Origin of the sequence: Enterobacter sp. 50588862, assembly GCF_001462935.1 — a bacterium.
Lineage (GTDB): Bacteria > Pseudomonadota > Gammaproteobacteria > Enterobacterales > Enterobacteriaceae > Enterobacter > Enterobacter bugandensis.
The window spans coordinates 288,358-346,028 of the sequence record NZ_LNHM01000036.1 but is presented as its reverse complement, the minus strand read 5'-3'; the positions used below and the strand labels follow the sequence as shown (position 1 = coordinate 346,028).

The window sequence follows — 57,671 nt, the reverse complement described above, 5'->3', positions numbered from 1 at the left end:
CATGGGCTGCTACGGTATCGGGGTAACGCGCGTGGTGGCTGCGGCCATCGAGCAGAACTACGACGAGCGCGGCATCGTCTGGCCGGACAATATCGCGCCGTTCCAGGTGGCCATTCTGCCAATGAACATGCACAAGTCTTACCGCGTGCAGGAGCTGGCCGAGAAGCTGTATGCCGAGCTGCGCGCTCAGGGTATCGAAGTGCTGATGGATGACCGTAAAGAGCGTCCGGGCGTGATGTTTGCCGATATGGAACTGATCGGTATCCCGCACACCGTCGTCATCGGCGACCGTAACCTCGACAGCGATGAGATTGAATACAAATACCGTCGCAGCGGCGAAAAACAGATGATCAAGACCGGCGATATTCTTGATTACCTGGTGAAAGCCGTCAAAGGCTAAACAAAAAACCCCGCTCTGGCGGGGTTTTTTAATGGCTCAACGTCAAATTATTTACTGTTACAGTCTTTACCCGCGGCAAACTTCGCGTCTTTATCTGCCACCAGCGTTTTCACCATCTCCCCGCTATCCGGGTTTGGCTCCAGCGTAAAGTGGCCGTCAACCGTCAGCAATACCGGCTTGCTGTCATTGCCGCGCGCCACGGCGTAATCACGTTCAAGCTGCGCATTGTTTGCCACGCTGACTTTCTTACCGGTAGCGCAGTCAGTAAAGATCGCCGCATCCGCCATATAGAAATACATCCCCCGCATCGCCATTGGCGTGGCTGGCAGCGACGCTTTCACCGGCGTCAGCGTGTAGTTGAGCTGGGATTCAATCGGATTGCCTTCCCGGTCGAGCATTTCCATGTTCTCACCTTTAGGGCGGAACCAGGTTTTGTCACCGGTGGTATCTGTCAGGACCAGCTTCTCCGCCGTACGCGCCCATGTCCCGTAGGTGGCAAATGAAGAGGGTTCTTTCGCGCCCTGGTAGCGTTGGTTCATCACCCAGGTACCGTCTTTTTGCAGGAACAGTGACGTTTCAATGCCTTCGCAGTCCGCGCAAGGCAATACGCCGCGCCAGCTCTGCTGCATTGGCTTTAACTCTTCATTCTGCGCTGGCTGCAAAACCTGCGTTTCAGAACGGTTGTTACACCCGAAAAGCGCAAACAATGTACTCACTGCCAGCGCTGAAAATAATGCTTTTTTCACAATGAATTCCTTATGAAAATTGTGTTCCCTTTCGTCACTCCATCGGGCGACGAACTTTACCGCGTAATGCTTTCACTGTGGATTTTTGGGCTTTCGAGGACAGCCGACGCTCTTTCGATGCGCGGGTTGGCCGCGTTGCCCGGCGGCTTTTTTGTACTGCCGTTAACTCTTTGATGACCGCCACCAGCCTGGCTAGCGCCGCTTCCCGGTTTAATTCCTGGCTGCGGTACTCCTGGGCTTTGATCACAATCACGCCATCGCTGGTGATCAAGTGATGGCTGGCGGCAAGCAGGCTTTCTTTATAATACTCTGGCAGGCTTGAGGCCCGAATGTCAAAACGCAAATGGATAGCCGTCGACGCCTTGTTGACGTGCTGCCCGCCCGCGCCCTGAGCACGGATGGCGGCGATCTCCAGCTCGCTATCAGGGATGCTGACGCTTCGGGACAAGACGATCATGACGCAGGCTGCCAGGCTGTCAGATGAATTTCCAGATTATTCTGAGAATCAGAAAGCCAGATGGCTCCGTCCTGGATCGTTGCCTGCAGCGCCATCGTCCGGCTGGCGAACTCACACAACTGCGCCAGCTGTTCATCATCCAGATACCAGACGGCGAGATTTTTAAACTGCGCGCATTTATTCTTATTTTGCTGCCACCAAATCTCCGCCGCGCGCTGGTTGTAGGCGAATAACGCCACTTCCGCAGACTGAGTACACGCCTTTTTAATCCTGCGCTCGTCCGGCAGACCGAGTTCAATCCATAAATCGATCCCCAGATGGTCGTTGCGCAGCCAGGCTTCAGGCTCGTCTTCCGCGCTTAACCCACGGGTAAACTGCAGACGTTCATCAGCATACTTAATCCACGCCAGCAGGCGCAGCATCATACGCTCCTGTGTTTCGGAGGGGTGGCGTGCCAGCGTAAGCGACGCGTCCAGAAACTGGTTGCGATCAAGATCGGCCACGTTGACCACTGCTTTATAAATTGTCGCTTTCAGCGCCATGAGAGAACTCCATGCGAATCAGCCGCACATTGTAGCGAAAACGGAGGCAAAAGGCTGTTACCGAGTAATAAATACACCGCTATCAAGGCGCTGATATTGCTTAAATGAGTATGGTATAGTCACCTTGCTAAACCGAGTTTATCTTCGTAGGCTTAATGATATCTCACAGTAAGTCAGTGCGCTGGCGGGAGGGGATGTGAATAATTATTGTGAGTTAATTCGCAAACGGTATGCGGAAATCGCCAGCGGAGATCTGGGGTATGTCCCGGACGCGTTGGGCTGTGTATTGAAGGTGCTTAATGAAGTGGCCTCTGATGAGAGCCTTTCAGAGTCGGTCAGGGAAAAAGCAGCGTATGCTGCGGCGAATTTACTGGTGAGCGATTATGTCGATGAATGATACTTATCAACCCATCAATTGTGATGACTATGACAACCTCGAACTCGCCTGCCAGCATCATTTAATACTGACGCTGGAGCTAAAAGATGGCGAAGTGTTGAAGGCGAAGGCCAGCGATCTGCTTTCACGCAAGAATGTGGAATACCTGGTCGTGGAAGATGCCGGTGCGACGCGCGAGCTGCGTCTGGACAAAATAGCCAGCTTCAGCCACCCGCAAATCGGCACCGTCGTGGTGAGCGAATCCTGATGACACTAACGGGCAGCCGGGCTGCCCGTTACGCTTTCCGCCACTCGAAGCTGGCCCCCTCTTCTGTCCACCCCTCTTCCGTGATGAAAACCCCTGCAGCAGCAATCAGCGTTTCACCGTAGAACAGCAGCGGCGTGGTGTCGCGTAGCCACGGCGGCACGTTGTACTCCTGCCATATCTTTTTCAGCTTCCGTCCCCCGTTGCGTCCGACGATATGCAGCAAGCCGCCAGCCTTAAAGCGCACGCTGACGGGTTCTCCGGGCTTTGGCAGACGCACATGCCCAGTCGGCATCAGAGAGACACTCCCCGCGTCACGGGGCAATATCAGCGGTGCCTCTGGTGAGGTCCAGTGAAGCACCACATCGGTCAGCGAGGGGGAGTATTTTACCCACCAGAGTTTGCCTTTATAGCGTCTGACCTCATATCCGCTGAGGTGTACGCAGGGGGAAGCATCTTCCCGCGCCTGCGCGACTTCGTCCCAGATACGGCTCAGCATTGCCCGCGACGGCATCGCAGCATGATGAGTGGCGAGCCAGCGACGTAACAGCGCGGCCCGACGCGCCGGGCTTATCGCCTCCAGAGGCGCAATTGCCAGCGCTCCGTCTTCTGAAATGAGGTCAGACAGCTCCTCGCTGAGTAACTCATCCAGCAGGCTTTCCTGTTCGGCACACAGCATGGCGCTTCTTGCCGTCGCGTCGGCGAAATGCGGCCAGCGCTCGCTTAAAAGCGGGAGGACGCGCAGACGCAGGAAGTTACGATCGTAGCTATCGTCCTGGTTGCTCTCATCTTCGATCCAGCTCAGCTGATGTTTCCGCGCCCAGGCTTCCAGCGACGCGCGTGTCTCGCCAAGCAACGGACGCAATAATTGCGTTCCGGCAAAATCAGAACGTGCCGGCATGGCGGAAAGCCCCGCGGGTCCGCTGCCACGCTTAAGCGCCAGCAAAAAAGTTTCGCACTGATCGTCCAGATGCTGCGCAGTGACCAGCGCTTCGCCGGGCAGCAATACGCCTGCAAAAGCGGTATAGCGGGCTTTACGCGCCTGCGCCTCAATACCCAATCCTTCATCAGCAAGCGTGACGCGCTCAACGATGAGCGGGATAGCCCACGCCTCACACAAGGCTTCACAGTGCGCCACCCAATCCTCTGCATGACGGCTTAGTCCGTGGTGGATATGTATAGCCCGAAGCTGGACGCCAGGGTCCCGGTCGCGCCAGAGGTTAAGGCGATGTAGCAACACGGTGGAATCCAGGCCACCGCTAAACCCCACCAGCAGCTGGCGGTACGGTGAAACGGCTTGTGCGATAGCGGGTAAGGTCATAGGAAATTACACATAAAAAATGCCCGAACTGAGCGGGCATTATCACACAGGACAAACATTACTGCTGGTAAAGCTCCAGCGGCAGGCCGTCCGGATCGTTGAAAAAGGTGAAACGCTTATCGGTAAATGGATCGACGCGAATCGCCTCGCACGTCACGCCGTGCGCTTCCAGGTGTTTTACTGCGCTATCAAGGTCATCAACGCTGAAAGCCAGATGACGCAGTCCGCAGGCTTCCGGACGGGACGGACGCGAAGGCGGGAAAGGAAAAGAGAACAGCTCAATCACATACTGCCCGTTTAGCGCGAGATCGCCCTTCCAGGAGTCACGCTCCTCGCGGTAGGCCTCGCTCATGAGCGTAAAGCCAAGAATGTCGCAGTAGAAGGCCTTACTTTTCGCATAATCGGTGGCGATGATCGCAATATGGTGAACCGCTTTTAAACCCAGCATAGCTTCTCCTTTTTATGATGCCTGAACGTTACAACCGAAAACCCACACCTGGCAAGCGGTCACCTTTATTTTAGGACTCGCACCCAGTACACGCCGTTTTCATCGCGTTTCGCGCCGTGGATATCCGTTTCAAAGCCTGGATAGTGACGTCCTACCGAACAGAGCATCAGCAGAAAATCGAGCACCGCCCGGCTCTCCTCGGTGATCATCTCACCCGGCATCAGCAGCGGCACGCCCGGCGGATACGGCAGGATCATGTTGGCCGATACCCGCCCGACCAGATTTTCCAGCTCAACGGTTTCGACTTCGCCTTTCACCTGCCGCTGCCAGGCTTTGTGCGGCGTCAGCTTCATGTCAGGCAGGACGTCAAACGCCTGGAGCATCAGGCGCGGCAGATCGTGCTGGCGGATCAGCCGGTGGATCCCCTGGGCCAGATCCTGAATGCGCATGTTGCGGTAAAAGTCAGGATCTTCCGCGTAGAGATCCGGCAGCATGTTCTTCACCCGCAGGTTGAGATCATAAGCGCGCTTGAACTCCATCAGCCCGCGGAGCAAACCCATCGCCCGTGTTTTATCGATCCCGATGCTGAACAGGAACAGCAGATTGTAAGGACCGGTTTTTTCCACCACCACACCGCGCTCGTCAAGGAACTTCGCTACCAGTGCAGCAGGGATCCCCTCCTCGCCCATCACGCCCTGTTCGTCCATGCCCGGCGTCAGGATCGTCACCTTCACGGGATCGAGAAACATGTGGTCTGCATCGGCATCCCGGAAGCCGTGCCAGCTCTCTCCCGGCGCGACGGGCCAGCACTCCGCCTCGTCGATCTCTTCCGGCTGCCAGATATCGAAGAACCAGCCGTCGGCCTCATCCTTCAGCCGCTGGACCTCTTTACGGAAATGCAGCGCCCGTTCCACCGAGCGGTTAATCAGGCGTTTACCCGGATTGCCGCGCAGCATCGCCGCCGCCGTCTCGATAGAGGCCACCAGCGGATAGCTCGGTGAGGTGGTGGTGTGCATCATAAAGGCTTCGTTAAACGTATCCTCATCGTACTCGCCTTTAATATGGATTAACGAAGCCTGCGAAAACGCGGCCAGCATTTTGTGCGTCGACTGCGTTTCGAAAAAGACCTTGCCCGGCACGCGCTCGCCGCTCATCCCGCTTTTACCCGCGTAAATCGGGTGGAAATTGGTGTACGGCACCCACGCGGAATCGAAGTGGATCGACGGCACGTCCAAAGTCTTTTTGATCCAGTTCGTGTTATACAGCAGACCGTCATAAGTGGAGTTGGTGATTACCGCATGGACAGGCCAGCTTGCGTCGGGGATCGCCGCAACCTTACTTTCGATGGCCTGGTGCGTGAACTCCCGGCGCGGAATGCCGCCGAGTATACCGAGCGCGTTACGCGTGGGTGACAGCCAGATCGGGACGACGTCGCTCATCATCAGCAGGTGCGCCAGCGATTTATGGCAGTTACGGTCAATCAGCAACGTGCTTCCGGTTGGCGCGGCGTACATCCCGACGATTTTGTTCGAGGTCGAGGTGCCGTTGGTCACCATATAGCTCTGCTCGGCGCCAAAGGTGCGGGCGATATACTCTTCAGCTTCAAGATGTGGGCCGGTGTGATCCAGCAGAGAACCCAGTTCTGTCACTGAAATCGACACGTCTGCTTTCAGGGTGTTGCCGCCGAAGAAATCATAGAACAGGCACCCCACCGGGCTTTTTTGATAGGCCGTTCCGGCCATGTGTCCCGGCGTACAGAAGGTGTATTTCCCCTCTTTCACATAGGTGAACAGCGCGCGCGTAAACGGCGGCGTGATGTTATCCAGGTATTCACCGGTGTACTGCTGAATGCGGGTCGCAATGTCCTCGGCCACGCCGAGCGAGTATTCGAAGAACCACAGCGCCATGCGCATATCGTGCGCGCTGACGTCCATGGTCGAGTGTGTGTTGATAAAGGCGTAGAGCGGAAGGTATTCATTCAGCCTGTTGATCTCGCTGCACAGCTCCATGTCGTATTCGTCCCAGTCGAATATCACGCCACAGATGCGCGGATTATGTTCGATGAATTTCAGCAGATCGGCGCTGTTTTGCGGCCAGATCAGCTGATATCCGCGTGCTTTAAGAGCTTGCTCCAGCTCCTTGATGGGCTCGTCTTTATAAAAGACGCCGTGTGGCCCCATGATGGCGATGATGTTCATGGTTTACCTCCTTGAAAAACATCAGATAAGCATAGTTAAGGTAAACGGCAGGTATAAAAAAAGCCGCAACAATGTGCGGCTTTTCAGATAATTGTGAAGCTTACGCGTAACCGTAGGTCATCAGACGCTGGTAACGACGGTTGAGCAGGTCTTCTTTGCTCAGGACGTCCAGATCGGCCAGGTCGGCCAGCAGCTGTGCTTTCAGGGAAGCAGCCATCACTTCCGGCTTACGATGCGCGCCGCCCAGAGGCTCCGGGATAACGGTGTCGATCAGCTTCAGCTCTTTCAGACGCGGCGCAATGATGCCCATCGCTTCCGCGGCCAGCGGCGCTTTGTCGGCGCTTTTCCACAGAATGGACGCACAGCCTTCCGGGGAGATAACGGAATAGGTGCTGTACTGCAGCATATTCACTTTATCGCCCACGCCAATCGCCAGCGCGCCGCCGGAACCACCCTCACCGATAACGGTACAGATGACCGGAACCTTCAGGCGAGACATCTCGCGCAGGTTGCGTGCGATAGCTTCAGACTGGCCGCGCTCTTCCGCGCCTACGCCTGGGTATGCACCCGGCGTGTCGATGAAGGTGATGATTGGCATATTGAAACGCTCAGCCATCTCCATCAGACGCAGGGCCTTACGGTAGCCTTCTGGTGCTGGCATACCGAAATTACGACGGATCTTCTCTTTGGTTTCACGGCCTTTCTGGTGACCAATGATCATCACCGGACGTCCATCCAGACGCGCGATACCGCCGACGATAGCTTTATCGTCAGCGTATGCGCGGTCGCCTGCCAGTTCGTCAAATTCGTCAAACGCCAGGCGGACATAATCCAGGGTGTACGGACGCTGTGGATGACGCGCCAGCTGCGCGATCTGCCATGCGCCGAGATCGGCAAAGATTTTGCGCGTCAGCTCTACGCTTTTTTCGCGCAGACGATGCACTTCTTCGTCGATGTTAATATCCAGTTTTTCATCCTGACGGCTTACCGCTGTCAGAGAATCGATTTTCGCTTCCAGCTCAGCAATCGGCTGTTCGAAATCAAGGAAATTCAGACTCATAGTATTCCTGTATTAGTCAAACTCCAGTTCCACCTGCTCCGAACCAATGAGGCCACGGAGATCGTTCAGTAAACGATCGCTCGGAGAGACACGCCACGTTGCACCAAAGCGCAACCGCGCACGTGCATCCGCCCTCTGATAGTAGAGATGTACTGGAATGGTCCCCGAGCGGTGGGGTTCCAGAGACTGACGGAGTCGGTTTAAAAGCTGGTCATCAATTTGCCTGTCCGTCAGCGAGATAGCAAGCCCGCGAGCATATTTTTCCCGGGCTTCGTCAATGTCCATCACTTCGCGGGCGGTCATTTTAAGCCCCCCGCTGAAGTCATCAAAGCTGACCTGTCCGCTGACGATAAGTATGCGGTCTTTTTCCAGCAATTGCTGGTATTTATCCAGCGCGTCGGTGAACAACATCACCTCCAGACGCCCGGAACGGTCATCCAGGGTACAGATGCCGATACGATTGCCGCGCTTGGTGACCATTACCCTTGCAGCAATCACGAGCCCCGCAGCCGTGGTGATCTTACCACGTTCTGTCGGATGCATGTCTTTAAGCCTGTGGCCGCCGACATAGCGCTCAATTTCTTTAAGATACTGGTTGATCGGGTGCCCCGTCAGGTACAGACCTAACGTTTCCCGCTCTCCATCCAGTACCACCTGTTCTGGCCACGGCTGGCAGTTGGAATAGGACTGCTCGATCTGCTCTGGCTCTTCCGCCAGCACGCCGAACATATCCGCCTGGCCAATGGCTTCCGCTTTTGCATGCTGATCGGCCGCCTTCAACGCATCGCCGAGCGAGTTCATCAGCGCGGCACGGTGTGGCCCCAGCCTGTCAAACGCGCCGGACATGATCAGTTTTTCCAGCACGCGGCGGTTCAGTTTTTTGGTATCGGTACGGGCGCACAGATCGAACAGCTCACGGAAGTAGCCACCGTTATTACGCGCTTCGATGATCGCCTCGATCGGCCCCTCACCAACGCCTTTGATCGCGCCGATCCCGTAGACGATCTCCCCGTCATCGTTAACGTGGAAATGGTACAGACCCGAGTTAATATCCGGCGGCAGGATCTTCAGCCCCATGCGCCAGCACTCGTCCACCAGGCCAACCACCTTCTCAGTGTTGTCCATATCGGCGGTCATTACCGCCGCCATAAACTCAGCGGGATAGTGGGCCTTGAGCCACAGCGTTTGATACGAAACCAAAGCATAGGCGGCGGAGTGAGATTTGTTAAATCCGTACCCGGCGAATTTCTCCACCAGGTCGAAGATTTTCATCGCCAGTTCGCCATCGACGCCGTTTTTCTTCGCCCCATCTTCAAAGATAGAGCGCTGCTTGGCCATCTCTTCCGGCTTTTTCTTACCCATCGCACGACGCAGCATGTCCGCGCCGCCAAGGGTATAGCCGGAAAGCACCTGGGCGATCTGCATGACCTGTTCCTGATACAGGATGATGCCGTAGGTCGGTTCCAGCACCGGTTTCAGGCTTTCATGCTGCCACTGTACGTCCGGGTAGGAAATCTCTTCGCGCCCGTGTTTACGGTCGATAAAGTTATCCACCATCCCTGACTGCAGCGGGCCCGGACGGAACAGGGCCACCAGCGCGATCATATCTTCGAAGCAGTCGGGCTGCAGGCGTTTAATCAGATCTTTCATGCCGCGGGATTCAAGCTGGAAGACGGCTGTCGTCTCCGAGCGCTGCAGCATGTCGAAACTTTTCTTGTCATCCAGCGGGATGGCCGCGATATCCAGCGGCGGCTCGCCGTTCTTCTCGCGGCGGGCGTTGATCATCTCCAGCGCCCAGTTGATAATAGTCAGCGTGCGCAGGCCGAGGAAGTCGAACTTCACCAGCCCGGCGTATTCCACGTCGTTTTTATCGAACTGGGTGACCGGGTGCTGGCCCGCTTCGTCGCAGTAGAGCGGCGCAAAGTCGGTGATTTTGGTCGGGGCGATAACCACGCCCCCCGCATGCTTACCGGCGTTACGCGTCACGCCTTCCAGCTTGCGCGCCATGTCGATCAGCGCTTTTACCTCTTCATCAGCTTCGTAGATTTCCGGCAGCTGAGGTTCAGCTTCAAAGGCTTTTGCCAGCGTCATGCCCGGATCGGGCGGCACCAGCTTTGAAATACGATCGACAAAACCGTACGGATGACCCAGCACGCGGCCCACGTCGCGGATAACCGCTTTCGCCGCCATGGTACCGAAGGTAATGATCTGCGAAACCGCGTCACGACCGTACATATCGGCCACGTGCTCAATCACCTGGTCGCGTTTTTCCATGCAGAAGTCGACGTCGAAGTCGGGCATGGAGACACGTTCCGGGTTAAGGAAACGTTCGAACAGCAGGTCAAATTCCAGCGGATCGAGGTCGGTAATTTTCAGCGCATACGCCACCAGTGAGCCCGCACCCGAGCCACGGCCCGGACCTACCGGCACGCCGTTATCCTTCGACCACTGGATAAACTCCATTACGATCAGGAAGTAGCCCGGGAAGCCCATCTGGTTAATCACCTGGAGTTCAATATCCAGGCGTTCGTCATACTCCGGACGACGTTTTTTACGCTCTTCTTCATCCGGGAACAGGAATTCGAGACGCTCTTCCAGACCTTCTTTCGATTTCATGACCAGGAAATCTTCCGTAGTCATGTCCCCGGTCGGGAACTGCGGCAGGAAGTATTCGCCGAGGCGCACGGTCACGTTACAGCGCTTGGCAATCTCTACGCTGTTTTCCAGCGCTTCCGGAATGTCGGAGAAGAGCTCGCACATCTCCTCTTCGCTGCGCATATACTGCTGCGATGAGTAGTTCCGCGGACGCTTTGGATCGTCGAGAGTGAAGCCATCGTGGATAGCGACGCGAATTTCATGCGCATCAAAATCGCCGGACTCCAGGAAACGCACGTCATTCGTTGCCACCACGGGCAAGCCGCGCTCTTCTGCCAGCGCGACAGCAGCGTGCAGATAGTTCTCTTCATCCTGGCGGCCGGTGCGAATCAGCTCCAGATAGTAACGATTCGGGAAGTACTCTTCATAGAACGAGACGCACTGATCCACCAGCGCGCTGTTACCGCGCAGCAGGGATTTACCGACATCGCCCATGCGGCCGCCGGAGATCAGCAGCAGCCCTTCGTTCAGCTCAGCCAGCCATTCCCTGTCAATCCACGGACCCAGCGCCCCATAACCGCGCTGATAGGCTTTTGAGATAAGCAGAGTGAGGTTTTGGTAACCCGTATTGTTCATAGCCAACACGGAGATTTGCGTCAGTTCATCGCCGATGAGATCGCTCTGCACATGGAAATCCGCACCGACGATAGGCTTCATCCCCGCGCCATGCGCCGTCCCGTAGAACTTAACCAGGCCGCACAGGTTGGTAAAATCGGTGATCGCCAGCGCAGGCATGCCAAGCGAGGCCGCCTTTTTTACCAGCGGCCCGGTCTTTGCCAGCCCATCGATCATGGAGTAGTCGCTATGCACCCGCAGGTGTACGAAACGTGGTTCAGCCATCTTCAGATCCCGCGTTACTTAATTGCTTGCGTCTTGATTCAGGACACCAGTCCCAGCGCGCGCTTCACCGGGCCAAAGCTGCGCCGATGATGTTCAGTTGCGCCATGTTCAGCCAGCTTTTCCAGATGGAAAGCCGTTGGATATCCCTTATGCTGGGCGAAACCATACGCGGGATAAGTGAGGTCCAGCGCGGCCATTTCGGCGTCGCGCGTCACTTTGGCAATAATAGACGCTGCACTGATCTCTGCGACGCGGCTGTCGCCTTTAACGACGGCCATCGAAGGCATCGGCAGCGCCGGGCAACGGTTACCGTCGATCAGCACATATTCAGGCACAACCTTCAGGCCAGCAACGGCTCGCTGCATTGCCAGCATCGTGGCGTGCAGAATATTCAGATCGTCGATTTCATTCGGCTCTGCGCGCCCGACGCTCCACGCCAGCGCCTTCTCTTTAATTTCATCGAACAGCGCCAGGCGGCGTTTCTCACTGAGTTTTTTTGAGTCGTTCAGACCCATAATCGGGCGCGTTGGATCGAGGATCACCGCCGCGGTCACCACGGCACCGACCAACGGGCCGCGCCCGACTTCATCCACTCCGGCAACGAGGTGCGTGTGGGGATAAGTAAATTCCATCATTTTGCTAACTCCAGCACTGCATCAGCCGCCTGCTCATCAGCATTACAGCGAATCTGCTGATGCAGTTCACGGAAAGTATCGTGCATCTGGTGGCTGGTCTTGCCGTTGGCCAGCAGCGGCAGCAGGGCATCCGCAAGCGCCTGCGGCTGGCACTCATCCTGCAACAGCTCTTTAACCAGCTCGCGCCCGGCAAGCAGGTTTGGCAGGGAGACATAATCCGTTTTCACCAGACGTTTTGCCAGCCAGAAGGTAAACGGCTTCATGCGATAACCGACCACCATCGGGCATTTCGCCAGCATACACTCCAGCGCTGCCGTGCCGGAAGCCAGCAGTGCGGCATCGCTTGCATACATGGCTTCCCGCCCTTTCCCGTCGAGAAGACGAACGTGAAGATCCGGGGCAACGTCGGCTTTGATACGCTCGAACTGCTCGCGGCGTTTGGCATTCACCAGCGGCACAACCACTTCAAGATCGGGCCAGGTCTGGCGAAGAATCTGCGCGGTCTTCAGGAAATCAGCGCTCAGCATCTCGACCTCTGCGCCACGGCTGCCCGGCAGCAACGCCAGACAGTGCACATCATGCGGGATACCCAGCACGTCTCGCGCCGCGTTTTTATCCGGATCCAGCGGCATCGCATCCGCCATGGTATGACCGATAAAACGGCACGGAACATTAAATCTGTCGTAAAACGCTTTTTCGAAAGGCAGGAAAGCCAGCACCAGATTGGTGGACCGTCCGATTTTGAAAACGCGTTTCTGTCGCCACGCCCAGACGGACGGACTGACATAGTGAATGGTTTTGATGCCCTGCTTTTTCAGATTACCTTCGAGGGTAATGTTGAAATCAGGTGCATCGATACCGACAAACACATCGGGTTTGAGTTCGGTAAAGCGGCGGGTGAGATCGGCACGAATATGCAGCAGGCGTCGCAGGCGCCCCAGCACCTCGACGATGCCCATCACGGCCAGCTCTTCCATTTCATACCAGGCTTCACAGCCTTCGGCCTGCATCAGCGGGCCAGCCACGCCAACAAAGCGAGCATTGGGTACGCGCGCCTTAAGCGCCCGGATGAGACCTGCACCAAGAATATCGCCGGAGGTTTCTCCGGCGACCAGGGCTATCGTAAGCGGACGACTGTCGACCATTAACGAATCAGACCCCTCGTGGAACGGTCAAAGAACTCCATGAACGCGTTCACTTCAGGATGCTTATTCGCCAGCTCGGCAATTTCCGGCTTCGCCTCTTCCAGCGTTTTACCGCTACGGTACAGCAGTTTGTACGCGTTGCGGATAGCAGTAATCGCTTCGCGGCTAAAGCCACGACGCTTGAGGCCTTCGATGTTCACGCCAAACGGCGTGGCATGGTTGCCCTGCGCAATCACATACGGCGGGACGTCCTGCGCCACACCGGAGCATCCGCCGACCATCACGTGTGCACCAATGATGCAGAACTGATGGACTGCGGTCATGCCGCCAATAATTGCGAAGTCATCAACCGATACGTGTCCTGCCAGCGTTGCGTTGTTGGCAAGAATACAGCGATCGCCCACGGTACAGTCGTGCGCAATGTGCGCATTCACCATGAACAAGTTGTCGCTGCCCACCTTCGTCAACCCACCACCCTGCACTGTTCCACGATGAATGGTGACGCTTTCGCGAATACGGTTACGATCGCCAATTTCCAGACGGGTCGACTCACCAGCATATTTCAGATCCTGGTTAACTTCGCCGATGGAAGCGAACTGATAGATCTCGTTATTGCAGCCAATGGTCGTGTGACCATTCACGACAACGTGAGATTTCAGTACTGTACCCTCACCAATTTCGACATGGGGTCCAACAATACAGAACGGGCCAATGTGGACGTTTGCGCCAATGATGGCACCCGTTTCCACAATAGCGGTAGGATGAATAAAGGCGGATTTATCAATCACGTATCAGGACTCCCGGCTACGAGCACACATCATCGTCGCTTCGCAAACAACTTTGCCGTCAACCAGCGCTACGCCTTTGAAGCGAGTCAGGCCACGACGCGTTTTTTCAAAAGTGACTTCCATGATCATCTGATCACCAGGCACGACAGGACGCTTGAAGCGCGCTTCATCAATACCTGCGAAGTAATACAGTTCACCCGGCTCCAGCTTACCGACGCTTTTAAACGCCAGAATACCGGTAGCCTGAGCCATCGCTTCCAGAATCAACACACCCGGGAAGATAGGCTTACCCGGGAAGTGTCCCTGGAAGAACGGCTCGTTCACGGAAACATTTTTCACTGCGCGCAGAAAACGACCTTCTTCAAAATCCAGCACACGGTCTACCAACAAAAACGGGTAGCGGTGCGGCAGAAGTTCTAAAATCTCTTCAATATGCAGAGTATGAGTGTCAGTAGTCAAAATACTCTTCCTGTCAAAATGTACTGATAACAATAATAACACGGCCTGCCGGTTTATTAGAAAGCCGACAGGCCGGGAAAGATAGCGTTAAACGGGTGACGTTTAGTCTTGTTGATCGATCTTACGCTCAAGAGACTTGAGTCGCTTGTTCATATCATCAATGTTCATCACCAGAGCTGCTGTTTTACGCCATACCTTGTTGGGTTGCAGCGGAATACCGGAGGAATAGACGCCAGGTTCAGTGATAGGACGCATTACCATGCCCATGCCCGTCACCGTCACCTTGTCGCATATTTCCATATGGCCATTAATCACGCTCGCGCCGCCAATCATGCAGTAACGACCAATTTTCAGGCTGCCCGCCATGATGACGCCCCCCGCAACCGCGGTATTGTCGCCAATCACAACGTTATGCGCAATCTGGCACTGGTTATCGATGATAACACCATTGCCAATAATCGTGTCGTCGAGTGCACCACGATCGATCGTGGTACAGGCTCCGATCTCCACGCGATCGCCAATAATAACGCGACCAAGCTGCGGGATCTTAACCCAGTTACCGCGATCGTTCGCGTAACCAAAGCCATCAGAACCAATCACGGTACTGGACTGGACGAGGCAATTTTCGCCGATTTCAACTTCATGATAAACGGACACATTGGCCCATAAACGGGTGCCAGCGCCGATTTTCGTATTTTTCCCAACGAAGCATCCAGGGCCAATGACGACGTTATCGCCCAGCTCAACGCCAGATTCAATAACCGCATTCGCGCCAACGGCCACGTTGTTACCCAGCTTAGCCGTCGGATCAATCGCTGCACTGGCAGCAATGTTCTGCGCCGGCTGCGGCGTGGTATCAAGAATTTGAGCCATGCGTGCATACGTCAGGTAGGGATTTTTCACTACCAGCGCGCTTCCAGTGGCAAAAGGAAGATCGTCCTGCGTCAGAACAACAGCTGACGCCTGGCATTGAGCCAGTTGTTCACGGTACTTAGGGCTTACCATGAAGGTAATCGTGCCAGCTTTAGCAGATTGCATGGACGCAACAGCGGTGATGACGATATCGCCATCACCGTGTAATTCTGCATCCAACTGCTGAGCTAAATCAGCCAGTCGAATTGAAGGCATTACTTATTTAACCTGTTTCAGAACATCAGCGGTGATGTCTTTAACATCGCTGCTGTTGAAAGCAACGGCGTTCGCATCAACAACCAGATCGATGCTCTGATCGGCAGCAACTGCTTTAACAGCAGTCTGAATGCGAGTCACCAGCTTGCCACGCTCTTCGTTAGAACGACGCTGACGATCCTGCTCGAAAGCCTGCGCTTTCTGGGAGAAGGTCTGGCGCTGAGCCATAACGTCTTTTTCCAGTTTGCTGCGATCGCTTGCTTTCATGGTAGAACCATCACGCTGCAGACGCTGCATTTTGGACTGAAGATCGCCTTCCATACGCTGCAGTTCGCTCGCACGGCCTTTGAATTCGTTTTCCAGAGTCGTAGAAACACCTGTTTTCTGAGCGACTTGCTGGAACAAATTACCCATGTTGACGATTGCGATTTTGTCTGCTGCCTGAGCAGAAGTTGCCATCGCTAAACCGAGACCTGCAGCTAATAACCACTTTTTCACAATTAACTCCTTACCATCCCATTGGCACCAGAAGGTACCGTTCTTTGCGTGGCAAGGCGACCGTTTTACCGATCGCCGGTTGTCAGCGCTACACTGCCAACGCATTCCATTGCAGCGAATTATTACCAGGTTTTACCAATGTTAAACTGGAATTGCTCCGCTTTGTCTCCATCGTATTTCTTAAACGGCTGGGCGTAGGAGAAGACCAACGGCCCCAGCGGTGACATCCATTGTAATGCGATACCGGCAGACATGCGAATATTGCCCGGATCGCTATAGTCTGGAACGCCAGCCGCGCGCATCTGGGCAGTATTCTCCCAGTTGGTATCCCACACCGTACCCGCATCCCAGAAGAAGGACGTACGTACGGAGTTCGCGTATTTATCACTGATAAATGGCGTTGGGGTGATGAACTCCAGGCTGGCCACGGCCATGGCGTTACCGCCTACCGCATCATCAGAGCTACATACTTGTTTTGGATCACGGCTTGCGCAGTTATCTTCATCATTACCGCCGTAATAAACCGCTTTCGGACCAATGTTGTTAGACTGGAAGCCACGCACGGTGCTTGAACCACCCGCGTAGAAGTTCTCATAGAACGGCAACTCTTTACTGCCGATACCGTCACCATAGCCCCAACGGGTACGACCCAGCACCACCCACTTGTGATCGTCATCAATCGGGAAGTAGGACGCGGTATCCAGCGTCACCTTGTAGAACTCGTTATCGGAACCAGGAATGGTCACCTTACCGTTCAGGTTGACGCGAGAGCCTTCCGTTGGGAAGAAACCGCGGTCAAGACGGTTGTAGGTCCAGCCATAGTTGAAGGTGAAGTCATCTGCAGCAAAACCGTTGTCATCGCTGGAGGTACTCGCCGACTGGCCGATGGAATCCAGATAACGCCACATCGCCACCTGCGGCTGCATGTTGGACAGGTCGTTATGCACGTAACCTAAGCCCGCTCGCAGGGTGTTGTATTCGTTAACCGGGAAGCCAAGCGTTCCGTCCACACCGTAACTTTTGTTGGTGTAGGAAGACAGATCTGCATCATCCGCTTTAAAGTCGTTATAGAAGATACGACCGCCCAGGCTCACACCGTCAACGGTGAAGTATGGGTTGGTAACGGAGAACTCAGAGTAGGTCTGGTAGTCGTTTTTGGTACCGTTAATACCAACAGAGTAACCCGTACCCAGCCAGTTATCCTGCTGGACGCCTACCTGGAAACTCACGCCGCTTTCCGTGCCGTAGCCCACGCCGAAGTTAAAGCTACCGGTGTTACGCTCTTTCACTTTATAAACGACATCAACCTGATCCGGGCTGCCCGGTACACGCTGAGTTTCAGTATCTACGGTTTCAAAATAGCCCAGACGGTTCAGACGCTCTTTACCCTGGTCGACCAGGTCGCTGCCCAGCCAAGCCCCTTCCATCTGACGCATTTCACGACGCAGAACGGAGTCTTTAGAGGTGTCATTACCGACGAAGCGGATCTTACGCACGTAGAAACGGTTACCCGCATCAACGTTAACGTGCAGCTTAACGGTTTTATCCGCATCGTTGATTTCCGGCTGAGTTTGTACGCGCGGATAGGCATAACCATAGCGGCCGAGCAGCTTCTTAATGCTGTCTTCCATTTTGGTGACTTTGGATCCGCTGTACAGATCGCCCGGCTGAATTTTGGTCAGCGATTCGATCTCAGCAGAATGCCCCGCCAGGTTACCACTCACTTCAACACCAGAAAGCTTGTACTGATCGCCTTCAGTAATGTTAACCGTAATGTAGATACCTTTCTTGTCCGGAGTCAGACTGACCTGAGTCGAGTCGATGTTGAAGCGGGCATAACCGCGATCCAGATAGTAGCTGCGCAGGGTTTCAAGGTCGCCCGCCAGCTTCTGTTTCTGGTATTTACGATCGCCAACCACGTTCCACCACGGCACTTCATCGCGCAGCTGGAAGGTCGAGATCAGTTCGTCGGTGCTGAACGCGTGGTTACCCACGATGTTGATCTGCTGGATCTTCGCAGAAACACCTTCCTGGAAGACCAGCTTCAGGTCAACACGGTTACGCGGGAGCGGAGTGACAACCGCTTTCACGCTGGCGCTGTATTTACCGACGCTGTAGTAGAAGTCTTCCAGACCTTTTTCAATGTCTGAAAGGGTTGTGCGGTCCAGAGATTCACCCACACGAACACCCGATGCTTCAAGGTTTTGCTTGAGCATGTCATCTTTCACCGACTTGTTGCCGGAGAAAGTGATACTGGCGATCGTTGGACGTTCTTTTACCTGTACCAGCAGCGTATCACCATCGCGCAGGACGCGGACGTCCTCGAAGTTGCCGGTGGCAAACAGAGCACGGATGGTGTTACTGATATCTTCATCATTAACCGTATCGCCGGGGCGCACAGGCATACTGAGGAGGGCCGCACCAACGGCGACACGCTGAAGGCCTTCGAAATGAATATCTTTCACTACGAACCCGTCAGCACCGTATACGGTGGCGCTGCTAAACAGCAGCGACGCTATGAGCAACTTTTTCATCGCCATCGTTATTATGCGTTCTTCCTAACTAACTCTCTTACAACCGAGAGAAATCATTGAAAAGTGCAAGCCCCATTAACAGCACCAGCAAAATCGAGCCAATGCGATAACTAAAGTCTTGAACTCGCTCGGATACCGGCCCGCCTTTTAGCTTTTCAATCGCTAAAAACAGCAGATGACCCCCGTCTAAAACGGGAAGCGGGAACAGGTTGATAATCCCAAGGTTCACGCTAATAAGCGCGAGGAACATGAGATAGTAAATCACCCCGAACTCCGCTGACATCCCAGCCCCCTGAGCAATCGAGATTGGCCCACTGAGGTTGTTCAGTTTCACATCACCGGTTATCAATTTCCCCAACATGTTGACCGTCAGCTTCATCAGTTGCCATGTTTTATCCGTGGCTTCAAGAATGGCGCTGAACGGCCCATACTGGCGTATTGTCTTGTACTCATCTGGCAGCGGGATCACTTTTGGCACAACGCCTGCAAACCCTTCTGCCTTTTTGCCGACCGACTTCGTATCCGGGATCAGCGTCAGCGAAAGCGGACTGCCTTGCCTTTCAACTTCCAGCGCGAGGGACGTCCCCGGATTATCGCGCACCAGAGTAACAAAGGTCATCCACTCTGTTAATGGTTGACCATCGACTTTAACGATCCTGTCGCCAGCTTGCAAACCCGCTTTGCTCGCCGCCGAATTTGCCTGTACTTCGGCTAATACCGGCTCAATCTGCGCGCCGCGGGGACGAATGCCCAGCGCAGCGACGGGATCCTCTTTGTCTGGCTCGAAACGCCAGTGGCGTAAATCCAGTACTTTGTCCTGACGCGCGTCTGACCCAAATGGCGAAACGCTGATAGTTGTCTGCGGATCGCCAATTTTGGCTACCAGCTGCAGTCGCACGGCATCCCAATCAGGGGTTTCGATGCCATCAATCGCTTTAAGTTCCATCCCGGAGGTAATTTGCGCACTCGCCGCGATGGAGTCAGGGGCAATATCCCCCACTACCGGACGGACGCCAGGGACGCCGATGATAAACACCAGCCAGTAAGCGAAAATCGCAAAGATGAAGTTGGCTACCGGTCCGGCAGCGATGATGGCGGCGCGTTGTCCAACGGTTTTGTTGTTAAACGCACTGTGTCGCAGTTCGGGAGCGACAGGCTCAACACGTTCGTCGAGCATTTTGACGTAGCCGCCAAGCGGGATAAGGGCGATGACAAATTCCGTGCCGTGACGGTCGGTGCGCGTCCAGAGTGATTTGCCAAAACCAATGGAGAATCGCTCTACCCGCACACCACAACGGCGAGCAACCCAGAAATGGCCAAATTCATGCACGGTAATCAGTACACCCAGTGCAACAATGAACGCCGCCAGATTCCAGAGAATGCTCAGCATAAAACCTTCCGTTAAATCGTCCCGAATACCAGTAAAAGCAGGCAAGCAAATACTGGAACAGCCGCTGTCAGGCTGTCAATGCGATCCAGTATACCGCCATGCCCTGGAATAAGATGTCCGCTGTCCTTAATCCCTGCTTCACGCTTAAACATACTTTCGGTTAAATCACCGAGCACTGAGGCAAGTGCAGCAAAAATCGAGCACACCAGCAGTATTGACGGTGCCACGGCCAGATCTGCCCAGACGCCATAGCCCCAGGAGATGATCGCTGCCGTAAACAAGCCGCCGATGAAGCCTTGCCAGGTTTTCCCCGGCGAAACTTTTGGTGCCAGCTTATGTTTGCCAAACAGTTTACCAAACATATAGGCCCCGGAGTCAGCCCCCCAGACGAGAATCATCACATAAAGCAGCCAGATCGCACCGCTGTAGTGGTTTTCGTCATAATGCCAGGCGCGCAGCGCGACCATGCCCCAGAAAAACGGAACAATGGTGAGCAAACCAAAAATCAGTCGCAGCACTTTTGAATGACGCCAGATTGCGGCCGAACCTGGATAAAAAAGCACCAGTAATAGCGCAACAACCCACCAGGCCAACGACATCCACAAGGAGCCGGCAACCAGCGGTTGATGAATATCATGGTGATATTCAGGCAACATAAACAGCATTATGGCCAGGATAAAGCCACAGAGTACCGCAAGCCATACTCGCTGGCTGCGCGAGGTAAAGCCGCTAAACTGTCCCCATTCCCACGCGGCAAGCATGCACACTACCAGCGTGACAATGGCGAATCCCACCGGGGGCAGCAAAAACAGCGCCGCAATGACAATGGGTATTAAAACAAAAGCGGAAATCAGGCGATACTTCAGCAAAAGCTACCCCCATCAGGCTTTGTCGCCACCTGGCTCGGTGCCGCCGAAACGACGCTCTCGATTGGCAAAGGCATGCAGCGCACCTTCAAAGTCTTGTTCATCAAAATCGGGCCAGAGAACATCTGTAAAGTAAAGTTCAGCATAGGCAATTTGCCATATCAGAAAGTTACTTATGCGATGTTCCCCCCCTGTCCTAATTACCAAATCCACAGGTGCCAGTTCATTCATGCAGATTTGCTTGCTCAGCGCCTCTTCATCAATCTGGTCGGGTCTCAACAGCCCTTCCTGAACCTGTTCGGCCAGATGCCGAACGCCCTGGATAATATCCCAGCGTCCACCGTAATTCGCCGCAACGTTGAGCGTCAGACCGGTATTATTTTCCGTCAGCGCTTCTGCTTTACGAATCCGCTCCTGCAAACGTGAGTTAAAACGACTGGTATCGCCAATGATGCGCAGGCGAACGTTGTGGCGGTGCAGGCTTTTTACTTCGCTGTCTAGCGCCCACACGAACAATTCCATCAACGCAGTCACTTCCTGCGGAGGTCGATTCCAGTTTTCACTGCTAAAAGCATAGAGCGTTAACGCATCAATGCCGTTATTGGCGGCAAAAGAGACGGCGCGGCGAACAGATTTCGCTCCCGCTTTATGCCCAAAGGCTCGTATTTTCCCTTGTCTTTTCGCCCAGCGCCCGTTGCCATCCATAATGATTGCTACATGACGGCAGCCATGAGCTGGCAAGTTTTCGCTTATTGGTTGATTCGCAGACAACATAACGCGTTTTTTGTCCCTGAAAGGATTTAACGGTACTCAGGAATACTTAAGCCTGTACATAAAAAAGCCGTGTCAAACCACGGCTTACCTGACCACATAAAGTCAAATTCCTGCGATCAGGTGGCGCAGACTATATCACTGAAGCCCAACGCTAACAAATAGCACGACCACTAGTGCTTGCTTTATCACCAGCTTGCGAGACGTGTCACCTGTTTACGCGCAATATCACGAGCAGCTGTATCCACCGCCAGTACCTCTTCCACGCTTTGTGGCTCACGCAAATCCATCATTTCCAGTACCGATAAATTTAAGGACGCGATATCGGTAAAACGGATCTGCTGATTCAGAAATGCGTCAACGGTAATTTCATTGGCTGCATTCAGTGCCGTCGTCGCCGCCTGCCCCTGGTCAAAGGCGTTCATTGCAAGCTTCAGACAAGGATAACGATCGTAGTCTGGTTCACTGAACGTCAGAGAACTGAGCTTACAGAAATCAAGCGGCTTCACGCCGGATTTCACCCGGTTCGGCCATGCCATTGAATGGGCAATAGGCGTACGCATATCCGGCTCGCCGAGCTGTGCCAGCACGCTGCCATCCTGATAGCGCACCATCGAGTGAATCACCGACTGCGGGTGGATCAGTACTTCCATCTGTTTCGCCGACGCATTAAACAGCCAGCGCGCTTCAATGTATTCCAGACCTTTGTTCATCATGGTGGCAGAATCCACGGAGATTTTACGCCCCATTGACCAGTTCGGATGACGGCACGCCTGATCTGGCGTCATTGCGCGCAGTTCAGAGAGTGGCGTTTCACGGAACGGGCCACCAGACCCGGTAAGCAGAATCGACACAACGCCATTCTGCTCCAGGTCAGCGTACCCCAGGTTCTGTTGAAAAGGTTGCGGTAAACTCTGAAAAATGGCGTTATGCTCGCTGTCGACCGGTAAAAGACGCGCCCCGCGCTGTTTTACCGCGTCCATGAACAGACGTCCACAGGTCACCAGCGACTCTTTATTGGCGAGCAAAACATCTTTACCGGCATCGATCGCAGCAAGTGTCGGCAGCAGCCCGGCTGCGCCGACAATGGCCGCCATAACCTGGTCAACCTCATCCAGCGCCGCCATCTCGCAGGCCGCCTGCTGGCCACTCAACACCTCGGTTCGGCTGCCCTTCTCACGCAGTTGGGCTTTTAGCAGGCGCGCGCTCTCTTCGTCATCCATCACCGCATAGCGGGGCATAAACTCCAGGCACTGCTCGACCATACGCTGCACATTCTTACCGGCCACCAGCGCTGTCACGGTGTAAAGTTCAGGATTATGGCGGACGACGTCGAGAGTACTGCAACCGATGGAGCCGGTTGAGCCGAGGAGTGTTAAATGCTTCATGAGATGCCCGAAAAAAGTTAGACCAGATAAAAGCAAAACGCCGCCAGCAAGACCCGAAGTCCCTCTGAACGGCGTTTATCAGTGTACGACAGAAATCAGAACTGCATCAGTTCCGCTTCTTTTTCTGCCAGCGCCGCATCAATTTTCTTGATGGCAGCGTCGGTCATTTTCTGAATGTCGTCCTGAGAACGACGATCGTCATCTTCGCTGATCTCTTTTTCTTTCAGCAGTGCTTTCACTTTATCGTTCGCATCGCGACGCACGTTACGCACGGAAACACGACCCTGCTCAGCTTCACCGCGAACCACTTTGATGAGATCTTTACGACGCTCTTCCGTCAGCGGAGGCAGCGGAACGCGGATGTCAGCACCCGCTGAGCTTGGGTTCAGACCCAGGTCAGACGCCATGATCGCTTTCTCAACGGCCGGGCTCATAGAGCGATCGAAGACGTTGATTTTCAGCGTACGGGTATCTTCAACCGTCACGCTCGCGAGCTGACGCAGAGGGGTTGGCGTACCGTAGTATTCTACGATGATGCCATCCAGCAGGCTTGGGGAAGCACGGCCAGTACGGATTTTGCTGATTTGGTTTTTGAACGCTTCTACGCATTTGTCCATGCGTACTTCAGCATCTTTTCTGATGTCGTTAATCACGTTACGAATCCTTGAAAACTTGTCTCAGGCAGACTATCCGCCAGCACAGCGCTACAGGTGTGCTAAGTATAGTCGCGTTTAATTCATGACAACGCCAAAGGCGCGTCCAGGTAAGATACCACTACAAAGTAAAGCGGAATCTTACCTGTATTTATCGTCGACGGAAATTATTCCGTGATCAAAGTGCCTTCTTTTTCGCCCATGACCACGCGACGCAGTGCGCCAGGCTTGTTCATGTTGAAGACACGGATCGGCAGTTTGTGGTCGCGAGCCAGCGTGAAGGCGGCAAGATCCATCACTTTCAGCTCTTTATCCAGCACTTCGCTGTAGCTCAGCTGATCGTACATGGTCGCAGAAGGATCTTTTGCCGGGTCGGCAGTAAACACGCCGTCTACTTTGGTCGCTTTCAGCACCACGTCGGCTTCAATTTCGATACCGCGCAGGCAGGCAGCGGAATCGGTGGTAAAGAACGGGTTACCCGTACCGGCGGAGAGGATCACCACGCGGTTGTTGCGCAGCAGGCTGATGGCCTCTGCCCAGCTGTAATTATCGCATACGCCATTCAGGGGAATCGCGGACATCAGGCGGGCATTCACGTAGGCGCGATGGAGCGCATCACGCATTGCCAAGCCATTCATCACGGTTGCCAGCATACCCATGTGGTCGCCCACAACGCGGTTCATCCCCGCTTTCGCCAGACCAGCACCACGGAAAAGGTTGCCACCGCCAATGACCACGCCAACCTGGATACCCAGTTCGACCAGTTCTTTGATTTCCTGTGCCATGCGATCAAGGATGCTTGCGTCAATACCGAAGCCTTCCGATCCCTGCAGCGCTTCGCCACTCAGCTTAAGCAGAATGCGTTTGTACACGGGTTTTGCATTGGTAGCCATGTTTCTTTCCTGAGACTGTCAACGATTAAGATGGGAGTTAATTCTGGCGACATAATATGCCGCAAATCAGCACGGGGATACTGGAGCCTGTCTGATTTCCTGTGACGGGTGACAAAAAGAAGCCGCCCTCAGGCGGCTCCTTTTCAATCATTAAGACTGCTTGGACATTGCAGCAACTTCTGCTGCGAAGTCAGTCTCAACTTTCTCGATGCCTTCGCCCACTTCGAAGCGGAGGAAGCCAGTTACGTCAGCGTTGTGCTCTTTCAGCAGCTGAGCAACAGACTTGCTTGGATCCATAACGAAAGGCTGGCCAGTCAGAGAAACTTCGCCGGTGAATTTCTTCATGCGGCCTTCAACCATTTTCTCTGCGATTTCTTTTGGCTTACCAGACTGCATCGCGATGTCCAGCTGAACCTGGTACTCTTTTTCTACCACTTCAGCAGACACGTCTTCTGGCTTAACGAATTCTGGTTTGCTTGCAGCGATGTGCATTGCCAGCTGTTTAACCAGCTCTTCGTCAGCGCCTTTAGCCGCAACCAGAACACCGATACGCGCGCCGTGCTGGTAAGAACCCAGTACTTCGCCTTCCAGGGAAGATACGCGACGGATGTTAATGTTCTCACCGATTTTAGCAACCAGCGCAACACGTTCTTCTTCGAACTGTGCTTTCAGAACTTCAACGTCAGTGATTTTGCCAGCAACAGCTGCGTCCAGAACTTTGTTCGCAAATGCCTGGAAACCGCCATCTTTAGCAACGAAGTCAGTCTGGCAGTTAACTTCCAGAATGATGCCGTAGGTGCCGTCGATTTTAGTGATGATCACGCCGTCAGCAGCAACGTTGCCTGCTTTCTTAGCTGCTTTGATCGCACCGGATTTACGCATGTTTTCGATTGCCAGCTCGATGTCGCCGTTCGCTTCAGTCAGCGCTTTTTTGCAATCCATCATGCCTGCGCCAGTACGCTCGCGCAGCTCTTTTACCAGGGATGCGGTAATTTCAGCCATTCTTAAATCCTCGGGAGATGTGAACTGCCCGGCCGGAGGCCAAACAGTGTAAATTGAAAAAAGGGGCCGATAATGGGCCCCTATTCATACACGGTACTAATAAGGGGTAAAACCTTATTATTCAGCTTCTACGAAGCTTTCTTCCGCCTGAGAAGCCAGATCCTGGGAACGGCCTTCACGAACGGTAGCAGCTACAGCGCTCAGGTACAGGCTAACAGCACGGATTGCGTCGTCGTTACCCGGGATAACGAAGTCAACACCGTCCGGATCGGAGTTAGTATCAACGATAGCGAATACCGGGATACCCAGGTTGTTAGCTTCTTTGATAGCGATGTGCTCGTGGTCTGCATCGATTACGAACAGCGCGTCTGGCAGGCCGCCCATATCTTTGATACCGCCCAGGCTGTTTTCCAGCTTGTCCAGTTCACGAGTGCGCATCAGCGCTTCTTTCTTAGTCAGCTTGTCGAAAGTACCGTCCTGAGACTGGGTTTCCAGATCTTTCAGGCGCTTGATGGACTGACGAACAGTTTTCCAGTTGGTCAGCATGCCGCCCAACCAGCGATGGTTCACGAAGAACTGGTCGCAGCTGTTAGCAGCATCTTTCACAGCTTCGCTTGCAGCGCGCTTAGTACCAACGAACAGAATCTTACCTTTACGGGAAGAGATCTTGTTCAGCTCAGCCAGGGCTTCGTTGAACATTGGTACAGTTTTCTCAAGGTTGATGATGTGTACTTTGTTACGCGCGCCGAAGATGAAAGGCTTCATTTTCGGGTTCCAGTAACGGGTCTGGTGACCAAAGTGAACACCAGCCTTGAGCATGTCGCGCATGGAAACAGTTGCCATGTTTTAAAACCTCTATATTGAAAGTTGGGGTTATGCCTCCACGTATCCCATATTACCGACCCCGAAGGGCACCCCGGAATATGTGCCGATACGTGTGTGTTGTTACACAAAGTGAGATTTGTCGCTTCCGTCCAGCCTGTGTATCTGAGATGGATCGGAAGTCCGGCGCGCTTTATACCACAAAACACGACCAGAAACCAACAGTTGTTGGCGGAGTGTGCTGTTAATGATTCTCAATTTGGCACGGGGCGTGCCTGACTGATACCATTGACGACACTTAGACTAGTATTGTCGAAAAAATCGACACCGATGGACAGATTACATGGCTATCTCTATTAAGACACCTGAAGAAATTGAAAAGATGCGCGTCGCCGGTCGTCTGGCCGCGGAAGTGCTGGAAATGATCGAGCCGTTCGTGAAGCCGGGCGTCAGCACCGGCGAACTGGATCGCATCTGTAATGACTATATCGTTAACGAGCAGCACGCGGTTTCCGCCTGTCTCGGCTACCACGGCTTCCCGAAATCCGTCTGCATCTCTATTAATGAAGTGGTTTGCCACGGTATTCCGGACGACGAAAAACTGCTGAAAGATGGCGATATCGTCAACATCGACGTGACCGTCATTAAAGACGAGTACCACGGTGACACATCGAAGATGTTCATCGTTGGTAAACCAACGATTCTGGGCGAGCGTCTGTGCAAAGTGACGCAAGAGAGCCTGTACCTGGCGCTGAAAATGGTTAAGCCGGGCATCCGCCTGCGCACTCTCGGTGCCGCAATTCAGAAATTCGTGGAAGCGGAAGGTTTCTCCGTGGTGCGCGAATACTGCGGTCACGGCATTGGCCGCGTCTTCCATGAAGAGCCGCAGGTTCTGCACTATGATGCCGATGACGGCGGCGTGGTGCTGCAAAAAGGGATGACCTTCACCATCGAACCGATGGTCAACGCCGGTGACTACCGCATTCGCACCATGAAAGACGGCTGGACGGTGAAAACCAAAGACAGAAGCTTGTCTGCCCAGTACGAGCATACTATTGTGGTAACGGACAACGGCTGCGAAATTATGACGTTGCGCAAGGATGACACCATCCCGGCGATACTGACGAACATTGAGTGATAAGAAGCCGGCAAATGCCGGCTTTTTTAATGGCGATAGCTTTTTCTTATGGGTGGCGCACGATGAGTAATCTATTACCCGAACAGTATGCTAACACAGCACTTCCCACCCTCCCCGACCAGCCCGATAACCCGGGCGTCTGGCCGCCGCACGAGCTGACCTGCGCGCACATAAAAGCCCATATGGATGTTTTCCACCGCTGGCTGGGCAGCGCGTTCGACGCGGGCGTCTCTGCCGAGCAGCTCATCGAAGCGCGCACCGAATTTATCGACCAGCTCCTGCAACGTCTGTGGATCGACTACGGTTTCGGGCAGGTGAGCGACGTCGCGCTGGTTGCCGTGGGGGGCTATGGCCGCGGGGAGCTGCATCCGCTTTCCGATATCGACCTGCTGATCCTGAGCCGCAAAAAGCTGCCGGACGAACAGGCGCAGAAAATAGGCGAGCTGCTGACTCTGCTGTGGGACGTCAAGCTTGAAGTGGGCCACAGCGTGCGCACCCTGGAAGAGTGTCTGCTGGAGGGGCTCTCGGACCTGACCGTCGCCACCAACCTGATTGAAACCCGCCTGCTGATTGGCGATGTCGCGCTGTTCCTGGAGCTGCAAAAGCATATTTTCAGCGACGGCTTCTGGCCATCTGAGAAATTCTTCGCCGCCAAGGTCGAGGAGCAAAACCAGCGCCACCAGCGCTACCACGGCACCAGCTATAATCTTGAACCCGATATTAAAAGCAGCCCCGGCGGCCTGCGCGACATTCACACGTTACAGTGGGTCGCCCGTCGTCACTTTGGCGCCACCTCGATGGACGAGATGGTCGGCTTTGGCTTCCTGACCGAGGCAGAGCGTAACGAGCTAAACGAGTGTCTGCATCTGCTGTGGCGCATCCGTTTTGCCCTGCATCTGGAAGTTACCCGCTACGATAACCGCCTGCTGTTTGACCGTCAGCTCAGCGTAGCGCAGCGGCTGAACTATCAGGGCGAAGGCAACGAGCCGGTTGAGCAGATGATGAAGGATTTCTTCCGCGTCACCCGCCGGGTCACCGAGCTGAACCAGATGCTGTTGCAGCTGTTCGACGAGGCCATTCTGGCCCTGACTGCCGACGAAAAGCCGCGCCCGATTGACGACGAATTCCAGCTGCGCGGCACGCTTATCGATCTGCGCGACGAAACGCTGTTTATCCGCGAGCCGGAAGCGATCCTGCGGATGTTCTACACCATGGTGCGCAACAGCACCATCACCGGGATCTACTCCACCACCCTGCGCCATCTGCGCCACGCGCGCCGCCATCTGACGCAGCCTTTGTGTTACATCCCGGAAGCGCGCTCACTGTTCCTGAGCATGCTCCGCCATCCGGGTGCCGTCAGCCGCGGGCTGCTGCCGATGCACCGCCACAGCGTGCTGTGGGCCTATATGCCGCAGTGGTCGCACATCGTTGGGCAGATGCAGTTCGATCTGTTCCACGCCTACACGGTGGATGAACACACCATCCGCGTGATGCTCAAGCTGGAAAGCTTTGCCAAAGAAGAGACGCGCTCCCGCCACCCGCTGTGCGTGGAGCTGTGGCCGCGCCTGACCCATCCGGAACTGATCCTGATTGCCGCCCTGTTCCACGACATCGCCAAGGGCCGCGGCGGCGATCACTCGGTGCTGGGCGCGCAGGACGTGCTGAAATTTGCCGAACTGCACGGTCTCAACTCGCGCGAAACGCAGCTGGTCGCCTGGCTGGTGCGCCATCACCTGCTGATGTCGGTCACAGCCCAGCGTCGCGATATTCAGGACCCTGAGGTTATTAAGCAGTTCGCCGAAGAAGTTCAAACGGAAAACCGTCTGCGCTATCTGGTCTGCCTGACGGTGGCCGATATTTGCGCCACTAACGAGACCCTGTGGAACAGCTGGAAGCAGAGCCTGCTGCGCGAGCTGTACTTCGCCACCGAAAAACAGCTGCGACGCGGGATGCAAAACACCCCGGACATGCGCGAGCGCGTGCGTCATCACCAGCTGCAGGCGCTGGCGCTGCTGCGGATGGATAACATTGATGAAGAAGCGCTGCATCAGATTTGGGCCCGCTGCCGTGCCAACTATTTTGTGCGCCACAGCCCAAACCAGCTTGCCTGGCACGCGCGGCACCTGCTGAAGCACGATCTGTCTCAACCGATGATCCTGCTGAGCCCGCAGGCCACGCGCGGCGGAACGGAGATATTCATCTGGAGCCCGGACCGGCCTTATCTGTTTGCTGCCGTCTGCGCCGAGCTGGACAGGCGTAACCTGAGCGTTCACGACGCGCAGATTTTTACCACCCGCGACGGCATGGCGATGGATACCTTTATTGTGCTGGAGCCGGACGGCAGCCCGCTGTCCTCGGACAGGCATGAAGGGATACGCTTCGGTCTGGAGCAGGCGATCACGCAGCGCAGCTGGCAGCCACCGCAGCCGCGCCGTCAGCCGGCGAAACTGCGTCATTTTACTGTCGATACCGAGGTCAACTTCCTGCCGACCCACACCGACCGTAAATCGTTCCTGGAGCTGATCGCGCTCGACCAGCCAGGGCTGCTCGCCCGGGTCGGCCAGGTTTTTGCCGATCTGGGAATTTCGCTCCATGGGGCCCGAATTACAACCATTGGCGAGCGAGTAGAAGATTTATTTATAATCGCCACCGCAGACCGGCGTGCCCTTAATAATGACCTGCAGCTTGAAGTGCAACAACGGTTGACAGCAGCCCTCAATCCAAACGATAAAGGGTGACGTGTTTTTTAGTGAAATGGAAAGAGTAAACAATGCAGCAGTTACAGAACGTTATTGAGTCCGCTTTTGAGCGTCGCGCCGAGATCACCCCGGCAAATGTGGATACCGTGACCCGTGAAGCGGTAAACCAGGTTATTTCCCTGCTGGATTCCGGCGCCCTGCGCGTGGCAGAAAAAATCGACGGTCAGTGGGTCACTCATCAATGGCTGAAGAAGGCCGTGCTGCTCTCTTTCCGCATCAACGATAACCAGGTTATCGACGGAGCAGAAAGCCGCTACTTCGATAAAGTGCCAATGAAATTCGCGGATTACGACGAAGCGCGTTTCCAGAAAGAAGGCTTTCGCGTAGTCCCACCAGCGGCAGTTCGTCAGGGCGCATTCATCGCACGTAATACCGTGCTGATGCCATCCTATGTGAACATCGGTGCGTACGTTGACGAAGGCACCATGGTCGATACCTGGGCAACCGTCGGTTCCTGCGCGCAGATCGGTAAAAACGTTCACCTGTCCGGCGGCGTCGGCATCGGTGGCGTTCTGGAGCCACTGCAGGCTAACCCGACCATCATCGAAGACAACTGCTTCATCGGCGCGCGTTCAGAAGTGGTTGAAGGCGTGATCGTGGAAGAAGGCTCCGTGATCTCCATGGGCGTTTACATCGGCCAGAGCACCCGCATTTACGATCGCGAAACCGGCGAAGTGCACTACGGTCGCGTTCCGGCGGGCTCAGTGGTCGTTTCCGGTAACCTGCCGTCAAAAGACGGTAAATACAGCCTTTACTGTGCCGTTATCGTGAAGAAAGTGGATGCGAAAACCCGCGGTAAAGTGGGCATCAACGAACTGCTGCGCACCATCGACTAATCCCCGACGCGTTGATAAACCGGGACGCGCCTGTGCGTCCCGGTATAATCATCAAAAACGTCCGTTTCCGCAGTCGCGATTGCCATTCCCTTTTTTCTCAATCCTGCGATATCCGCCGCCATACGCTGGCTCCCCAGCCAGAAAAGCCCGTCGAGAGCCGTCACGGCCAGACCCGACTCCAGCGCCAGCTTCAGTCGCTCACGCGGCGCTTTTACCTCTTTGGCGATCTGCCGGAAGGGCTCTGCAGTAAGCCCGGTGGGATCGATCCGCCGAATGCGGGTGCTCATGCGGTACTGAAAAGCCTCAGGAATCGCATTGAGATCGGCTTTCAGGCTGTAGACGCAGCCAAAGCGCTTGCCGTTAAAGATGACGTTCTTCTGGCTTAGCTGAAACTCATCGCGCAGCCCGGCGATAAGCTGAGGGGCGCGGGTCAGCACCAGCCGGAACGGCAGTTCGAAGCTGGTGACATAATCCACGTTCAGTAAGGCAATACGTAAACGCTCTTCCGCACCCGCCTTTAGCTGGCGGCACTCTGCGGCAACTTCTGCCCACTGGTGCGTGAGCCTTGGGCTCTCATCTGCGGCGCCAAAGCTGTATTTTTCGATCTGATAATCAATGCGTCCTGACATGTCATTATCCCCGCGGGCTACGCTTTTGTGCGATAACTTTGCCTCATTTCCCCGCTTTTGAATACCCGTCTCGCTCGCCTTTTCTCAGCTGAAGTAACAATGATGAATCTCTTTACAAGCAAGTTCACCTCGTTACTTAATGCAAATTTTTTCTTTTAAAACATAGGTTTGTTGAAAAACAGGATTAACGATATTATTCGTGAACAGCAAAAAATAATCTGGCCTTGCGGGCAATAAACGGGAATCGTGCAATGAGTCATTACGGCAAAATAATTGGTGCGGGGATCGCAGGTCTGGTCACTCTGGCCGGGACGTATTTATGGGGAAAAAATAACGGCAAAGACGAAGGGATTGCCGAAGGGCAGCAGATCGCAAAAGCTGAATACGCCGAAAAGATCAAAAAACTCCAGACTGAACTGGCGGACAAGATGCGCGATATCAGTAAACGGGATGACTTTATCCTCGCGGCATATGCGCTGGGGACATGCTGCATCAAGGCTAATGGCAAGACCCCAGCGGAAAATATTGCCCTGCTGGATGATGCAGTGTCTGGTCTTGTTCCGCGGGAAAAGTTACCTCAAGCCGTTCAGCAGAAGATCGTCGAGATGGTCGAAACACCGCCCAATCTGCCAACGGTTTGGTCACTTATAAATGAATATCAGCTTAACGATGCGAAAAGCCTGGAGAGGTTTAGCCTCATTGTTGGCATGATGGCAAGTCAGGATGAGCTAAGAACACAAAGCGAAAGTGATTTTATGGCCTCCTGGAACTTACTGGTTGCGGCCTGAGGACGACGGATGACAAATCTTAATGCACATCTCGCCAGAATGAAAAAGCTGCAACAGGTGCGGAATGCCCCTGCGCTAAAATCCGTGGCGACGGCGTCCGCCATCGAAGCTCATCTGACCGGAGAAGTCGATGCTGCATTTATAAAGGGGTGCGATACCGGCAGCATTTACCGCGAAGCGATCATGGGGGCCAACCTGGCGGTCAGCAACGACGACGTTATGGCCCGCCTGAACGTAATCTCAACGGGCAGCGCAATCGACAATATCCTCGAACCCGTGTTTCTCAGCCTGCTCGACGGCACAATGCGCGCCTGCAATATCGGCACCCGACAAGGTGTTACCCCGTCCCGCCTGTACCAGGAGTGCCGGGCGTTCAGTTACGAAGCGCCCGAAAGAAATGCCTTTATGCTGGATAGCTACAGCGAGCACTTGAACGAGCGTCAAAACATTGACCGTTTTTCTGAACAATCGTCGTTTAACGGCGGCGAAATGACGCGCAACAACGACTCTCTGAACATGCGCGATGGTGCAAAAATGAAGGCCCGTAAAGAGAACCATTTCTCCGGTAATCTGCGCGCTGAGGATGAATATGGTAACGGCACGATCTACCAGTACAAAAAACATGCGAAAAGCGAGGGAGAGCAGAAGCAGGCTGCCGAAGTCGATCATGTCGTCTCCTGCGCCGAAGTATGCAACAACCTCAAAAGCAACAAGGCTCTGAAGCTTGATGACATCAAAAATATTCTCAATATTGACGAAAATTATGCTGTTACCAGCATGCAAAACAACCGTGGCGAGAAAACCGGTAAGTTCGCTAAAACCCGCGAAGAACTCCAGCAGGAGATCGATCAGGGCTTTGTAGTTGTCAAAAAAGGGAAAAAAGATGTCGCGCATCCGCTGACAGAAGAGGAAATCAAAACGCGGCAGGTGATGGTCGAGAAAATGGACATCGCGCAGCAAACGATGGATACCAAAACCAATGAAACCGTATTTGATAATATCCGCAAGGATCGCGACGTCCAAAAAGTTCTGGCGAAAGATGCGGCCCAGGCATCAGGTCATCAGTCGCTGGGCGATCTCATTCTCTTCATTATCAAGCCTCTTTACTATGAGCTGCGCAGCTGTTTAACGCACGGTATTGAAGCTGGCGTAGGTGCGAGCGATTTTTCGCAGGCTCTGTCGATTCGTCTTGGTCGCATGAAAGATCACATTCTCAAAAACGCTGTCGTTTTATTAAAAGATGTTGCCGTCGGCTTTATTAAAAATTTCGTGTCGATGCTGCTGGAAGGGATTGTTAACTGCTTCGTTGGCGTGTTCAAAAACATCATGCGGATGGTAAAAGAAGGCTTTAAGGTCCTGATGCAGACGGTACCGATCCTCAGGGATAAACACAGCAGTATGGCCCAAAAAGGCGATGCCATTCTTAAGCTTGTAGCAGGTTCTCTTTCCGTCTTTGCGGCTATTGGCCTTGAGTCATGGCTCAGCGGCCTTGGTCTACCAGGACCGCTCCCCATTTTACTCTCATCGGTCCTGACCGCCGTGATTACGGCGCTGGTGATGTTCCTGCTGGATAAGCTCGATCTGTTCGGCGTCAATCAGGCAATCAAAAAACAGCGGATCGACGAACTGTTGGAACAGGAAATTAACACCACGGAAAGCGAAATGCTGGCCTCCATCGCCTTACTGCGCTAGCGCTCAGATCGTCAGGTTTTGGTATTAAATTGATTTCCACTTGACGTAGTCGTTAAAAACAACAATAAACGAGTTGGGGCAATGCACCTTCCCTGCCCGGTAATTTCAGTGAAATGTAATCAGGATCGACCCCGCTTTTTTTGTATATGAGGGTGGCAAAAAGGAATTTTTTCATTAATTATTCAAAGGTTATGTTGAGATAAGGGTACCGCTATGTACGATAATCTGAAAAGTCTGGGCATTACCAATCCTGATGAAATCGATCGTTACAGCCTTCGCCAGGAAGCCAACAACGACATTTTAAAAATCTATTTTCACAAGGATAAAGGAGAGTTTTTCGCCAAGAGCGTGAAGTTTAAATATCCACGCCAGCGTAAGACCGTCGTCGCTGACGGCGTAGGACAAGGGTACAAAGAGGTGCAGGAAATCAGCCCTAACCTGCGCTATGTGATCGATGAACTCGATCAGATTTGCCAGCGCGATCGCACTGAAGTCGATCTCAAACGTAAGATCCTCGACGATCTGCGTCACCTTGAAAGCGTAGTCACCAACAAGATCAGCGAGATTGAAGCGGATCTTGAGAAATTAACGCGGAAATAAAAGAAAAACGGCAATCCCTGATTGCCGTTTTTAGTGTTTGCGCCCTCTCCCCGTGGGAGAGGGATGGGGTGAGGGCACCAGACCGCACTCAGTCATCTCTGTTCGTCCAGCTGCAACGCGACATAGAGCAGCAGCCTGTCGTCAAAGTTTCCCAAATCCAGCCCCGTCAGCTCCGAGATCCGGTTTAGCCGGTACTCAAGCGTATTGCGGTGAATAAACAGCGCTTTTGAGGTCGCCAGCGGTTGCACGTTATGGCGAAACCACGCCTGCAGTGTCCGGCGCAGCAACCCATTGTTGTCCATCGCCTTCAGGCGCGCTAATGGCCGGGCCAGCTCATTGGCCTGCCAGCCGCCGCGCAGGCTGTCGAGCAGCACCGGCAGCATCAGATCCTGATAGAAATAACTGCGGCTCTCCGGCATCCGCTGCTTGCCCACCATCATGGTGGTGCGCGCGGTACGCCAGGACCGGGCGATGCTGCCCGGCCCGGTAAAGTAATTGCCCAGGGCAACGCGAAAACGCAACTGGCCGTTCTCCTGCATACGGGAAATCAGCAGTTCCACGCGACGACGATGGTCCTCAGCATCCCAGCGGCCAAACGCATTGAGCGCCGGTTTGAGCACCACCATTTCCGTCAGCGAGACGATCGCCACCAGGTTGTCGCGCTCCGGCGTCGCCAGCGCATTTTGCAGTTGCTGCAGCTCGGCCATCGCGCTGTCTACGCCAAGCTGTCCGCTATCGACCTCAATCACCGCCACCACGCGCGGCTGGTTCAGATCGATCCCCAGACGCTGCGCCCATTCGCTGAGTGCAGGCGTATGTTCTTCCGCCTGAATCAGGTTCATCACCAGCTCTTCACGTAAGCGGCTGTCCTGGGCAAGCAGATGCATCAGACGCGACTGCTCCAGCATCATTTCCGCCGTCATGCAGACCAGCTCGCCGTATTTACGCAGAGATTCCGGTTCGCCCGTCAGGCCAATGACGCCAACAATTTCCCCTTCCAGACGCAGCGGCAGGTTGATCCCCTGACGCACGCCGTGCAGGTGTTTTGCTACCGCATCATCGATATCGACCACGCGGCCCTGAGAGAGCACCAGCAGGGCTCCTTCGTGCAATTCCCCAATACGCTCGCGATCGCCGCTGCCAATAATGCGCCCGCGGGCATCCATTACGTTGATATTGGTATCAATGATGCGCATGGTGCGCGCCACGATATCCTGCGCCATTTTGGTATCTAGATGCCAGCCAGCCATGTAACCCTCCTGTGAGCAGAGCTCAAGCATAGGGAAGTTCAGCAGCGACTGCATTGTGCGAATGCACAAAGTGAGAGGGGGAAGTATGGAGTTGCGGTAGGCGTCACAGAAACAAGAAAGCCCCTGCGTACAGGGGCTTAAGAGAATTACTGCATCAGCAGGTAAATTGAGGTGTCACCGCGCTGGATATTCAGCGCCAGCACGGACGGTTTGCTGTCGAGAATTTTGCGCAGTTCAGCGATGTTTTTCACCGGTTGCTGGTTAGCCCCCATGATCACATCGCCTTTTTTCAGGCCGATACGGGCAGCAGGTGAATTTGCTTTCACGTTGTTCACCACCACGCCTTTGTCCTGGCCCTTGTTACTCATCTCTGCGCCTTCAATTCCGCTGAAGATGGTGCTGGAGTCCACCTGATTCTGGCTGCTCTGCTGCAGCTCCAGGCTTACGTTAACCGGTTTGCCGTCACGCAGCAGGCCAAGGGTCACTTTGCTGCCAATTGGCATCGAGCCCACTTCCGCACGCAGGGCGGCAAAGCTACTAATCGGTTTACCGTTCAGAGAGGTGATTACATCACCCGCTTTAATGCCCGCCTTCGCTGCAGAGGAGTTCGGCATAACCTGGCTGACGAACGCACCGCGCTGCGCATCAACCTTCATCGCTTTCGCCAGCTCGGAGTTCAGCTCGGTACCCATAATACCCAGCTCACCGCGTTTCACCTGGCCGTACTGCACCATCTGAGCAGTCAGGTTTTTCACCATGTTGCTCGGGATAGCAAAGCCGATACCGATGTTACCGCCGTCCGGTGCCAGAATAGCGGTGTTGATACCGATCAGCTCGCCGTTCAGGTTCACCAGCGCACCGCCGGAGTTACCACGGTTAATGGCCGCATCCGTCTGGATGAAGTTTTCATAGTTTTCCGCATTCAGGCCGCTACGGCCCAATGCAGAGACGATACCGGAGGTCACGGTTTCACCCAGACCGAACGGGTTACCGATAGCGACGGTATAATCGCCCACGCGCAGCGCATCGGAGTCGGCAATTTTAATGGCCGTCAGGTTCTTCGGATCCTGAATCTGGATCAGCGCGATGTCGGAGCGCGGATCTTTACCCACCACTTTAGCATCGAATTTACGACCATCGCTCAGCTGAACTTTAATGGTGCTGGCGTTATCCACAACGTGGTTGTTGGTGACCACGTAGCCTTTTGCGGCATCAATAATCACACCGGAACCAAGCGCCATGAATTTCTGTTGCTGGCCGCCGCCCTGGCCGTCATCCCCTGCGCCACCGCCCTGACAGAACGGAGAACTCTGGAATGGCGAACCGTCCTGGCAGAACGGTGAATTGTCACCGAAGAACTGCTGGAAGTTACGCGGCATGCGCGGCGTATTGACGGTCGTGCTGCCCTCAACGTTAATACTCACCACCGATGGCATCACTTTTTCGAGCATCGGTGCCAGGCTTGGCATCTGCTGCGCGGTTGCTGCCGACGACGCGGTCTCGGCTGCAGTAGCAGTCAGAGGAGACAGCGCTAAACCTAAACTCAGAGCCAGTGCACTCATTGCTAATGTGGTTTTTTTCATGTTTCTCAATCTCGATTTACAGGTAACGCAAAATTGCTGTGTAACTCAGATTCATTTTATACCGCTTAGTTCCGGCCATAAGTTTATGGAAAAGGTAAAAATTTATTGGCCTTCTTTACAAAACTCCGGAATTATTCCACGGCCATGAGCTTGCGGTATTCATCCCAGGCATACAAATCGGTCATGCCGCTGATATAGTCCTGGATTAGACGGCAGCGATAATAATATTCCATCACCGGCCATTCCAGAGCGTGGCGATCCAGCTTACCCATCGCTTCGACATACGCCAGCCGATGGCGGGTAGAAAGTTTCTGATAAAGCCGGGATTCGATAGGAATTCGCCGCACGCGTTCTTTTTCCACCAGCTCGCTAAACTCCTCGACGGAGAGCTGAAGCAACGGGGAATAAATTTCCAGTAATCCACTGATTACACGGTATCCCTGCAGTTCCAGCTGCTCGACATCAGGATGGCTGAACACATGCCGCATCGCCACATGTTTATAAAGCTCAAGGAGTTGGCTGAAACTGCTGTCATCTTCCAGCAGCGCATGATTGAATTCCCCGCTAAAGATTTGCGGCAAATTATCAATAAAGCGCGAGGCGGCATACGGCACCAGTTTATTTAATGTATTGACCCGCAAATACATAAAGAACTGATCTTCCGTACTGCGGCTCAACGTATTTGAGCGCGATTTTTCCCAGGCATTTTCGACAACCTGCGCAAACAGCGATCCTTTTTCATGGGTTCCCCATGCCGCATAAAGATGCTGATAAAGCTCCTCGACGCTGAATATTCTTTTCTCAACGGCATCTTCCAGGTCAGCCACGCAATAGGAAATATCGTCGGCGGCTTCCATAATCCACGTCAATGGGAATCGGCCGTTTGGCGTCAGGGAAAGTTCTTTACGCAGCCGTTCTATATAGGCCTCTTCGGAAAGGTAATAGCCCGGTTTTTTCATTAAATAGCTATGGGATGCGGGCGTCTCCCCCATCCACCACGCGGGACGCGTATATTTCAAAATGCAGCCAACCTGCGCCCAGGTCAGGTTCATGCGCATCAGGGAGTGCACCAGCCGGATCCCCTGCGCGTTGCCCTCAAAGTGACAGAGATCCTGGCGCACTTTGCGCCGCAGATCGTTCAGCCCTTCTTCGCCTTCACGCAGGCGTAAATCGCGCACGATGCAGCGGTCATCGCTGAGTGGCTGACTTGCCGCATCCGACGGATAAAGCCGTTGTTTAAACCAGTCATTAATAGCCGCCTCGCCAAAATGGCCAAAAGGCGGGTTGCCGATGTCATGCATCAGGCAGGCCATCTCAACGATGCTCTCGAAGGGCCCCGTCAGCTCATCCAGGCCATAGGTTTCCAGTAAACGCTGCTCTTTGAGGCGGCTTAAAATCTCTTTGGCAATATAACGCCCGACCTGCTGCACTTCCATGGAGTGGGTTAAGCGCGTGCGCACCGCGGCGTTACGCTCCAGCGGGAATACCTGGGTCTTTTGCTGCAGACGCCGGATGGCGGGCGAGTTAATAATCCTGCCGCGATCGCTTTCGAAGATACGCAGGATCTCATGTTCGCTCTTTTCGCCCTGCGGCGAACGGAAACGTCGGTGCCAGTTAATTTTGGTACGAAAATCGATTGGTGACATGTGCTCCCCCGCGTGAGAATGCGTTTCCCCTTAACCGCATGATAGACTATGCCTCTTAACAAGGCACATCGCGAGTAAATCTATGAAAATCGGCATTATTGGTGCAATGGAAGAAGAAGTTACGCTCCTGCGTGACAAAATTGAGAACCGTCAGACCCTCTCTCTCGGGGGTTGTGAGATCTACACCGGGCAGTTGAACGGTGTTGAGGTGGCTCTGCTGAAATCAGGCATCGGTAAAGTGGCTGCTGCGCTGGGTGCGACCCTGCTGCTTGAGCGCTGCAAGCCGGACGTCATCATTAACACGGGCTCAGCAGGCGGTCTGGCACCGACGCTGAAAGTGGGCGATATCGTTGTCTCCGACGAAGCGCGTTACCACGATGCTGACGTCACCGCGTTCGGCTACGAGTATGGCCAGCTTCCGGGCTGCCCGGCAGGGTTTAAAGCTGACGATAAACTGATTGCGGCGGCTGAAGCCTGCATTGCTGAGCTCAATCTCAACGCGGTACGCGGCCTGATTGTCAGCGGTGATGCGTTCATCAATGGCTCCGTCGGTCTGGCGAAAATCCGTCATAACTTCCCGCAGGCGGTTGCCGTAGAGATGGAAGCGACCGCGATTGCGCACGTTTGCCACAATTTCAGCGTACCGTTCGTGGTGGTTCGCGCCATCTCTGACGTGGCAGACCAGCAGTCTCACATCAGCTTCGACGAGTTCCTGGCCGTTGCGGCAAAACAGTCCACCGTGATGGTGGAACGCCTGGTGCAGAACCTGGCGCGTGGCTAAACGGTCTATCAGGGCGCTGGCCGCCCTGCTGCTGCTTGCACCGGCGTGGCTGTTCGCCGCGCCGCGTGTGATTACCCTCTCTCCCGCTAACACCGAACTGGCGTTTGCCGCCGGGATCACCCCCGTTGGCGTCAGCAGCTTTTCAGATTACCCACCACAGGCGGCCGGCATTGAGCAAGTGGCAACCTGGCAAGGGATGAACCTTGAGCGCATTGTGGCGCTTAAGCCGGATCTCGTGCTGGCCTGGCGCGGCGGTAACGCCGAGCGGCAGGTTAACCAGCTCACCTCGCTTGGCATCAAGGTCATGTGGGTTGACGCGGTAAGTATTGAGCAGGTCGCTCAGGCTCTGCGCGCCCTGGCCCCTTATAGCCCTGCGCCTCAAAAAGCCGAGAGTGCGGCGAACCAGATGCTCAGCGACTATGCCGCGCTGAAAGCCCAATACGATACGCCTGTTAAAAAGCGCATCTTCCTGCAGTTCGGCAGCCAGCCGCTGTTTACCACCGGAAAAGGCTCGATTCAGAACCAGGTGCTGGAAGTCTGTGGCGGTGAAAATATCTTTGCTGCCAGCCGGGTACCGTGGCCTCAGGTGAGCCGTGAGCAGGTTCTGGCGCGCCAGCCGCAGGCCATCGTCGTGGTCGGAAATGCGAGCGAGATTCCTAAAATTAAACAATTCTGGCAGAGCCAGCTAAAAATTCCGGTGATCCCACTCAACGGTGACTGGTTTGAACGCGCCAGCCCGCGTATTATCCTCGCCGCAAAACAGCTCTGTGCCGCCCTGGCAGAGGGTCATTAACATTTGTTCGAGGATTTAACGATGCTCGTTTATTGGCTGGATATTCTTGGTACAGCCGTTTTTGCTATCTCCGGCGTCCTGCTCGCCGGAAAACTACGCATGGATCCGTTTGGCGTGCTGGTGCTTGGCGTGGTGACCGCCGTTGGCGGCGGGACAATCCGCGATATGGCGCTGGCAAATGGCCCGGTGTTTTGGGTGAAAGATCCTACAGACCTGGTCGTGGCGATGGTGACCTGTCTGTTGACCATTGTGCTGGTTCGCCAGCCCCGCCGATTACCCAAATGGATATTGCCGGTACTGGATGCCGTCGGTCTGGCCGTGTTTGTGGGGATCGGGGTGAATAAAGCCTTCAATGCCGGAACAGGGCCAATGGTGGCGATCTGCATGGGGGTATTAACCGGCGTGGGCGGCGGTATCATTCGCGACATTCTGGCGCGTGAGGTGCCGATGATCCTGCGTACTGAAATTTACGCAACGGCCTGTATTGCGGGCGGCATTGTCCACGCGACCGCGTACTACACGTTTGCACTTCCGCTGGAAAACGCCGCGATGCTGGGGATGGTCGTGACGCTGGTGATACGTTTAGCGGCGATACGCTGGCACCTGAAGCTGCCGACGTTTGCGCTGGATGAAACTTCAAGATAAGCGTCGTTTATAAGCCCGGTGGCGCTTCGCTTACCGGGCCTACAATCCGCATTCAGGCTTAAATGCTGAACGAAGAACCACACCCGCAGGTGCTTGTTGCGTTCGGGTTGGTTACCACAAAACGCGAACCTTCCAGACCTTCGGTGTAATCCACCGAACCGCCCACCAGATACTGCAGGCTCATCGGGTCAACTACCAGCGCGACGCCTTGCTTCTCGATGGTCATATCGCCGTCGTTCACCTGATCGTCAAAGGTAAAACCGTACTGGAAGCCGCTGCAGCCGCCACCGGTAATATAGACACGCAGTTTCAGATCCGGATTGTCTTCGTCGGCAATCAGGGTTTTCACTTTGTTGGCTGCTGCTTCGGTAAACTCCAGCGGCACAGCTACGTCATCACTCATCTTATGCTCCCATGAATACTGCTATTGGGTAAAATTCACCCAATTCTTTTCGTCATTATCTAATACCCTGGTAATTCATTCAAGTATTCTGCGTGGCGGCCCGCTCCGCCTCTTGTTTTGCCAGGGTACGCGCGAGGATGGTGGAGTATAGCGGTTTTCCACCCAGGAATTGGGCTAATAGTGTCGCGCCGAGACAGGTAATGATCATTGGCAAAATGAGCTGGTAATTATCCGTCATCTCCAGCACCAGCACGATGCCGGTTAACGGCGCGCGCAGGGAGGCGGCCAGCAGCGCCCCCATTCCGGCCACCGCAAAGGTGCCGGCGTCCAGGTGGTAAGCGGGGAAACCTGCCTCAGCCGCCATACCAAACGCGGTGCCGAGCAGCGTTCCCAGCGCCAGCATCGGGGCAAAAATCCCGCCGGGCGCGCCGGAGGAGAAGCACAGTACCGTCGTAATGACCCTGGAGAAAAACATAAACAGCAGCAAACCCACGCTGAAATTCCCGGCTGCGGCAATGGGAATCAGCCCGAAACCGCCGCCCGCGGCATTCGGTTCGATAAAGCCGAGCACGCCACAAATGCCGCCCAGCAGGCCGCCCATCAGCACCCATTTCGTGGTATTGCCGCCGTGAACGCGCTGGAACATATCCTGAGCGCGTAAGATAAAGGTGTTAAACAGCGGGCCCACCACACCAAAAATCATGCCGAGGATCAGGTATAGCCACAGGGTGTTAACCGGTGCGTTGGTCAGTTTACCGACTTCAATCACCGCCCCTTCGCCATTAAAGATGCGAAAGACGATGCTCGACATAATGACGCCGGTGAACACCGCTTTAATGGAGATCAGGTTGTAGCGGAACTGCGCGCGCATCTCTTCGATGATGAACAAAATACCGGCCAGCGGCGCGTTAAACGCCGCAGAAAGCCCCGCCGCTGCACCGGTGGCCAGCAGCGTATGGCGCGCCTCGGCGCTGCGCATGCGGAACAGATCGCCCACCATGCGGCCGACGTTCCCCCCAAGCTGCACCGTTGGCCCTTCCCGGCCGAGCACCATCCCTGCGCCCAGCGTCCCCATGCCGCCAATAAACTTAACCGGGATCACCCGCCACCAGCGCACCGGGCGCAGCTCCTCCAGCGCGCCTTCAATTTCCGGGATGCCAGACCCGCCCGCCTCCGGGGCGAATTTACGCACCAGAAAATACCCCACCATGGCAAACAGCGCAGACAGGCCGAATGCCGCTACCCAGACCAGCCATTCGCGATCGGCAAAACCGGCTACGGTACCCACTCGCCAGTTGAGTACGGCGTTAACCGCTTTTTCAAACGCCACGCCAACCAGCCCTGCAAGGGTACCCACCACGGCAGCGGCCAGCAGGATCGCCAGCGGCGTTTTATCGCGATTGAGCAGCCGCCGAATGCTGATTCGGTGCTGGGCGCGCGTAAACTGTTGTTCTTCGAAAGACGGGGAATCTGATTTCATGTCCTGTTCTTATTCGTCATACAAAAAGCCGCGAAGATTTTACCAGAGACCTTCCCTGCGACGCCTGAAAAATACTTAACAAATCTTAAAGCATTAACAGGCTAAAAATTTCATAACCTTCTGCGGATCACTTAGAATAGTGTGCTTAATCATTTTATACGAACCAGGAACGACGCCATGAGCAAGTCTGAAAACCTCTACAGTGCAGCCCGCGAGCTAATCCCCGGTGGCGTGAACTCGCCAGTACGCGCCTTTACCGGCGTGGGCGGCACGCCGCTGTTTATTGAACGTGCTGACGGCGCGTATCTGTATGATGTCGATGGCAAAGCCTATATCGATTACGTCGGTTCCTGGGGGCCGATGGTTCTCGGACATAACCATCCTGCCATTCGTAACGCGGTCATCGAAGCCGCGCAGCGCGGCCTGAGCTTCGGTGCGCCGACCGAGATGGAAGTGAAAATGGCGGAGCTGGTTACCGAACTGGTGCCGACCATGGACATGGTGCGTATGGTGAACTCCGGTACCGAAGCCACCATGAGTGCCATCCGTCTGGCGCGCGGCTTTACCGGTCGCGACAAAATCATCAAATTCGAAGGCTGCTACCACGGCCATGCGGACTGCCTGCTGGTGAAAGCGGGCTCCGGCGCGCTGACCCTCGGCCAGCCAAACTCGCCTGGCGTACCTGCTGATTTCGCGAAGCACACCCTGACCTGCACCTACAACGATCTAAACACCGTTCGCGCGGCGTTCGAGCAGTATCCGCAGGAGATCGCCTGCATTATCGTTGAACCGGTTGCGGGCAACATGAACTGCATCCCTCCGCAGCCTGACTTCCTGCCGGGCCTGCGCGCGCTGTGCGATGAGTTCGGCGCGCTGCTGATCATCGATGAAGTGATGACCGGCTTCCGCGTGGCACTGGCGGGCGCCCAGTCTTATTATGAGGTTGAGCCGGACCTGACCTGCCTCGGCAAAATCATCGGCGGCGGCATGCCGGTCGGTGCTTTCGGCGGTCGTAAGGACGTGATGGAAGCCCTGGCGCCAACCGGACCGGTTTACCAGGCGGGCACGCTATCCGGTAACCCAATTGCCATGGCTGCAGGCTTCGCCTGTCTGACCGAAGTGGCGCAGCCGGGTATTCATGAAACCCTGACGGACCGTACCACGCAGTTGGCAAACGGTCTGCTGGAAGCCGCAGAAGAAGCGGGAATTCCGCTGGTTGTTAACCACGTGGGCGGCATGTTCGGGATTTTCTTCACCGATGCGAAAACCGTGACCCGCTATCAGGACGTGGTGAAGTGCGACGTTGAACGCTTCAAGCGCTTCTTCCACCTGATGCTGGAAGAAGGCGTGTACCTGGCACCGTCCGCGTTCGAAGCGGGCTTTATGTCCGTGGCGCACAGCGAAGAAGATATCAATAACACCATCGACGCGGCGCGTAAGGTGTTTGCGAAGCTTTAAGATGTGCGGCTTGATGCCCTCACCCCAACCCTCTCCCACAGGGAGAGGGAGCAAACACTAAAACGGCAATCTAAAGATTGCCGTTTGCTTTTATTACCGACTCTGCTTTCTCAACAGATAGATAAAGTAAGGCGCACCGATAAAGGTCGACAGCAGGCCCGCCGGGATCTGATACGGGAACAGCACCATCCTTCCACACCAGTCGGCAAACACCAGAATGACCCCGCCCGTCAGGGCCGACATCACAATATGTGGCATCGTCCGTCGGAAACCCATCATTCTGGCGATATGCGGCGCCATCAACCCTACAAAGCTTAGTGGACCGATGGTCATGGTGGCGGTTGCCGTCAGACACGCCGCCAGCAGAAGAAGCGCGACGCGCGTTGGCGTCAGCGCTAAGCCAACCGCACGCGCGGTTTCGCCCCCCAGCGGCAGAATGGTCATCCAGCGACGGCACAGCGGTACCATCGCCAGCAGCACGATCATAACGCTTCCTGACCAGGCAACCTGGCTGGCGGTGGCGTTGTACGTTGAGCCGGAAATCCAGGTCAGGATCTTCGCCATGCGCGGATCGCCGCTCGCCTGCAGCATCATCAGCAGCATAGTAAAGGCGGTGCTGAGCGCCATACCGGCCAGCAGCATGCGGTGCGGAGAAAATCCGCCGCGGCCAGAGGCAACCAGAATAATCATCAGCGTGGCCGCCGCACCGATACTCCCGGCAGGCATCAGCCAGCCAAACGCATTGCCCGGCACCAGGAAGAGCATCAGCACCACGCCAAAGGCTGCGCCGGAGCTGATCCCCAGCACTTCAGGGCTTGCCATCGGGTTGCCGGTCAGACGCTGAATAATACAGCCCGCCACCGCCAGCATCACCCCGGCAATCAGCGCGGAGAGAATACGCGGCCAGCGCCACTGCAGCAGTTCGTTGAGTAAGTCACCCGTTGCCCAGTGCCAGCCTGCGGCATCGCGCCCAAACGCGAGGGCGGCAAACGAGGCGATAAGCAACACCGCAAGACCGGCAAGGCTGAACCACAGCACCGACTGACGTTCAGCGTAGACCTTATCGCCCGCGTCCATCGCTGGGGCGCTGATGCTGCGCAGACGCGGGAGCAGCCACAGCAGCAGCGGCGCCCCAATAAGCGCCGTTGCCGACCCGGTAGACACTTCCATCCAGACGCGCGCCAGCCAGATAATGATCTGATCGGAAAGCCAGAGGATCAGCGCCCCGATCAGCGGCGCCAGCAGCAGACGTGCCAGAAGGCGACGCGCCCCGAGCATTTTCGCCAGCAGCGGCGCAAAGAGGCCGATAAACCCGATGATGCCAACCGCGTTAACCAGCAGAGCGCTCAGCACAATCGCCAGCGTGAGCGCCGCCAGACGAGCCAGCGACAGCGCCAGCCCCAGGTTGCGCGCCACGCCATCATCCAGCCCCATCAGAGTGAGCGGGCGCAGAAGCAGCAGCGTAAGCACCACGCCGCCAAACAATTGTGGCCACAAGCGCTGGACGATACTCCAGTCGGTCTGGGTGAGCGTGCCGGTGCTCCACATAAACATGCTTTGCAGCTGGTCGTGGTGAAACAGCACCAGAAGCTGGTTGATCGCGCCGCAGTAGAGGCTGACGACCAGCCCGGCGAGGATCAGCGTGACCGGCGAGAGACGTTTTCCCCAGGCCACGCCAAAGACCAGCGCGCCCACGACGCAGGCACCTGCCAGCGCGGCAAACTGCGAGGTTAATGCCCCCGGCAGCGTCCAGAGGGTGGTGATGGTGATCCCCAGCTGTGCACCCGTCGCCACGCCCAGCGTGGTTGGCTCCGCCAGCGGGTTACGCAGCACCTGCTGGAACAGCACGCCCACCAGCCCCAGCCCCGCCCCGACCAGCAGGGAGATGCTAAGACGCGGCAGCAGGCTGTAGTGGAACAACATCTGCTGAATATTGTCGATATCCGGGGCGGCAAACGCGGCCGCCCACTGCTCGCGCGGCAGTGCCGTGGAGAGGTTGAACCCGGTTAGCGCCAGCGCCGCCAGAAAAATCAGCCCCAGCAGCAGCGCCGGGAAACGGGCAATACGCGTACTCATGCTTTGCCCCCCATCACGTTGTCCAGCACGCGGGCAAAGTGCATTGCCGACAGCGTCGCGCCGTAAAACCATACCGCAGGGGCGCGCAGGAAGCGCTGCTCGCGCACGAACGGCATCGCCTGCCAGAGCGGGGTCGCCATCAGGGTTTGCATTTCACGCTCGTTGCCATGGTCAAAGCACAGCACGTCGACGTCGCGAAACGCCGCCAGGCGGTCGATGCCCACGGCGGTGCTTCCCCAGAACGTCATCTCGCCTTCCCAGGCGTTGCGAATGCCGAAGTTGTCGAGCACTTCCTGGAACAGGCAGTTCTTTCCAAAGACCAGCATATGGCGGGCATCCAGCAGCGTCACCATCAGCAAAGGCCGATCGCCACGGCGGGCAAAGCGCGGCTTAAGAGACTCAATCAGCGCGTCAAACTCATCGAGATGCTGTTTTGCTTCCGCTTCCCGGTTGAGGAACTGGGCCATCTCGTGGATGGAATTTTTTGCCATGGTCAGCGGCTTTTTACCGTCGCTAAAGGAAAAGCCTCGTCCCGGCGCAATCTTCGCCATGATCTCTTCCGACGGGCCATACCCCGCAGACCAGAATAAATAAGACGGTTTCATCTGCGTGAGAAGCTCAAGGTTTGGCTCCGTGCGCAGACCGATGTCGATGACCGAGTCCGGCAGTTTTGGCTCATTCACCCACAGGGTGTAGTTGGGAATGTCGGCCACGCCGTAGGGCGTGATACCCAGGGCCATCATCAGCTCGACGGGTAACCACTCCAGCGCCACGATGCGGTGCGGATCGATAGCGGCGGCGCGGGCCGGGGCCATCTTCAACAGCAGCGGCGAGAGCGCCATGGCCGTCAGCAGGCGACGGCGGCTAATGTATGTTGAATCCAGCATCAGTAGACAAAGCTCACGGGAGCAGCCCCGGCAGGGTGAGGCAAAATACCCATCGGAATACCGTAAATATGTTCCAGCGTTTCGCTGCGCATCAGCTCAGATGGCGTGCCCTGAGCGATCATTTCACCGCCGCGCAGCGCGACGAGGTAGTCACAGTAGCGTGCCGCCATGTTGATATCGTGCAGGACAGCGATCACCGTCAGGCCGCGCTGCTGGCTTAAGCGATGCACCAGCGCCAGCACGTCGACCTGATGGGCGATATCCAGCGCAGAGGTCGGTTCATCCAGCAGCAGGCAGCGGCTGTCCTGCGCCACCAGCATCGCAATCCACGCCCGCTGACGTTCACCGCCGGACAGACTATCCACCAGGCGATGCGCCAGCGGTTTTAGCCCTACCAGCGCAATCGCCTCTTCTACTTTCTCCCGGTCGGCGACGCCGAAGCGGCCAAGCGCCCCGTGCCACGGATAGCGGCCAATCGCTACCAGCTCACGCACCGTCATCCCTTCCGCCTGCGGCAGCTGCTGCGGCAAGTAGGCCACCTTGCGGGCAAAGGCTTTACTGCTCCAGCCCTCCAGCGGCCGATCGTCCAGCAGAATATCCCCTTCAGAAGGTGGCTGGTGGCGTCCCAGCATCTTGAGCAGTGTGGATTTACCGGAACCGTTGTGGCCAATCAGGCCCGTCACTTTACCGGCAGGGAACGTCAGAGAGAGCGGATGCAGCAGGGTGCGCCCGGGTACGCGAAAGGAGAGATTATTGAGCGTAAAGGTGGTGTCGGATTGCGTTTTATTATCCTGCATGTCAGCCAACTTAAATAAAAAGGGCACGGCGAACCGTGCCCATAAAGAGGTTAGAAGCGGAAGGTCGCGGTGGCGACAACCTGGCGTTCAGCACCCCAGAAGCAACCGTAGGTGTTGAAGCAGCTGGCAACGTACTCACGATCGAACAGGTTGTTCACGTGAAGCGCGATGTTTGAGCCGGCCATGCCTACACGCGCCAGATCGTATCTGACCAGTGCATCAACCAGTGTATAGCTTCCAACAGTGAAGCTATTCGCCGGGTCACCTTTGCTGGAGCCGGTATAACGCACGCCGGTACCCAGCGTCAGGCCAGACAGTGGGCCGTCAAACATCGTGTAATCACCCCACAGGGATGCCATATGTTTTGGTACCTGCGCCGGCGTGTTGCCTTTGTAGTTGGTGTCGGTGGTGTACTCAGCATCGGTATAGGTATAAGAACCTACAACGTTAACGCTTGCAGAGAGCGCCGCTTTCGCTTCCAGCTCTACGCCACGGGCACGGATCTCACCACCCTCAACGGAGAAGGGTGAGCCCGCCGGGTCAGCCATCAGGTTGTTGGTTTTGGTCAACTGATACACTGCACCGGTGATGACGATCGGACGATCGTTCGGCACGTATTTCACGCCCGCTTCGTACTGTTTGCCTTTAGACGGCGAGAACGGTTTACCCTGAGCATCGGTCAGAGAAGCCGGTTCGAAGGATTCGCTGTAGCTGAAATAAGGAGTTACCCCGTTGTCGAACAGGTAGTTAACGCCGCCACGCCAGGTGAACTGAGTATCATCACGCTTGGCGGTGGTATTTAATACGCGGTTGTAGGACTCCTGATCGGCCCAGTCGTAACGGCCGCCCAGTGTCACCAGCACTTTATCCCATTCGATCTGATCCTGAGCGTAAACGCCGGTCTGCTTCTGCTTGTTCAGCACCTGGTAAGCACCAGACGGTCCAGGGTGTGAACCGAAATCGAAATCGCCACGATCGAGATCGTAAATATCGGATGGCGCAACGGAGCCGGCGTAGCCGAACCAGGAGTTAATGTCATTACGCATGCGCATGAAATCAACGCCTGTCAGCAGGGTATGGTCGAGAGCCCCCGTCGCGAACTTGCTCTGAAGCTGCGTATCAACGGTGAAGTTTTGCAGCTTCTCGTCATCGATCACATACTGGCGAGTCAGCGTATGCCCCCATTGTGACTGAGGAATGCTCGCGCAAGGGCTGGATGCCGGATTACTCGAATAGAGCGGATCGGAACACATGCCGTAGCCGTAAACGCTGTTTTGCGAGGTTTTGTTCTCGGCAAAGCGCAGATTCTGACGTACGGTGAAAGTATCGTTGAATTCATGGTCGAAGCTGTATCCCACCATTTTCTGGTTACGGGAATAGGTGTTGTTCTTTGCGCCTTCATTGAAGTTAGTCGGCAGACGATCGCCGTTTGGCAGCGGGTCAACCGTCCCCTCTTTTGGCAGCCAGCCGTAGTAGCCCGTTTCAGGCTCGTTCTGGAAGTAGGAGAGGAACGTGAAGGTGGTTTTATCATCCGGACGCCAGGAGAAGGATGGCGCGATGGCATAACGCTGCTCGCCCTTATCTTCCTGCTGCGAATTGTTCGAGCGCGCAACACCCGTCAGGCGGTATGAATAGATGCCGTCATCGTCGATCGCATCGCTAAAGTCAAAGCCGGTCTGGAACAGGCTGTCCGTACCCACTTTAAACTGGATCTCTTTCAACGGCTCGGTTGTTGGGCGCTTACTTACCATGTTCAGCAGGCCGCCCGGGCTGCTTTTACCGTACAGAACGGAAACCGGACCGCGCATGATTTCAGCGCGCTCCAGCATATACGGGTCAATCACCGCGTCGTTGTAGAAGTTGCCCTGCAGCTTCATGCCGTCGAGGTAGTTATTCTGGCTCTGGCCGTCGGCCGCGAAACCGCGAATAACCAGGTAGTCGTAAGTATTGGAAGCACCACGTGTGCCTACTGCAACGCCCGGGGTATAGCTCAGAGCTTCTTTAACGGAACGTGGCTGATGCAGCGCCATCTCTTCGGCAGTTACCACAGAAATAGACTGTGGAACCTTTTGAATTGGGGTGTCTGTTTTGGTACCGGTCGCAGATTGGCGAGCGGCGATAGTCGCAGCAGGTCCCCAGGCACTTTCCTGTGCAGCAGGTGCGGCAGTAACGGTAATGGTTTCTTCTTTTTTAGGGGTTTCGGCAGCGTGAGCAAATGCAGACATGCCGGCAACCGCTGTGGCTACGACAACCGCGACTTTACGCAGCGACGTGTTAATTGGCTGAGCAGTATTGGAAAGCGCCATGTTTATCTCTGATGGAAAAGTGAATGATAACGTAAACGAGAATTATTATTATGACCGCAGAATAATATGCGAAACGCTGGTTGCATAGCAAGCAGTAAGCGCCCCTACAAGATTTAAGGGTTTAAGAATTAACCAGATGAAAAGAGAGGGTTAATGAGGTTAGTGAAATGATCGCTTAAGCCCGCCGAAACGGGCAGAGAGAATTAACGGTAAAACACCTCGAACGTGGCGACGGAGTCGACTTTGCCCGCTTTAACCTCTCCCGTTTTGACGTAGCGCGCCTTGAGGGGAATTTCGACAGGAACCTTGTCCTGCGTGCTGGTTATCGCCGTGTAGTTCCGATCAAACTGCAGCACGGTATTATTCTGGTCGAGGATCTGAATGCCAACGCCCTCGGCGGCAGAGTCTCCGCTAGCGATGCCCAAAATATTGCCGTTCGTTACGCCCGTCGAGCCCGCGCTCGTGAACTGATAATCAACCTTCGTCCCTGCCGCGCAGTCGGTGATTTCAATCTTAAAGCTACCGTCAGTGAGTATGTCGGAATATTGGCCGGTAAAATCCTGCGTATTGACCGTTCTTAGCGGCACATAAATGTTCCGGTCGACCAGATTACAGGTATTGGTCGTAATGTGGACGCTGGCAGGAGAAAAGCGCATTTCACCGATCGCCGCGTTGCCCAGGATATCCATTGACGTTAATCGCGACGTATCCAAATCCCCCTCCTGGATATCGCCCGTCACGACCAGCTGTGCAGCGGCGCGAAACGTCGATGTGCTCTGCGAATAACCATGTATCGAACCCAGATAGTGGATAGGCCGGACAATATCCTCTTCATTGTAACCGGGAAAGCGTTCGCTCGACGCAGCCGCGCGGATGCCAATACCCGGCACATTAGTCTGATAAACCCCGGGCATGACATCTTCTCGTGCATCGGTATCCGTGAGGTACAGATACCCTCGCCGTACTTGCGCATCGCCGCTACAGTCCACCGTCACCGCTTTACTCTCAACGCTGGCGTCATAAATGACGGTGCCGATGGGCGTGTCGGGCGCAACAACGATCACCGGAGGAAGTTGAAACGTCACCACGGCATCCACATCAGAACTGCCGTTAAAGGTGCAGTCTGCTCTGGCTGTATGGAAAAAGGCCCCCGTCAGCACGAGCAGAACGGGTAAAAGAAAAGTGTTGACCGAACGACGTAGATGCATGAAATACCTCTGTTAATAGCAGTTGACCGTGGCTTTCACGATCCCTGTCGGGCTCTGCGTGGAAATGTCCAGCGTCCCCTGGCACTGCCGATCGCGCTCTTCTCCCCACTGCACGCTAAACGTTGTTTTGCCGGACAGCCCGGTGAGGTAAACCTCGCCGTCATCCCCGACGATGGCCGAGGTGTTATCCAGCGCCACCACGGCACCAAACGGCACGGGCTTACCCGCGTAACGCAGAGTCACCAGCGCGCGTCGTCCAACGCGCGCGTCGAACGTGGCCGGCACTGCCGCCCCTTTCGTCGGCACGAGATCCAGCGTTGCCGCGTCGATATCAATATCTTCCCGATCCTGCGTATTCACGGTGATGATGTTGTGCCGGTAGGCCGTCAGAGAAGGAACAATCGCGTTACCAAAACGGTCCGTCGTGATACCGCGCCCGTTTTGCACTTTGACGTTATCACCATCTTTAATGTGCACAATGGCGAAGGCGTCGCGTACGGGTTGCCCCAGCGTCACGCCATGCTCGTGAGCAACGATTGACCCCTGAGCGCTGTAGTTCCACTGCCGATTGTTACCACCGTAGCTGTACCCCATCCCTACCTCACCGGAAGCCCCGCGATAACGCCCGGACAGGCTGCCGCCGTAACCCGTATCCTGGTTGGCATAGGTCTGCTGGAGGTTGTAGCTCAGCTTATTGTCCTCGAGAGCAGTACCGCCGAGCCCGACCTGATGCGAGACAAACCCACCGCTGGCGGAGTTCGCGCTATAGGTTGCCCAGGAATTCGGCAGCCACTTTGATAACGGAATGTTGACCGTCAACGCCATTTGCCGGTCGGTATCGGCATCTGGCGTGCGGGTCAGGTTGTAACTTATCGACCAGGTGATCTCGCGCCAGCTGGAGCTGAACCCCGCGCTGACGCTACGCTCATGGCCGTCCATATCCCAGTAGTCCTGCTGATAGCCGTTGAGATAGGCCGAGCCCCAGTCAGAAACCCGCTGGGAAAGGTTGAGCTGCATGCGGCTACGGCGGTTATTAGTTCTGCGGTAGGTATAAATGCCGTCATCGATTTCGCTGTCACGCTGATCGATAGCTTCCTGAAAGGTATAGAACCCCGATGTGGAGTAGCGATAGCTGGCAAGCGTGATGGTGGTATCCGTGTCGGGAATATCTTTTGAATACTGCGCCCGCCAGGATAAACCGCTGGCATCGTCACGCCCGTCATCAAACGCGGTACGCGCGGCCGTGAGGTCGACAGAGGCGGAGCCGAAATGCCCCAGATCGGCACCGAGCCCCAGCAGCAGCGCGTGATACAGTGATGAACCCAGCGCGCCGGTATACGCCGTGACGCCGTAAGGCAGACCATAGATGGCCGTGCCTTGCGCAAAGGTGGGTTCGTCTTCACCTTCATTACCGCGATAGCGCCCTGCGGCCAGCGAATACTTAAAGCCGCCTTCCCGCTGTAACACCGGCACCGACGCGCTGGCCTGGATGAAGCTATGCTCGCTGCCGTCCGCCTCTTCGACGGTCACTTCCAGATCGGCTCCGGATGTTACCTGGCTTAAATCGCGGATCTCGAACGGCCCCGGTGAGACGTTTGTCTGATAGATGGTGTAGCCGTTTTGCTTGATAGTGACTTTCGCATCGCTATTGGCAATACCGCGCACGACGGGCGCAAAGCCCTGCTGACTAACAGGCAGCATAGAAGTATCCGTTTCCAGCTTCACGCCGGTCATCTGGACGCTGTCAAAAAGTTCACCATTGGTATATGTCTGACCAATCTCAAGCTGGCTTTTCAGCGTTTTGATGTCGCGTTGTAACGTGCTGGCAATGCCCTCCCAGCCAGAAGTGTCGCTCCAGGTGCTGTTATTCCGCAGCCGCCACGCCCCAAGGTTAATCCCCGACTCCAGGCCAAGCCAGGTCGAAGAGGTTTTGCCCGAACTGTAGTGCTGCTGAGAACCGCTGAGTTGATAGCTTGTCCAGGCGGCAGGCGCGCCGTCATCCCAGAATTTTGGATGTATCGCGCCAGCGGCAGCATGGTCGCGGTACGCCTGCGGGATGACCAGCTTCAGGGTCTGGTCATCCTGATTGTATTCGTAACGGGCATTTTCAATGAAATGGGAGATATCGCGGACGTAAGCGCCGTCATCCAGATCTTTTAAGTCCGGGATCGTGTCGACTTTCACGCCGTAATCGCGCAGATCCGCTTTCGTCAGCTCCGGCAGCAGGCGCTGTTTATCGTCAGACAGCACGAAAGCGATGGGACGTTTATCCACAACGTCCCGATCCCACATAACAGTCGTAAGGTAGCTTCCGGCAAGTAGCCCGTTATCGTTAATGAAGTTTTTTAATGTAGAGGTATTTTCGAGAGGCGTATCCAGCTCAAGGATCCGCAGATTGAATTCGTCATCTGCATTTGCAGGCTGGATCGCGGCGAGCAGCGTCAGCGCGATCCCGTACAGTACCTGTTTGTGAAGCAGAGGTGACGACATAAAATACCAACATGATGATTTAAAGAGCCTGCTTGCGCTGTGGGGTTTGCCCACCGAAATCATTGATTGCCGTCCAGGTCACCGCGCCCTTTGCTGAATTCGGTAACGCGAAACGCTGCTCGCTGAACGGAGCCACCATCATTGAAATGGCGCCTGGCGTGGTTTTGGTCTCTTTCACCGGAACACTTTTCCCACCAACGGCAAGCTCGCCAAACGAGACGTAAAACGGGGTCGGGTTGTTTGCAATTAGCGTGTCGCCCTGACGCTGGAATGTGATTTTTGCGTAGGCTTCCAGGGCATCGCTTTCCTTCAGCTGAGCCGGACGCCAGAAAAGCTTCAGGCGCGTTTTCATCGCAAATTGCAGCGTGTTTTTCTCTTTCAGCTCCGGCGAGAGTGCCGATACGGATTTAACGTTTGCCAGAAACAGAGATTCCCGGTCTGCGGGCAGGCTTTTTTTATCGCCGGTAAAAATAACGTGCAAAAGGGTTTGACGATTTTCCTGCAATTTGTAAACAGGGGGAGTAATAATAAACGGCGCTTTCGCATCATTGGGGTAACTGACCCAGCTTTGCACCAGATAACGTGTATGCGGATCTTTATTTTTAAGTGCTATCTGAACTTCTGATTTATTCGATGGATAAATAATTCGCGTACCACCGAGAACAACACTTGCCTGTACTGAACAGCAGGAAATAATTAAACAACCACATAACAATTTAAATAAAGTCTTCATACAATGTTCCAAAAAGGCAGCCGTTCAGGCTGCCCGTCATTGCTTAGCGATAGACAACCTCGAATGTTGCAGAGGAGGAGTAATGGCCCGCGGTTGGCGCGGTATCCCCCACCTGAATCACTTTCGCGGTGTAGTTAAAGACAGAAGCCGTTGCCCCGGTCGCGTCGTTATTCACATCGGTACCCGCATCCGGTACTGAACCGTCGAAAACCACATCGCCTTTCGCGCCGTTCTCATTGCTGACGATGATCCCTACGTTGGTGGCATTACCTGCGCCACTAAGATCGTTCTGGAGGCGCTTATAGGCTGCATCTGTGGTCGTGCCACTGAACTTGAGGTTCAGTTTAGCGACCAGCGGGTCACATTTTTTCACTTCAATCTTAAAGGCTTTTGAGGTGCCAACCGTACCGTCAGCGCCAAAATCCGAAGGATAGGTATCTGCGAAAGTGACGGTGGAAGCGTTAGTCCCTGTGCCATCAACGTTAATTTCACAGGTATCGGCAACAATTTTTCCGGCGAAGTTCACCGTACCGGAATCGTTTGATGCAAATACAGGCAGAGACAGCGCGGCCATAACGCTTCCGGCTAAAAATGTAGCGACAATTTTTTTCTTCATGAAAAATATCCTTATATTTGACAATTGTGGCATCCATTCGCACTACAAATATTTTGAGTCGAAATGTTATCCAGCATGTTACACATGACTGACTAAATAGGAATATCCTTTGAGCCAGTGAATTTCTTATGGCGATTACATCAGATTATTCTTCATTGTGTCCAGAGAGGATAAAGTCACGCAACATGTAGAAGATTTCAAATGCATGTTTTAGATGAAAAAAATGAGAACTTAAAAATTCTAAATTAGATATTTAATTTTTTTAAAATTGCAGAATGTAAAAAACAAAAAAGCCGCTTTATATTAAAGCGGCTTTTTATTCAGGGAATTAATTAATTCCCACCAAACATATCCTTGATCCAGCCGGCCACGCCATCACTGTCTTTCTTCTCGTTCTGCTGCTGGGCCGGTTGTTGCTGCGGCTGCTGCGGCTGAGAAGATTGATCGAACGGGTTGCCCGTTGGCTGTTCAGGCTGGCTCTGCTGGCACAGTGAGTCCGGGTTGGTCGTCCAGACCGGGAGGGTTCGCATCCCGCCGCCGCAGATAAAGTTCCCGGAACCATCCACGCCCATATCGACGATATCTTCCGGCGCGACCAGGTTCAGCGGCACAGGTGACTGGTTCGCCAGGTAGCGCTGGTAAATCGACATCGCCCCGCTCGCCCCGTAAAGTTTGGTCGGCTGGTTGTTGTCACGGCCTACCCAGGTGATCACCACTTCACGGCCATCAATACCGGCAAACCAGGTATCGACGTTGTTGTTGGTGGTCCCGGTTTTACCCGCCAGATGCAGACCAGGATACTTCGCCCCCAGCTGACGACCGGTACCGCGCTGCACAACCTGCTGCATCGTCCACAGCGTCATGTAGGCCGCCTGCGCAGGAACGGCACGTTCAGCCTGCGGGAAGCTCTGATACAGGACAGAGCCATCTTCGGCAATCACCGAACGCAGGGCAGAGAGCGGTGCGCGGTTACCCCCGCTGGCAATGGTCTGGAACGCCTGCGCCACTTCGATCGGCGTCAGGTTAAGCGCCCCCAGAATCATCGCCGGAACAGGGTGCAGTTGATCTTTCGGTACGCCCAGCTTCTGCCAGGTATCGACAATGGCCGGCAGGCCCAGCGCCATACCGAGGTTAACCGTAGGTACGTTCATGGAGCGGGTTAACGCATCCACCAGCATCACCTGGCCGCTGAACTGTTTATCATCGTTCTGCGGTGACCAGACCTGGCCGTTAGGCTGACGCAGGGAGATTGGCGCATCGGCGATCCAGGTGTTCAGGCGATACAAATTCGGCTGGCTCAGCGCGGTGAGATAGGTCGCCGGTTTAGCCAGAGAGCCAATCGAACGACGCGCCTGCATCGCGCGGTTGTAGCCCGCATACTGCGGCTCTGCGCCGCCCACCATCGCGCGCACTTCGCCGGTGTTACGGTCAACCACCACCATCGCGGTTTCCAGATCGCTCAGCTTGCGCTGTTTCTTCAGCGCCGGAATGCCTTCAACCGCCGCTTTTTCTGCCGCGTCCTGGGCTACCGAGTCAAAGGTTGTGAAGATCTTCACGCCGGAGAGATCTTTGACCTTATCACCGAGCTTGCTTTGCAGCTCCTGGCGCACCATCTGCATGAAAGCAGGCTGCGGAGAGATCACCCCACCGCGCGGCTGCACGCCCAGCGGACGTGCGCTAAGCATGTCGTATAATTCCTGGTCAATCACCTGCTGCTGTTGCAGCAGACGCAGTACCAGGTTACGACGCTCCAGCGCCAGTTTCGGGTTACGCCACGGGTTATAAATGGACGCCCCT

General features: G+C 55.1%; 51 protein-coding genes (2 of these 51 only partly in view). 13 read left to right on the top strand and 38 right to left on the bottom strand.

The genetic code is table 11. The features are described from left to right. Nucleotides 1-400, top strand: partial view of a proline--tRNA ligase gene (proS, locus tag APT89_RS19795; protein ID WP_041911180.1) — the end only. Its footprint begins 1,319 nt before the window's first position; 400 of the gene's 1,719 nt are visible here — the last part of the coding sequence; the start codon falls outside the window, past its left edge; it ends in the stop codon at nt 398-400. 47 nt (nt 401-447) lie between these two features. Here proS and nlpE read toward each other — a convergent pair whose 3' ends face one another. The 3 genes from nlpE to APT89_RS19780 are packed head-to-tail and all read right to left on the bottom strand — an operon-like array spanning nt 448 to nt 2,145. Further along, nucleotides 448-1,146 carry an envelope stress response activation lipoprotein NlpE gene (nlpE, locus tag APT89_RS19790; protein WP_041911181.1) on the bottom strand — a complete coding sequence of 233 codons (699 nt, stop codon included), beginning with the start codon at nt 1,144-1,146 and terminating at the stop codon, nt 448-450. Nucleotides 1,147-1,180: 34 nt separating this feature from the next. Beyond that, nucleotides 1,181-1,603, bottom strand: a complete 423-nt coding sequence (arfB, locus tag APT89_RS19785) for an alternative ribosome rescue aminoacyl-tRNA hydrolase ArfB (protein WP_028015595.1) — start codon at nt 1,601-1,603, stop codon at nt 1,181-1,183. Further along, on the bottom strand, nt 1,600-2,145 hold the full coding sequence (locus tag APT89_RS19780) for a YaeQ family protein (protein WP_060573354.1): 546 nt from the start codon (nt 2,143-2,145) through the stop codon (nt 1,600-1,602). Before APT89_RS19780 ends, arfB begins: the two co-directional genes overlap by 4 nt. A 196-nt stretch (nt 2,146-2,341) precedes the next feature. Between APT89_RS19780 and APT89_RS19775 the strand changes: the two genes are divergently transcribed. Continuing rightward, nucleotides 2,342-2,542: a YaeP family protein gene (locus APT89_RS19775; protein ID WP_008501889.1), complete on the top strand. Its 201-nt coding sequence runs from the start codon at nt 2,342-2,344 to the stop codon at nt 2,540-2,542. Continuing rightward, entirely contained in the window at nt 2,529-2,789 is a 261-nt protein-coding gene (rof, locus tag APT89_RS19770; RefSeq protein ID WP_028015593.1) for a Rho-binding antiterminator, read from the top strand. Before APT89_RS19775 ends, rof begins: the two co-directional genes overlap by 14 nt. A 28-nt stretch (nt 2,790-2,817) precedes the next feature. Here rof and tilS read toward each other — a convergent pair whose 3' ends face one another. The 20 genes from tilS to rpsB all read right to left on the bottom strand — a co-directional run bounded on the left by tilS (nt 2,818) and on the right by rpsB (nt 26,301). Continuing rightward, on the bottom strand, nt 2,818-4,107 hold the full coding sequence (tilS, locus tag APT89_RS19765) for a tRNA lysidine(34) synthetase TilS (protein ID WP_060573352.1): 1,290 nt from the start codon (nt 4,105-4,107) through the stop codon (nt 2,818-2,820). A gap of 58 nt (nt 4,108-4,165) precedes the next feature. Further along, on the bottom strand, nt 4,166-4,555 hold the full coding sequence (locus tag APT89_RS19760; RefSeq protein ID WP_028015591.1) for a VOC family protein: 390 nt from the start codon (nt 4,553-4,555) through the stop codon (nt 4,166-4,168). 65 nt (nt 4,556-4,620) lie between these two features. After that, complete coding sequence (locus tag APT89_RS19755) at nt 4,621-6,753, bottom strand: lysine decarboxylase LdcC (protein ID WP_041911185.1); 2,133 nt, start codon at nt 6,751-6,753, stop codon at nt 4,621-4,623. Between the two features lie 100 nt (nt 6,754-6,853). Beyond that, the gene (gene accA / locus APT89_RS19750; RefSeq protein WP_013095666.1) at nt 6,854-7,813 is read right to left on the bottom strand and encodes an acetyl-CoA carboxylase carboxyl transferase subunit alpha; all 960 of its coding nucleotides are present in this window, start codon (nt 7,811-7,813) and stop codon (nt 6,854-6,856) included. 12 nt (nt 7,814-7,825) lie between these two features. Continuing rightward, nucleotides 7,826-11,308, bottom strand: coding sequence for a DNA polymerase III subunit alpha (gene dnaE / locus APT89_RS19745; protein ID WP_041911187.1), 3,483 nt, complete (start codon nt 11,306-11,308; stop codon nt 7,826-7,828). Nucleotides 11,309-11,346: 38 nt separating this feature from the next. Next, complete coding sequence (rnhB, locus tag APT89_RS19740; protein WP_028015588.1) at nt 11,347-11,943, bottom strand: ribonuclease HII; 597 nt, start codon at nt 11,941-11,943, stop codon at nt 11,347-11,349. Next, a complete protein-coding gene (lpxB, locus tag APT89_RS19735; RefSeq protein WP_041911188.1) occupies nt 11,940-13,088 on the bottom strand; it encodes a lipid-A-disaccharide synthase in 1,149 nt (382 codons plus the stop codon). Before lpxB ends, rnhB begins: the two co-directional genes overlap by 4 nt. Continuing rightward, complete coding sequence (lpxA, locus tag APT89_RS19730; protein ID WP_023310462.1) at nt 13,088-13,876, bottom strand: acyl-ACP--UDP-N-acetylglucosamine O-acyltransferase; 789 nt, start codon at nt 13,874-13,876, stop codon at nt 13,088-13,090. Before lpxA ends, lpxB begins: the two co-directional genes overlap by 1 nt. 3 nt (nt 13,877-13,879) lie before the next feature. Next, the gene (fabZ, locus tag APT89_RS19725; protein WP_010426706.1) at nt 13,880-14,335 is read right to left on the bottom strand and encodes a 3-hydroxyacyl-ACP dehydratase FabZ; all 456 of its coding nucleotides are present in this window, start codon (nt 14,333-14,335) and stop codon (nt 13,880-13,882) included. Nucleotides 14,336-14,437: 102 nt separating this feature from the next. Next, a complete protein-coding gene (lpxD, locus tag APT89_RS19720) occupies nt 14,438-15,463 on the bottom strand; it encodes a UDP-3-O-(3-hydroxymyristoyl)glucosamine N-acyltransferase (RefSeq protein ID WP_045631179.1) in 1,026 nt (341 codons plus the stop codon). Nucleotides 15,464-15,466: 3 nt separating this feature from the next. Continuing rightward, on the bottom strand, nt 15,467-15,961 hold the full coding sequence (skp, locus tag APT89_RS19715; protein WP_060573351.1) for a molecular chaperone Skp: 495 nt from the start codon (nt 15,959-15,961) through the stop codon (nt 15,467-15,469). 122 nt (nt 15,962-16,083) lie between these two features. Further along, nucleotides 16,084-18,501: an outer membrane protein assembly factor BamA gene (gene bamA / locus APT89_RS19710; protein ID WP_028015584.1), complete on the bottom strand. Its 2,418-nt coding sequence runs from the start codon at nt 18,499-18,501 to the stop codon at nt 16,084-16,086. A gap of 31 nt (nt 18,502-18,532) precedes the next feature. Next, nucleotides 18,533-19,885: a sigma E protease regulator RseP gene (gene rseP / locus APT89_RS19705; protein WP_041911192.1), complete on the bottom strand. Its 1,353-nt coding sequence runs from the start codon at nt 19,883-19,885 to the stop codon at nt 18,533-18,535. Between the two features lie 11 nt (nt 19,886-19,896). Continuing rightward, nucleotides 19,897-20,754, bottom strand: coding sequence for a phosphatidate cytidylyltransferase (cdsA, locus tag APT89_RS19700; RefSeq protein ID WP_045631181.1), 858 nt, complete (start codon nt 20,752-20,754; stop codon nt 19,897-19,899). 12 nt (nt 20,755-20,766) lie between these two features. Further along, nucleotides 20,767-21,525, bottom strand: coding sequence for a (2E,6E)-farnesyl-diphosphate-specific ditrans,polycis-undecaprenyl-diphosphate synthase (gene ispU, locus APT89_RS19695; protein WP_028015581.1), 759 nt, complete (start codon nt 21,523-21,525; stop codon nt 20,767-20,769). A 185-nt stretch (nt 21,526-21,710) separates the two neighbouring features. Then, nucleotides 21,711-22,910, bottom strand: coding sequence for a 1-deoxy-D-xylulose-5-phosphate reductoisomerase (gene ispC, locus APT89_RS19690; RefSeq protein WP_041911195.1), 1,200 nt, complete (start codon nt 22,908-22,910; stop codon nt 21,711-21,713). Between the two features lie 95 nt (nt 22,911-23,005). Then, nucleotides 23,006-23,563: a ribosome recycling factor gene (gene frr, locus APT89_RS19685; RefSeq protein ID WP_003856180.1), complete on the bottom strand. Its 558-nt coding sequence runs from the start codon at nt 23,561-23,563 to the stop codon at nt 23,006-23,008. A gap of 167 nt (nt 23,564-23,730) precedes the next feature. Further along, on the bottom strand, nt 23,731-24,456 hold the full coding sequence (gene pyrH / locus APT89_RS19680) for a UMP kinase (protein ID WP_008501910.1): 726 nt from the start codon (nt 24,454-24,456) through the stop codon (nt 23,731-23,733). Between the two features lie 150 nt (nt 24,457-24,606). Then, entirely contained in the window at nt 24,607-25,458 is an 852-nt protein-coding gene (tsf, locus tag APT89_RS19675; RefSeq protein ID WP_060573349.1) for a translation elongation factor Ts, read from the bottom strand. Between the two features lie 117 nt (nt 25,459-25,575). Then, on the bottom strand, nt 25,576-26,301 hold the full coding sequence (gene rpsB, locus APT89_RS19670; RefSeq protein WP_003856207.1) for a 30S ribosomal protein S2: 726 nt from the start codon (nt 26,299-26,301) through the stop codon (nt 25,576-25,578). A gap of 322 nt (nt 26,302-26,623) precedes the next feature. On the opposite strand from rpsB, the gene map reads away from it, so the two are divergent. From map to dapD, 3 genes are all read left to right on the top strand, one after another. Beyond that, nucleotides 26,624-27,418, top strand: a complete 795-nt coding sequence (map, locus tag APT89_RS19665) for a type I methionyl aminopeptidase (RefSeq protein WP_028015578.1) — start codon at nt 26,624-26,626, stop codon at nt 27,416-27,418. 62 nt (nt 27,419-27,480) lie between these two features. Beyond that, entirely contained in the window at nt 27,481-30,156 is a 2,676-nt protein-coding gene (glnD, locus tag APT89_RS19660) for a bifunctional uridylyltransferase/uridylyl-removing protein GlnD (RefSeq protein WP_008501914.1), read from the top strand. 32 nt (nt 30,157-30,188) lie between these two features. Further along, nucleotides 30,189-31,013, top strand: coding sequence for a 2,3,4,5-tetrahydropyridine-2,6-dicarboxylate N-succinyltransferase (gene dapD / locus APT89_RS19655; RefSeq protein WP_008501915.1), 825 nt, complete (start codon nt 30,189-30,191; stop codon nt 31,011-31,013). Here dapD and APT89_RS19650 read toward each other — a convergent pair. Next, the gene (locus APT89_RS19650; protein WP_041911197.1) at nt 31,010-31,642 is read right to left on the bottom strand and encodes a DNA-binding protein; all 633 of its coding nucleotides are present in this window, start codon (nt 31,640-31,642) and stop codon (nt 31,010-31,012) included. The two genes, dapD and APT89_RS19650, sit on opposite strands and share 4 nt — an antisense overlap. Nucleotides 31,643-31,893: 251 nt before the next feature. Between APT89_RS19650 and APT89_RS19645 the strand changes: the two genes are divergently transcribed. The 3 genes from APT89_RS19645 to APT89_RS19635 all read left to right on the top strand — a co-directional run bounded on the left by APT89_RS19645 (nt 31,894) and on the right by APT89_RS19635 (nt 34,722). Next, complete coding sequence (locus tag APT89_RS19645; RefSeq protein WP_047363662.1) at nt 31,894-32,430, top strand: hypothetical protein; 537 nt, start codon at nt 31,894-31,896, stop codon at nt 32,428-32,430. 9 nt (nt 32,431-32,439) lie between these two features. Beyond that, nucleotides 32,440-34,122, top strand: a complete 1,683-nt coding sequence (locus APT89_RS19640) for a hypothetical protein (protein WP_131728600.1) — start codon at nt 32,440-32,442, stop codon at nt 34,120-34,122. Between the two features lie 213 nt (nt 34,123-34,335). Beyond that, complete coding sequence (locus APT89_RS19635; RefSeq protein ID WP_014168696.1) at nt 34,336-34,722, top strand: DUF3461 family protein; 387 nt, start codon at nt 34,336-34,338, stop codon at nt 34,720-34,722. Between the two features lie 92 nt (nt 34,723-34,814). Here the strand turns inward: APT89_RS19635 and cdaR are convergent, their stop codons facing one another. The 3 genes from cdaR to dgt form a co-directional block, all read right to left on the bottom strand. Beyond that, the gene (cdaR, locus tag APT89_RS19630; RefSeq protein ID WP_032644978.1) at nt 34,815-35,972 is read right to left on the bottom strand and encodes a DNA-binding transcriptional regulator CdaR; all 1,158 of its coding nucleotides are present in this window, start codon (nt 35,970-35,972) and stop codon (nt 34,815-34,817) included. A 146-nt stretch (nt 35,973-36,118) separates the two neighbouring features. Next, entirely contained in the window at nt 36,119-37,555 is a 1,437-nt protein-coding gene (gene degP, locus APT89_RS19625) for a serine endoprotease DegP (RefSeq protein WP_028015572.1), read from the bottom strand. A gap of 131 nt (nt 37,556-37,686) precedes the next feature. Further along, on the bottom strand, nt 37,687-39,201 hold the full coding sequence (gene dgt / locus APT89_RS19620; RefSeq protein ID WP_028015571.1) for a dGTPase: 1,515 nt from the start codon (nt 39,199-39,201) through the stop codon (nt 37,687-37,689). Between the two features lie 82 nt (nt 39,202-39,283). Between dgt and mtnN the strand changes: the two genes are divergently transcribed. Genes mtnN through APT89_RS19605 form a run of 3 tightly spaced genes read left to right on the top strand, consistent with a single transcriptional unit; the run spans nt 39,284 to nt 41,420 of the window. After that, the gene (gene mtnN, locus APT89_RS19615) at nt 39,284-39,982 is read left to right on the top strand and encodes a 5'-methylthioadenosine/S-adenosylhomocysteine nucleosidase (RefSeq protein WP_028015570.1); all 699 of its coding nucleotides are present in this window, start codon (nt 39,284-39,286) and stop codon (nt 39,980-39,982) included. Further along, entirely contained in the window at nt 39,975-40,775 is an 801-nt protein-coding gene (gene btuF, locus APT89_RS19610) for a vitamin B12 ABC transporter substrate-binding protein BtuF (RefSeq protein WP_045631184.1), read from the top strand. The genes mtnN and btuF overlap by 8 nt, the downstream gene beginning before the upstream one ends. Before the next feature lie 21 nt (nt 40,776-40,796). Next, nucleotides 40,797-41,420: a TRIC cation channel family protein gene (locus APT89_RS19605; RefSeq protein WP_028015568.1), complete on the top strand. Its 624-nt coding sequence runs from the start codon at nt 40,797-40,799 to the stop codon at nt 41,418-41,420. Nucleotides 41,421-41,478: 58 nt separating this feature from the next. Here the strand turns inward: APT89_RS19605 and erpA are convergent, their stop codons facing one another. Beyond that, complete coding sequence (gene erpA, locus APT89_RS19600) at nt 41,479-41,823, bottom strand: iron-sulfur cluster insertion protein ErpA (protein WP_008501923.1); 345 nt, start codon at nt 41,821-41,823, stop codon at nt 41,479-41,481. A gap of 79 nt (nt 41,824-41,902) precedes the next feature. Continuing rightward, a complete protein-coding gene (clcA, locus tag APT89_RS19595; RefSeq protein WP_041911200.1) occupies nt 41,903-43,303 on the bottom strand; it encodes a H(+)/Cl(-) exchange transporter ClcA in 1,401 nt (466 codons plus the stop codon). 177 nt (nt 43,304-43,480) lie between these two features. Between clcA and hemL the strand changes: the two genes are divergently transcribed. Next, nucleotides 43,481-44,761, top strand: a complete 1,281-nt coding sequence (gene hemL / locus APT89_RS19590; protein ID WP_041911201.1) for a glutamate-1-semialdehyde 2,1-aminomutase — start codon at nt 43,481-43,483, stop codon at nt 44,759-44,761. 93 nt (nt 44,762-44,854) lie between these two features. Here hemL and fhuB read toward each other — a convergent pair whose 3' ends face one another. From fhuB to mrcB, 9 genes are all read right to left on the bottom strand, one after another. Beyond that, nucleotides 44,855-46,837, bottom strand: a complete 1,983-nt coding sequence (fhuB, locus tag APT89_RS19585; protein WP_041911202.1) for a Fe(3+)-hydroxamate ABC transporter permease FhuB — start codon at nt 46,835-46,837, stop codon at nt 44,855-44,857. Continuing rightward, nucleotides 46,834-47,724 carry a Fe(3+)-hydroxamate ABC transporter substrate-binding protein FhuD gene (gene fhuD, locus APT89_RS19580; RefSeq protein WP_028015564.1) on the bottom strand — a complete coding sequence of 297 codons (891 nt, stop codon included), beginning with the start codon at nt 47,722-47,724 and terminating at the stop codon, nt 46,834-46,836. The genes fhuB and fhuD overlap by 4 nt, the downstream gene beginning before the upstream one ends. Beyond that, complete coding sequence (fhuC, locus tag APT89_RS19575; protein WP_028015563.1) at nt 47,724-48,521, bottom strand: Fe3+-hydroxamate ABC transporter ATP-binding protein FhuC; 798 nt, start codon at nt 48,519-48,521, stop codon at nt 47,724-47,726. The genes fhuD and fhuC overlap by 1 nt, the downstream gene beginning before the upstream one ends. Before the next feature lie 50 nt (nt 48,522-48,571). Beyond that, nucleotides 48,572-50,827 carry a ferrichrome porin FhuA gene (gene fhuA / locus APT89_RS19570; protein WP_060573347.1) on the bottom strand — a complete coding sequence of 752 codons (2,256 nt, stop codon included), beginning with the start codon at nt 50,825-50,827 and terminating at the stop codon, nt 48,572-48,574. 203 nt (nt 50,828-51,030) lie between these two features. Further along, on the bottom strand, nt 51,031-52,035 hold the full coding sequence (locus APT89_RS19565) for a fimbrial protein (protein WP_082632958.1): 1,005 nt from the start codon (nt 52,033-52,035) through the stop codon (nt 51,031-51,033). Between the two features lie 12 nt (nt 52,036-52,047). Next, on the bottom strand, nt 52,048-54,525 hold the full coding sequence (locus APT89_RS19560; RefSeq protein WP_060573345.1) for a fimbria/pilus outer membrane usher protein: 2,478 nt from the start codon (nt 54,523-54,525) through the stop codon (nt 52,048-52,050). Nucleotides 54,526-54,544: 19 nt separating this feature from the next. Beyond that, nucleotides 54,545-55,258: a fimbrial biogenesis chaperone gene (locus APT89_RS19555; protein WP_041911205.1), complete on the bottom strand. Its 714-nt coding sequence runs from the start codon at nt 55,256-55,258 to the stop codon at nt 54,545-54,547. A gap of 43 nt (nt 55,259-55,301) precedes the next feature. Beyond that, a complete protein-coding gene (locus APT89_RS19550) occupies nt 55,302-55,874 on the bottom strand; it encodes a fimbrial protein (RefSeq protein ID WP_060573343.1) in 573 nt (190 codons plus the stop codon). Between the two features lie 332 nt (nt 55,875-56,206). Then, nucleotides 56,207-57,671: the 3' portion of a bifunctional glycosyl transferase/transpeptidase gene (gene mrcB / locus APT89_RS19545; protein WP_045631651.1), read on the bottom strand. The gene runs 1,061 nt beyond the window's last position; 1,465 of the gene's 2,526 nt are visible here — the last part of the coding sequence; its start codon lies beyond the right edge, outside the window; the stop codon is at nt 56,207-56,209.

Coding starts and splice junctions, on each gene's coding strand:
- arfB (WP_028015595.1), bottom strand. CDS start 1,603: ATGATCGTCTTGTCCCGAAGCGTCAGCATCCCTGATAGCGAGCTGGAG.
- APT89_RS19780 (WP_060573354.1), bottom strand. CDS start 2,145: ATGGCGCTGAAAGCGACAATTTATAAAGCAGTGGTCAACGTGGCCGAT.
- rof (WP_028015593.1), top strand. CDS start 2,529: ATGTCGATGAATGATACTTATCAACCCATCAATTGTGATGACTATGAC.
- tilS (WP_060573352.1), bottom strand. CDS start 4,107: ATGACCTTACCCGCTATCGCACAAGCCGTTTCACCGTACCGCCAGCTG.
- APT89_RS19760 (WP_028015591.1), bottom strand. CDS start 4,555: ATGCTGGGTTTAAAAGCGGTTCACCATATTGCGATCATCGCCACCGAT.
- APT89_RS19755 (WP_041911185.1), bottom strand. CDS start 6,753: ATGAACATCATCGCCATCATGGGGCCACACGGCGTCTTTTATAAAGAC.
- accA (WP_013095666.1), bottom strand. CDS start 7,813: ATGAGTCTGAATTTCCTTGATTTCGAACAGCCGATTGCTGAGCTGGAA.
- dnaE (WP_041911187.1), bottom strand. CDS start 11,308: ATGGCTGAACCACGTTTCGTACACCTGCGGGTGCATAGCGACTACTCC.
- rnhB (WP_028015588.1), bottom strand. CDS start 11,943: ATGATGGAATTTACTTATCCCCACACGCACCTCGTTGCCGGAGTGGAT.
- lpxB (WP_041911188.1), bottom strand. CDS start 13,088: ATGGTCGACAGTCGTCCGCTTACGATAGCCCTGGTCGCCGGAGAAACC.
- lpxD (WP_045631179.1), bottom strand. CDS start 15,463: ATGCCTTCAATTCGACTGGCTGATTTAGCTCAGCAGTTGGATGCAGAA.
- bamA (WP_028015584.1), bottom strand. CDS start 18,501: ATGGCGATGAAAAAGTTGCTCATAGCGTCGCTGCTGTTTAGCAGCGCC.
- rseP (WP_041911192.1), bottom strand. CDS start 19,885: ATGCTGAGCATTCTCTGGAATCTGGCGGCGTTCATTGTTGCACTGGGT.
- ispU (WP_028015581.1), bottom strand. CDS start 21,525: ATGTTGTCTGCGAATCAACCAATAAGCGAAAACTTGCCAGCTCATGGC.
- ispC (WP_041911195.1), bottom strand. CDS start 22,910: ATGAAGCATTTAACACTCCTCGGCTCAACCGGCTCCATCGGTTGCAGT.
- pyrH (WP_008501910.1), bottom strand. CDS start 24,456: ATGGCTACCAATGCAAAACCCGTGTACAAACGCATTCTGCTTAAGCTG.
- tsf (WP_060573349.1), bottom strand. CDS start 25,458: ATGGCTGAAATTACCGCATCCCTGGTAAAAGAGCTGCGCGAGCGTACT.
- rpsB (WP_003856207.1), bottom strand. CDS start 26,301: ATGGCAACTGTTTCCATGCGCGACATGCTCAAGGCTGGTGTTCACTTT.
- map (WP_028015578.1), top strand. CDS start 26,624: ATGGCTATCTCTATTAAGACACCTGAAGAAATTGAAAAGATGCGCGTC.
- glnD (WP_008501914.1), top strand. CDS start 27,481: ATGAGTAATCTATTACCCGAACAGTATGCTAACACAGCACTTCCCACC.
- dapD (WP_008501915.1), top strand. CDS start 30,189: ATGCAGCAGTTACAGAACGTTATTGAGTCCGCTTTTGAGCGTCGCGCC.
- APT89_RS19650 (WP_041911197.1), bottom strand. CDS start 31,642: ATGTCAGGACGCATTGATTATCAGATCGAAAAATACAGCTTTGGCGCC.
- APT89_RS19645 (WP_047363662.1), top strand. CDS start 31,894: ATGAGTCATTACGGCAAAATAATTGGTGCGGGGATCGCAGGTCTGGTC.
- APT89_RS19640 (WP_131728600.1), top strand. CDS start 32,440: ATGACAAATCTTAATGCACATCTCGCCAGAATGAAAAAGCTGCAACAG.
- APT89_RS19635 (WP_014168696.1), top strand. CDS start 34,336: ATGTACGATAATCTGAAAAGTCTGGGCATTACCAATCCTGATGAAATC.
- cdaR (WP_032644978.1), bottom strand. CDS start 35,972: ATGGCTGGCTGGCATCTAGATACCAAAATGGCGCAGGATATCGTGGCG.
- degP (WP_028015572.1), bottom strand. CDS start 37,555: ATGAAAAAAACCACATTAGCAATGAGTGCACTGGCTCTGAGTTTAGGT.
- dgt (WP_028015571.1), bottom strand. CDS start 39,201: ATGTCACCAATCGATTTTCGTACCAAAATTAACTGGCACCGACGTTTC.
- mtnN (WP_028015570.1), top strand. CDS start 39,284: ATGAAAATCGGCATTATTGGTGCAATGGAAGAAGAAGTTACGCTCCTG.
- APT89_RS19605 (WP_028015568.1), top strand. CDS start 40,797: ATGCTCGTTTATTGGCTGGATATTCTTGGTACAGCCGTTTTTGCTATC.
- erpA (WP_008501923.1), bottom strand. CDS start 41,823: ATGAGTGATGACGTAGCTGTGCCGCTGGAGTTTACCGAAGCAGCAGCC.
- clcA (WP_041911200.1), bottom strand. CDS start 43,303: ATGAAATCAGATTCCCCGTCTTTCGAAGAACAACAGTTTACGCGCGCC.
- hemL (WP_041911201.1), top strand. CDS start 43,481: ATGAGCAAGTCTGAAAACCTCTACAGTGCAGCCCGCGAGCTAATCCCC.
- fhuB (WP_041911202.1), bottom strand. CDS start 46,837: ATGAGTACGCGTATTGCCCGTTTCCCGGCGCTGCTGCTGGGGCTGATT.
- fhuD (WP_028015564.1), bottom strand. CDS start 47,724: ATGCTGGATTCAACATACATTAGCCGCCGTCGCCTGCTGACGGCCATG.
- fhuC (WP_028015563.1), bottom strand. CDS start 48,521: ATGCAGGATAATAAAACGCAATCCGACACCACCTTTACGCTCAATAAT.
- fhuA (WP_060573347.1), bottom strand. CDS start 50,827: ATGGCGCTTTCCAATACTGCTCAGCCAATTAACACGTCGCTGCGTAAA.
- APT89_RS19565 (WP_082632958.1), bottom strand. CDS start 52,035: ATGCATCTACGTCGTTCGGTCAACACTTTTCTTTTACCCGTTCTGCTC.
- APT89_RS19560 (WP_060573345.1), bottom strand. CDS start 54,525: ATGTCGTCACCTCTGCTTCACAAACAGGTACTGTACGGGATCGCGCTG.
- APT89_RS19555 (WP_041911205.1), bottom strand. CDS start 55,258: ATGAAGACTTTATTTAAATTGTTATGTGGTTGTTTAATTATTTCCTGC.
- APT89_RS19550 (WP_060573343.1), bottom strand. CDS start 55,874: ATGAAGAAAAAAATTGTCGCTACATTTTTAGCCGGAAGCGTTATGGCC.